The organism is Aeromicrobium massiliense JC14 (assembly GCF_000312105.1).
GTDB lineage: Bacteria > Actinomycetota > Actinomycetes > Propionibacteriales > Nocardioidaceae > Aeromicrobium > Aeromicrobium massiliense.
Window position 1 is genome coordinate 860,683 of record NZ_HE978636.1, and the last position, 54,421, is coordinate 915,103.

General features: G+C 73.4%; 58 protein-coding genes, 1 tRNA gene and 2 riboswitches (2 of these 61 running past the window's edge). Of the genes, 36 read left to right on the forward strand and 23 right to left on the reverse strand.

The window, feature by feature from the left end; translation table 11 throughout:
* Positions 1–335, forward strand: the end of a protein-coding gene (locus HGAM_RS17690; RefSeq protein WP_020691343.1) for a DUF817 domain-containing protein. The gene continues 499 nt to the left of window position 1, outside the view; the window shows 335 of its 834 coding nt (coding positions 500–834); the start codon falls outside the window, past its left edge; it ends in the stop codon at positions 333–335.
* 6 nt (positions 336–341) lie between these two features.
* On the opposite strand, the gene HGAM_RS04420 is transcribed toward HGAM_RS17690, so the two are convergent.
* Positions 342–1,136: a MerR family transcriptional regulator gene (locus HGAM_RS04420; RefSeq protein ID WP_019144268.1), complete on the reverse strand. Its 795-nt coding sequence runs from the start codon at positions 1,134–1,136 to the stop codon at positions 342–344.
* A gap of 78 nt (positions 1,137–1,214) precedes the next feature.
* On the opposite strand from HGAM_RS04420, the gene HGAM_RS04425 reads away from it, so the two are divergent.
* Positions 1,215–1,565: a nuclear transport factor 2 family protein gene (locus HGAM_RS04425; RefSeq protein ID WP_019144269.1), complete on the forward strand. Its 351-nt coding sequence runs from the start codon at positions 1,215–1,217 to the stop codon at positions 1,563–1,565.
* Between the two features lie 36 nt (positions 1,566–1,601).
* Complete coding sequence (locus HGAM_RS04430) at positions 1,602–2,342, forward strand: alpha/beta hydrolase (RefSeq protein WP_019144270.1); 741 nt, start codon at positions 1,602–1,604, stop codon at positions 2,340–2,342.
* A 49-nt stretch (positions 2,343–2,391) separates the two neighbouring features.
* Here HGAM_RS04430 and HGAM_RS04435 read toward each other — a convergent pair.
* Positions 2,392–2,465: transfer RNA gene (locus tag HGAM_RS04435), tRNA-Gly, on the reverse strand.
* A gap of 84 nt (positions 2,466–2,549) precedes the next feature.
* On the opposite strand from HGAM_RS04435, the gene dcd reads away from it, so the two are divergent.
* Entirely contained in the window at positions 2,550–3,125 is a 576-nt protein-coding gene (dcd, locus tag HGAM_RS04440; RefSeq protein WP_019144271.1) for a dCTP deaminase, read from the forward strand.
* Between the two features lie 148 nt (positions 3,126–3,273).
* Entirely contained in the window at positions 3,274–3,753 is a 480-nt protein-coding gene (locus HGAM_RS04445) for an acyl-CoA thioesterase (protein ID WP_218915228.1), read from the forward strand.
* 9 nt (positions 3,754–3,762) lie between these two features.
* Here HGAM_RS04445 and HGAM_RS04450 read toward each other — a convergent pair whose 3' ends face one another.
* Positions 3,763–4,077 (reverse strand): DMT family transporter, encoded by a 315-nt coding sequence (locus tag HGAM_RS04450; protein WP_019144273.1) that lies wholly within the window; start codon positions 4,075–4,077, stop codon positions 3,763–3,765.
* Between the two features lie 11 nt (positions 4,078–4,088).
* A riboswitch (guanidine-III (ykkC-III) riboswitch) is annotated at positions 4,089–4,153 on the reverse strand.
* Positions 4,154–4,169: 16 nt separating this feature from the next.
* A complete protein-coding gene (locus HGAM_RS04455; RefSeq protein WP_019144274.1) occupies positions 4,170–4,688 on the reverse strand; it encodes a GNAT family N-acetyltransferase in 519 nt (172 codons plus the stop codon).
* A 143-nt stretch (positions 4,689–4,831) separates the two neighbouring features.
* Between HGAM_RS04455 and HGAM_RS17695 the strand changes: the two genes are divergently transcribed.
* A complete protein-coding gene (locus tag HGAM_RS17695; RefSeq protein ID WP_019144275.1) occupies positions 4,832–5,761 on the forward strand; it encodes an ABC transporter ATP-binding protein in 930 nt (309 codons plus the stop codon).
* Entirely contained in the window at positions 5,758–6,570 is an 813-nt protein-coding gene (locus tag HGAM_RS04465) for an ABC transporter permease subunit (RefSeq protein ID WP_019144276.1), read from the forward strand. The genes HGAM_RS17695 and HGAM_RS04465 overlap by 4 nt, the downstream gene beginning before the upstream one ends.
* A 33-nt stretch (positions 6,571–6,603) precedes the next feature.
* Here the strand turns inward: HGAM_RS04465 and HGAM_RS04470 are convergent, their stop codons facing one another.
* Positions 6,604–7,167 carry a GNAT family N-acetyltransferase gene (locus tag HGAM_RS04470; RefSeq protein WP_019144277.1) on the reverse strand — a complete coding sequence of 188 codons (564 nt, stop codon included), beginning with the start codon at positions 7,165–7,167 and terminating at the stop codon, positions 6,604–6,606.
* 142 nt (positions 7,168–7,309) lie between these two features.
* On the opposite strand from HGAM_RS04470, the gene HGAM_RS17700 reads away from it, so the two are divergent.
* Positions 7,310–8,194, forward strand: a complete 885-nt coding sequence (locus tag HGAM_RS17700) for a carbohydrate kinase family protein (protein ID WP_019144278.1) — start codon at positions 7,310–7,312, stop codon at positions 8,192–8,194.
* A 3-nt stretch (positions 8,195–8,197) separates the two neighbouring features.
* On the opposite strand, the gene HGAM_RS04480 is transcribed toward HGAM_RS17700, so the two are convergent.
* From HGAM_RS04480 to eccCa, 8 genes are all read right to left on the reverse strand, one after another.
* Complete coding sequence (locus tag HGAM_RS04480; RefSeq protein WP_019144279.1) at positions 8,198–8,737, reverse strand: hypothetical protein; 540 nt, start codon at positions 8,735–8,737, stop codon at positions 8,198–8,200.
* Between the two features lie 16 nt (positions 8,738–8,753).
* A complete protein-coding gene (locus HGAM_RS04485) occupies positions 8,754–9,341 on the reverse strand; it encodes a hypothetical protein (protein WP_019144280.1) in 588 nt (195 codons plus the stop codon).
* Positions 9,338–9,880 (reverse strand): hypothetical protein, encoded by a 543-nt coding sequence (locus HGAM_RS20245; protein ID WP_019144281.1) that lies wholly within the window; start codon positions 9,878–9,880, stop codon positions 9,338–9,340. The genes HGAM_RS04485 and HGAM_RS20245 overlap by 4 nt, the downstream gene beginning before the upstream one ends.
* 38 nt (positions 9,881–9,918) lie before the next feature.
* Positions 9,919–12,522, reverse strand: a complete 2,604-nt coding sequence (locus tag HGAM_RS04495; protein WP_019144282.1) for a hypothetical protein — start codon at positions 12,520–12,522, stop codon at positions 9,919–9,921.
* 104 nt (positions 12,523–12,626) lie between these two features.
* Positions 12,627–12,977 carry a hypothetical protein gene (locus HGAM_RS04500; protein WP_019144283.1) on the reverse strand — a complete coding sequence of 117 codons (351 nt, stop codon included), beginning with the start codon at positions 12,975–12,977 and terminating at the stop codon, positions 12,627–12,629.
* A gap of 10 nt (positions 12,978–12,987) precedes the next feature.
* The gene (locus HGAM_RS04505) at positions 12,988–13,293 is read right to left on the reverse strand and encodes a hypothetical protein (RefSeq protein ID WP_019144284.1); all 306 of its coding nucleotides are present in this window, start codon (positions 13,291–13,293) and stop codon (positions 12,988–12,990) included.
* A 27-nt stretch (positions 13,294–13,320) separates the two neighbouring features.
* Positions 13,321–13,680, reverse strand: coding sequence for a hypothetical protein (locus HGAM_RS04510; protein WP_019144285.1), 360 nt, complete (start codon positions 13,678–13,680; stop codon positions 13,321–13,323).
* A 140-nt stretch (positions 13,681–13,820) separates the two neighbouring features.
* Positions 13,821–17,783, reverse strand: coding sequence for a type VII secretion protein EccCa (gene eccCa, locus HGAM_RS17705; RefSeq protein ID WP_019144286.1), 3,963 nt, complete (start codon positions 17,781–17,783; stop codon positions 13,821–13,823).
* 113 nt (positions 17,784–17,896) lie between these two features.
* Between eccCa and eccD the strand changes: the two genes are divergently transcribed.
* The 15 genes from eccD (at position 17,897) to HGAM_RS04595 (ending at position 31,913) form a co-directional block, all read left to right on the forward strand.
* Positions 17,897–19,237, forward strand: a complete 1,341-nt coding sequence (eccD, locus tag HGAM_RS04520; RefSeq protein ID WP_019144287.1) for a type VII secretion integral membrane protein EccD — start codon at positions 17,897–17,899, stop codon at positions 19,235–19,237.
* Complete coding sequence (locus HGAM_RS04525; protein WP_038951556.1) at positions 19,237–20,430, forward strand: MinD/ParA family ATP-binding protein; 1,194 nt, start codon at positions 19,237–19,239, stop codon at positions 20,428–20,430. Before eccD ends, HGAM_RS04525 begins: the two co-directional genes overlap by 1 nt.
* The gene (locus HGAM_RS04530; RefSeq protein WP_019144288.1) at positions 20,427–20,741 is read left to right on the forward strand and encodes a hypothetical protein; all 315 of its coding nucleotides are present in this window, start codon (positions 20,427–20,429) and stop codon (positions 20,739–20,741) included. The genes HGAM_RS04525 and HGAM_RS04530 overlap by 4 nt, the downstream gene beginning before the upstream one ends.
* Positions 20,742–20,859: 118 nt before the next feature.
* Complete coding sequence (locus HGAM_RS04535) at positions 20,860–21,519, forward strand: SAF domain-containing protein (RefSeq protein WP_019144289.1); 660 nt, start codon at positions 20,860–20,862, stop codon at positions 21,517–21,519.
* Positions 21,520–21,521: 2 nt separating this feature from the next.
* On the forward strand, positions 21,522–22,337 hold the full coding sequence (locus tag HGAM_RS17710) for a CpaE/TadZ family protein (protein ID WP_019144290.1): 816 nt from the start codon (positions 21,522–21,524) through the stop codon (positions 22,335–22,337).
* Entirely contained in the window at positions 22,334–23,641 is a 1,308-nt protein-coding gene (locus HGAM_RS04545) for a TadA family conjugal transfer-associated ATPase (RefSeq protein ID WP_019144291.1), read from the forward strand. Before HGAM_RS17710 ends, HGAM_RS04545 begins: the two co-directional genes overlap by 4 nt.
* Positions 23,641–24,522, forward strand: coding sequence for a type II secretion system F family protein (locus HGAM_RS04550; protein ID WP_038951557.1), 882 nt, complete (start codon positions 23,641–23,643; stop codon positions 24,520–24,522). Before HGAM_RS04545 ends, HGAM_RS04550 begins: the two co-directional genes overlap by 1 nt.
* On the forward strand, positions 24,519–25,412 hold the full coding sequence (locus tag HGAM_RS04555; protein ID WP_019144293.1) for a type II secretion system F family protein: 894 nt from the start codon (positions 24,519–24,521) through the stop codon (positions 25,410–25,412). The genes HGAM_RS04550 and HGAM_RS04555 overlap by 4 nt, the downstream gene beginning before the upstream one ends.
* A gap of 37 nt (positions 25,413–25,449) precedes the next feature.
* Positions 25,450–25,668: a hypothetical protein gene (locus HGAM_RS04560; protein ID WP_019144294.1), complete on the forward strand. Its 219-nt coding sequence runs from the start codon at positions 25,450–25,452 to the stop codon at positions 25,666–25,668.
* 16 nt (positions 25,669–25,684) lie between these two features.
* On the forward strand, positions 25,685–26,110 hold the full coding sequence (locus HGAM_RS17715; protein WP_019144295.1) for a TadE/TadG family type IV pilus assembly protein: 426 nt from the start codon (positions 25,685–25,687) through the stop codon (positions 26,108–26,110).
* On the forward strand, positions 26,107–26,550 hold the full coding sequence (locus HGAM_RS04570; RefSeq protein ID WP_019144296.1) for a TadE/TadG family type IV pilus assembly protein: 444 nt from the start codon (positions 26,107–26,109) through the stop codon (positions 26,548–26,550). The genes HGAM_RS17715 and HGAM_RS04570 overlap by 4 nt, the downstream gene beginning before the upstream one ends.
* Positions 26,547–27,275 carry a TadE/TadG family type IV pilus assembly protein gene (locus HGAM_RS20685; protein ID WP_019144297.1) on the forward strand — a complete coding sequence of 243 codons (729 nt, stop codon included), beginning with the start codon at positions 26,547–26,549 and terminating at the stop codon, positions 27,273–27,275. Before HGAM_RS04570 ends, HGAM_RS20685 begins: the two co-directional genes overlap by 4 nt.
* Before the next feature lie 93 nt (positions 27,276–27,368).
* Complete coding sequence (locus HGAM_RS04585) at positions 27,369–27,947, forward strand: hypothetical protein (RefSeq protein ID WP_147543538.1); 579 nt, start codon at positions 27,369–27,371, stop codon at positions 27,945–27,947.
* Entirely contained in the window at positions 27,944–29,023 is a 1,080-nt protein-coding gene (locus tag HGAM_RS04590) for a hypothetical protein (protein WP_019144299.1), read from the forward strand. The genes HGAM_RS04585 and HGAM_RS04590 overlap by 4 nt, the downstream gene beginning before the upstream one ends.
* 109 nt (positions 29,024–29,132) lie before the next feature.
* On the forward strand, positions 29,133–31,913 hold the full coding sequence (locus HGAM_RS04595) for a BTAD domain-containing putative transcriptional regulator (protein WP_019144300.1): 2,781 nt from the start codon (positions 29,133–29,135) through the stop codon (positions 31,911–31,913).
* 218 nt (positions 31,914–32,131) lie between these two features.
* On the opposite strand, the gene HGAM_RS04600 is transcribed toward HGAM_RS04595, so the two are convergent.
* Entirely contained in the window at positions 32,132–35,137 is a 3,006-nt protein-coding gene (locus HGAM_RS04600; RefSeq protein ID WP_019144301.1) for a (Fe-S)-binding protein, read from the reverse strand.
* A gap of 154 nt (positions 35,138–35,291) precedes the next feature.
* Positions 35,292–35,837, reverse strand: a complete 546-nt coding sequence (locus HGAM_RS04605) for an NUDIX hydrolase family protein (RefSeq protein ID WP_019144302.1) — start codon at positions 35,835–35,837, stop codon at positions 35,292–35,294.
* Between the two features lie 100 nt (positions 35,838–35,937).
* Here HGAM_RS04605 and HGAM_RS04610 point away from each other — a divergent pair, with 100 nt between their 5' ends.
* The gene (locus HGAM_RS04610; RefSeq protein ID WP_019144303.1) at positions 35,938–37,347 is read left to right on the forward strand and encodes an NAD(P)/FAD-dependent oxidoreductase; all 1,410 of its coding nucleotides are present in this window, start codon (positions 35,938–35,940) and stop codon (positions 37,345–37,347) included.
* 3 nt (positions 37,348–37,350) lie between these two features.
* Here HGAM_RS04610 and HGAM_RS04615 read toward each other — a convergent pair whose 3' ends face one another.
* Entirely contained in the window at positions 37,351–38,076 is a 726-nt protein-coding gene (locus tag HGAM_RS04615) for a sulfite exporter TauE/SafE family protein (protein ID WP_019144304.1), read from the reverse strand.
* A gap of 56 nt (positions 38,077–38,132) precedes the next feature.
* Between HGAM_RS04615 and HGAM_RS04620 the strand changes: the two genes are divergently transcribed.
* The 7 genes from HGAM_RS04620 to HGAM_RS04650 all read left to right on the forward strand — a co-directional run bounded on the left by HGAM_RS04620 (position 38,133) and on the right by HGAM_RS04650 (position 43,906).
* Positions 38,133–38,510: an ankyrin repeat domain-containing protein gene (locus tag HGAM_RS04620; RefSeq protein WP_019144305.1), complete on the forward strand. Its 378-nt coding sequence runs from the start codon at positions 38,133–38,135 to the stop codon at positions 38,508–38,510.
* 25 nt (positions 38,511–38,535) lie between these two features.
* Positions 38,536–38,646: riboswitch (TPP riboswitch) on the forward strand.
* Complete coding sequence (locus HGAM_RS20860) at positions 38,636–39,256, forward strand: ECF transporter S component (protein WP_019144306.1); 621 nt, start codon at positions 38,636–38,638, stop codon at positions 39,254–39,256. Its footprint overlaps the riboswitch before it by 11 nt.
* A 79-nt stretch (positions 39,257–39,335) precedes the next feature.
* Entirely contained in the window at positions 39,336–40,646 is a 1,311-nt protein-coding gene (locus HGAM_RS17725; protein ID WP_261794713.1) for an ABC transporter ATP-binding protein, read from the forward strand.
* Positions 40,643–41,341 carry an energy-coupling factor transporter transmembrane component T family protein gene (locus tag HGAM_RS20540; protein ID WP_019144308.1) on the forward strand — a complete coding sequence of 233 codons (699 nt, stop codon included), beginning with the start codon at positions 40,643–40,645 and terminating at the stop codon, positions 41,339–41,341. The genes HGAM_RS17725 and HGAM_RS20540 overlap by 4 nt, the downstream gene beginning before the upstream one ends.
* A gap of 85 nt (positions 41,342–41,426) precedes the next feature.
* Positions 41,427–41,885 (forward strand): MaoC family dehydratase, encoded by a 459-nt coding sequence (locus tag HGAM_RS04640; protein ID WP_019144309.1) that lies wholly within the window; start codon positions 41,427–41,429, stop codon positions 41,883–41,885.
* 1 nt (position 41,886) lies between these two features.
* Positions 41,887–43,107 (forward strand): acyl-CoA dehydrogenase family protein, encoded by a 1,221-nt coding sequence (locus HGAM_RS04645; RefSeq protein ID WP_019144310.1) that lies wholly within the window; start codon positions 41,887–41,889, stop codon positions 43,105–43,107.
* Positions 43,094–43,906: an SDR family oxidoreductase gene (locus HGAM_RS04650; RefSeq protein ID WP_019144311.1), complete on the forward strand. Its 813-nt coding sequence runs from the start codon at positions 43,094–43,096 to the stop codon at positions 43,904–43,906. The genes HGAM_RS04645 and HGAM_RS04650 overlap by 14 nt, the downstream gene beginning before the upstream one ends.
* A 21-nt stretch (positions 43,907–43,927) precedes the next feature.
* On the opposite strand, the gene HGAM_RS04655 is transcribed toward HGAM_RS04650, so the two are convergent.
* The 3 genes from HGAM_RS04655 to HGAM_RS04665 form a co-directional block, all read right to left on the reverse strand.
* Complete coding sequence (locus HGAM_RS04655) at positions 43,928–44,617, reverse strand: NADPH-dependent F420 reductase (RefSeq protein WP_019144312.1); 690 nt, start codon at positions 44,615–44,617, stop codon at positions 43,928–43,930.
* Positions 44,618–44,646: 29 nt separating this feature from the next.
* On the reverse strand, positions 44,647–45,951 hold the full coding sequence (locus tag HGAM_RS17735; protein WP_019144313.1) for an MFS transporter: 1,305 nt from the start codon (positions 45,949–45,951) through the stop codon (positions 44,647–44,649).
* A gap of 93 nt (positions 45,952–46,044) precedes the next feature.
* Positions 46,045–46,641 (reverse strand): TetR/AcrR family transcriptional regulator, encoded by a 597-nt coding sequence (locus HGAM_RS04665; protein ID WP_019144314.1) that lies wholly within the window; start codon positions 46,639–46,641, stop codon positions 46,045–46,047.
* Between the two features lie 115 nt (positions 46,642–46,756).
* Between HGAM_RS04665 and HGAM_RS17740 the strand changes: the two genes are divergently transcribed.
* Positions 46,757–48,532, forward strand: coding sequence for an alkyl/aryl-sulfatase (locus HGAM_RS17740; protein ID WP_049798198.1), 1,776 nt, complete (start codon positions 46,757–46,759; stop codon positions 48,530–48,532).
* Positions 48,533–48,535: 3 nt separating this feature from the next.
* Here the strand turns inward: HGAM_RS17740 and HGAM_RS04675 are convergent, their stop codons facing one another.
* On the reverse strand, positions 48,536–49,129 hold the full coding sequence (locus HGAM_RS04675; protein WP_019144316.1) for a hypothetical protein: 594 nt from the start codon (positions 49,127–49,129) through the stop codon (positions 48,536–48,538).
* Between the two features lie 59 nt (positions 49,130–49,188).
* The gene (locus tag HGAM_RS04680; protein ID WP_019144317.1) at positions 49,189–49,794 is read right to left on the reverse strand and encodes a hypothetical protein; all 606 of its coding nucleotides are present in this window, start codon (positions 49,792–49,794) and stop codon (positions 49,189–49,191) included.
* 163 nt (positions 49,795–49,957) lie between these two features.
* On the opposite strand from HGAM_RS04680, the gene HGAM_RS04685 reads away from it, so the two are divergent.
* Complete coding sequence (locus HGAM_RS04685; RefSeq protein ID WP_019144318.1) at positions 49,958–50,539, forward strand: hypothetical protein; 582 nt, start codon at positions 49,958–49,960, stop codon at positions 50,537–50,539.
* A gap of 52 nt (positions 50,540–50,591) precedes the next feature.
* Here HGAM_RS04685 and HGAM_RS04690 read toward each other — a convergent pair whose 3' ends face one another.
* A complete protein-coding gene (locus HGAM_RS04690; protein WP_019144319.1) occupies positions 50,592–51,764 on the reverse strand; it encodes an acyl-CoA dehydrogenase family protein in 1,173 nt (390 codons plus the stop codon).
* Between the two features lie 9 nt (positions 51,765–51,773).
* On the reverse strand, positions 51,774–53,345 hold the full coding sequence (locus HGAM_RS04695; protein WP_019144320.1) for an AMP-binding protein: 1,572 nt from the start codon (positions 53,343–53,345) through the stop codon (positions 51,774–51,776).
* Between the two features lie 45 nt (positions 53,346–53,390).
* Between HGAM_RS04695 and HGAM_RS17745 the strand changes: the two genes are divergently transcribed.
* The 3 genes in view from HGAM_RS17745 to map are tightly spaced (at most 33 nt apart) and all read left to right on the forward strand, a layout consistent with a single transcriptional unit that may run on beyond the window.
* Complete coding sequence (locus HGAM_RS17745; protein ID WP_019144321.1) at positions 53,391–53,795, forward strand: YidH family protein; 405 nt, start codon at positions 53,391–53,393, stop codon at positions 53,793–53,795.
* Positions 53,792–54,130 (forward strand): DUF202 domain-containing protein, encoded by a 339-nt coding sequence (locus HGAM_RS17750; RefSeq protein ID WP_019144322.1) that lies wholly within the window; start codon positions 53,792–53,794, stop codon positions 54,128–54,130. Before HGAM_RS17745 ends, HGAM_RS17750 begins: the two co-directional genes overlap by 4 nt.
* A gap of 33 nt (positions 54,131–54,163) precedes the next feature.
* On the forward strand, positions 54,164–54,421 hold the beginning of the coding sequence (gene map, locus HGAM_RS04710) for a type I methionyl aminopeptidase (RefSeq protein WP_019144323.1). It continues 510 nt past the right edge of the window; only the first 258 of its 768 coding nucleotides appear in the window; its start codon is at positions 54,164–54,166; its stop codon lies beyond the right edge, outside the window.

Consider the following 54,421-nt stretch of genomic DNA (forward strand, 5'->3'; position numbering starts at 1 on the left):
CCGACCTGCGCGTCCCGCTCGCGATCCTGGGCCTGGTCGTCCTGCGCCGCTGCCTGGTGCACTTCCGCGTCGGTGCCGAGACGTACCGCATGCCGCTCGTCGTGGCGTTCGTGCTCATCGGCTTCTTCCTGTGGCTCGCCGAGAACGGCGCGACCTTCCTCGGCGCGTGGACGTACCCGTCGCAGGAGGACGTCTGGGAGGCCGTGCACGTCGGCAAGCTCGGCGCCTGGTCGCTGCTGGTGACGATGAGCTTCGTCATCGTCGCGGTGCTCAAGCGCTGGGAGGGCGAGCTCTACGCCGACACCCCCGTGACCGTGACGCCCGACCGCGACTGAGGAGCGCTAGGGCGCGACCTGGAACACCGGCCAGCCGATCTCGGTGCGCCAGGCGGACGGGTCGGCCGTGTCACGCGGTCCCACCAGGTACGTCTCGCGGACGGGACCGGCGACGGCGAGCGCGTTCGCGACCACCCACGACCCGACCTCGCCGTAGGTGACGTCGATGTCGTCGTGCTCGCCCACGTGCGTGGCGACCGCGAGCTCCACGGCCGGCAGCGTGGACGGTCGAACGCGTCCGACCCGTGGCGGCCGCGTGGTCGGCACGTAGACCGTGGCCCATCCGCGGCAGACCTCGAAGAGCGCGTTGTCGTACAGGCCGCCGGGCGGGCCGCCGGGCTCGGTGACCGTGGCGTCGAGCTCGGCCATGGCCCCGGCGTACCAGGCGAGCACGTCGCCGTGCGCCACCTCGTCCTCGACGGCCGCCACGGTGGTCTCGGGGACGCTGCGCAGCTCGACGTGGACCGGTGCCGGCTCGGGGCTGAGCAGCCGGCGCAGGGACGCGACCGCGGCCCGGGTGCGCGCCAGCTCGGCCTCGAGCCGTCCGAGGTGTCCCGACACGAGGTCCGCCCGGGCGCCCGGATCGGCCGCCCGCAGGATGCGCTGCACCTCCGGCAGCGGCACGTCCAGCTCGCGCAGCCGGTGGATGACCTGCGCCTCCGGGATCTGGTCGGCGGAGTAGTACCGGTACCCCGTCGCCTCGTCGACCGTGGCCGGGACGAGCAGCCCGGCGTCGTGGTAGCGGCGGAGGGTGCGCACGCTGAGGTGCGTCAGTCGGGAGAACTCGCCGATCGCCAGCATGCCCGCAGTGTGCACCCTCTCCCCGGGGGAGGGTCCAGTGCTTGACCCTCGCCCGGCAGGACGCCGCACGGTCGGGGCATGAGCACCTCCACCACCATCGATCCCACGCAGCTGCCCGTCACGATCCGTGCGTTTCTCGCCGCCCACGTGGCGCGCGAGGCCGACGCCGCGATCCGCGCGTTCACGCCGGACGCCGTCGTCACCGACGACGGCCGGACCTTCCGCGGCACCGAGGAGGTCCTGGACTTCCTGCGGCGCGGCGGCGGCGAGTTCACCTACACGTCCGAGGTCGTCGGCGCCGAGCGCGGCGACGGGCACTGGGTCGCCGTCGTCCACCTGGAGGGCGACTTCCCCGGTGGGGTCGTCGACCTGCGCTACCGCTTCGTGCTGGCCGACGACCTGGTCGCCCAGCTGGTCATCGCTCCCTGAGCGAGCCCACCACCACCCCGAGGAAAGAAGAGCACCATGTCCCCGAGCACCACCCCTGACACCACGACGCCCACGATCGTCCTCGTCCACGGCGCCTTCGCCGACTCGTCCAGCTGGAACGGCGTCGTCGAGCGCCTGCTGGCCGAGGGGCTCCCGGTGGTCGCCGCCGCGAACCCGCTGCGCGGCCTGGAGCCGGACGCGGCCTACCTGCGGTCCGTGCTGGCCGGCGTCGACGGCCCGGTCGTGCTGGCCGGCCACTCGTACGGCGGGACGGTCATGTCCGAGGCCGTCGACCCGGACGGCCGGGTCCGGGCGCTGGTCTACGTGGCCAGCTTCATCCTCGAGGCCGGGGAGAGCACCGGTGACCTGGCGGCCAAGTTCCCCGGCGCGGAGCTCGGACCGGCGCTGCGGCCGGTGCCGGTGACCGGTCCCGACGGGACGACCGTCGACGACCTCTCCATCGACCAGGCGCGCTTCGGTGACGTCTTCGCCGCCGACGTGCCGCGCGACGTCGCGGCGGTCATGGCGGTGACCCAGCGACCGATCGTGGCGGACGCGCTCGCCGCGCCGGCGACCAGGACGCCGTGGCGGTCGGTCCCGTCGTGGAACGTCGTGACCCTCGGCGACCTGGCCGTGCCGGCCGAGTCGCAGCGGTTCATGGGCGAGCGCGCCGGGTCGCGCCAGGGGGAGGTCGACGCCTCGCACGCCGTGACGGTCTCGCGGCCGGACGTCGTGGCCGCGGCGATCGTCGAGGCCGTCCGGGAGACGTCCCGCTGACACCCCGACGACGAAGGGCCCGCCACCGCGCGGTGACGGGCCCTTCACGTGGAGCCGATGACGGGAATCGAACCCGCGTGTCTTGCTTGGGAAGCAAGCGCTCTGCCATTGAGCTACATCGGCGGACGACCTGACGGCCGAGCGCTCCTACTCTAGCCACCCCGCAGGCGCGCCCGCTCGAGGCCCGCCCGCGCTAGGGTTTGCGACGTGCTGCTCTCCGACCGCGACATCCTGGCCGAGATCGACGCCGACCGGGTGCGCCTGGACCCGCTCGACCGGGGCATGATCCAGCCGTCGAGCATCGACGTGCGCCTGGACAAGTTCTTCCGGGTCTTCGACAACCACAAGTACCCGCACATCGATCCGGCGGTCGACCAGTCCGACCTGACCCGCGAGGTCGAGGTCGCGAGCGGCGACGAGTTCATCCTGCACCCGGGCGAGTTCGTGCTCGGCTCGACGTACGAGCTCGTGACGCTGCCCGACGACGTCGCCGCGCGCCTGGAGGGCAAGTCGTCCCTCGGCCGCCTGGGCCTGCTGACCCACTCGACCGCGGGCTTCATCGACCCGGGCTTCTCCGGTCACGTGACGCTCGAGCTGGCCAACGTCGCGACGCTGCCGATCAAGCTCTACCCGGGCATGAAGATCGGCCAGCTGTGCTTCTTCCGGCTCACGTCGCCGGCCGAGAACCCGTACGGCTCGGCCGTCTACGGCTCGCGCTACCAGGGCCAGCGCGGCCCGACGCCGTCGCGCTCGCACGCCAGCTTCCACCGCACGCAGATCTGACGCGCCGCCGCGTGACCTGCGTCGCGTGGCGAACCGAACACCCGCGCGGGGCGGCTGCGGCGCGTCCGCCCGCGTAGCCTTGACGGTCGGCGAACGACGACGACCCAGGGGGACGACGGTGGACGGCAAGACCTGCAGGGACTCCCTGGTGATCCGGACGTCGCGGATCTTCCCCGACGCCGTGAACGACCACAACACGCTGTTCGGCGGCCGGCTCATGAGCGACATCGACATGACCGCGTCCATCGCCGCCGTGCGCCACACCCGCACCGCCGTGGTCACCGCCTCGACCGACTCGGTCGACTTCCTGTCGCCGATCCGTCCTGGCCACTCGATGTGCCTGGAGTCGTACGTCAGCTGGACCGGACGCACCTCGGTCGAGGTGTTCACCAAGGTCATCGCCGAGGACCTCAAGACCGGTGAGCGCACCGTCGCCGCCACGGCGTTCCTCACCTTCGTGGCGCTGGACGACGACGGCCGCCCCGCCCCGGTGCCCCCGGTCGTGCCGGAGAGCGTCGAGGAGGTCTTCCTGCACGAGACGGGCGACCTGCGCGCCGAGCAGCGCCGCGACCACCGGCGTCAGTCGCAGGACCTCGCGCGCGTCCTCACCGCCGACCGGCCCTGGTGAGCACCGGGCTCAGTGCGCGAGCTTGAGCCCGATGACGCAGCCGATGATGCCGGCCAGCAGCAGCACCTTCACGACGCTGGCCTGCTCGTCGCCGGTCGCCATGCCGTAGGCGACGGTGAGCGTGGCCCCGATCGCGACCCACACCGCGTAGGCGGTGCCGGTCGGGATGGAGCGCATGGCGTAGGCCAGCCCGACCATCGAGGCGGACACGGCGGCGGCGAAGACGAGCGACGGCGTCAGGCGGGTGAACCCCTCGGTCTTGCCGAGGGCGACGGCCCAGACGGCCTCGAGGGCGCCAGAGACGATCAGGACGAGCCAGGACATGAGGGACTCCTACCGGCCGTCTTGTCGCGTTCCGGGTACGGCTCCCTCGTCCGGTCAGCCACTCGCGGGCTGCGTCCTCGACGGTAGCAACGTCAGGACGTGGGGGCCAGCCGCTGGAACAGGACGTGGTCCTGCCAGCGTCCGGCGATGCGCAGGTACTGCGGCGCCAGGCCGTACCGCTCGAAGCCGTTCTTGGCCAGGACGCGCTGGGACGCCTGGTTGTCCACGAGGGTCGCGGCCTCGACCCGGTGCAGGCCCAGGTGGCCGAACGCGTAGTCGGTGGCCTCCTGCAGCGCGCGGGTCATCACGCCATGGCCGGCGAACCGCTCGGACATCCAGTAGCCGACCGAGCACGACATGAACGCCCGCCGGACGACGCCGGTGAGCGTCAGCGCCCCCACGAGACGTCCGTCGACGACGACGCCGAACGGGTAGGCGAGCCCGGCCGCGTGGGCGGCGATGAGCTGCTTGAGCTCCTCGCGCTGGCCGTCGGCGGTGAAGAACGACTCCTCGCGCTCGGGCTCGTACGGGGCCAGCCGGTCGCGCTCGGCGGCGCGCACGACGGCCAGCTCGTCGGCGTCGTCGAGGTTCAGGATCCGCAGCACGTCCACGCCGGAACCCTAGGGCGACCCCGACCCGTCCGCCCGTCGGCTCGGGGTCGCGTCCCGGGTGGCACCAGGGTCGCTCCCCGATGTGGCCGGGGGTGCATGAGGACGAGAGTCGTCCTGCACCCACCGACCACCCAGGAGCAGTCATGATCCAGGCCCGCGCCCTCACCAAGCGCTTCGGCGACAAGACCGCCGTGGACGGACTCGACTTCACCGTCGAGCCCGGCCGCGTCACCGGCTTCCTCGGCCCGAACGGCGCCGGCAAGTCCACCACCATGCGCATGGTGCTGGGCCTGGACCGGCCCACGAGCGGATCGGTCACGGTCAACGGCCGGGCCTACGCCGACTCCCCGGCACCGCTGCGCCAGATCGGCGCCCTGCTGGACGCCCACGCGATCCACCCCGGACGCTCGGCCCGCGACCACCTGCGCTGGATGGCCGCGAGCAACGGCATCCCGACCCACCGGGTCGGCGAGGTGCTCGACCTCGTCGGGCTCGACAGCGTCGCCGGCCAGCGGGCCGGACGCTTCTCGCTCGGCATGGGCCAGCGGCTCGGCATCGCCGCCGCGCTGCTCGGCGACCCGCCGGTCGTCGTGCTCGACGAGCCGGTCAACGGGCTCGACCCCGAGGGCATCCGCTGGGTGCGCCACCTCGCGCGTCAGCTGGCCGACGAGGGCCGCACCGTCTTCGTCTCCAGCCACCTGATGTCGGAGATGGCGCTCATGGCCGACCACCTGCTGGTCATCGGCCGCGGCCGGATCCTGGCCGACACGAGCATGCAGCGCTTCCTGACCGACCACGCCACGTCGTTCGTCCGGGTCAAGGCACCCGGCCTCGCGGACGTCGCGACCCTGCTCGACCGCGCCGGCCTCGACCTCGAGCCGGTCGGCGACGCCCTCCACGTCACGGGCCTGGACGCCGCGGGCATCGGCGAGCTCGTCGGCCGCGAGGGCCACGTGCTCCACGAGCTCACGCTCGTCCAGTCCTCGCTCGAGGACGCCTTCATGCGGCTCACCGCTGACAGCGTCGAGTACCGCACCCACGCCCCCGCCGAGCTCGAAGGAGCCTCCGCATGACCACCCTGACCCGTCCTGCCGCGCCACCGGCCGCCACCACGGCCCGCGCCGGCTTCCCGCAGGCCCTCCGCGCCGAGTGGCTGAAGCTCTGGAGCGTCCGGTCGACCTGGTGGACCGTCGCCGCCACGATCGCCCTCGGCGGCTTCATGACGATCCTCATCTGCGCGCTCAACGCCGAGTGGCTGGCGAGCGCGGACGCCGACGAGGCGCCCGCCACCTTCCTGACCTGGGGGCTCATGCTGGCCCAGATCTGCGCCGTCGTGCTGGGCGCGCTCGTCGTCACCGGCGAGTACTCGACCGGCATGGTCCGGACGTCGTTCGCCGCCGTGCCGTCGCGCGGACGCGTGATGGCGGCCAAGTCCGTGGTGCTGTCGGGCGTCCTGTTAGTGCTGGGCGTCGTCGTCGCCCTGATCGGCTATGCCGGCGGCAACTGGTTCTTCGAGCGCGAGGACATCGGCGTCGCGCTCGAGGGCGACATGCTCCGCGCGGTGCTCGGCAGCGGGCTGTTCCTGGCCGGCATCGGCCTGTTCACCGTCGCCGTCGGGTTCATCCTGCGGCACACGGCCGGCACCATCTCGGCGGTGCTCGCGCTGATGCTGATCATCGGCAACATGGTGTCGCTGCTGCCCGGCGCGACCGGCGAGTGGCTGACGAAGCTCATGCCCGGCAACGCGGGCTCGGGCATCGCCCAGGCGATCTCGTGGAACCCCGACCTGCTGAACCCGTGGACCGGCTTCAGCGTCTTCGTCCTGGAGACGGCGGTGCTCATGGCCGTGGCGTGGATGGTCGTGCGCCGGCGCGACGCCTGACCTGCGCGGTAGGCGCACCGAGGGGCCGGACGCTCAGGCGTCCGGCCCCGTCGTGCGTGCCGGCCCGCGGTACAGCACGTGACGACGGAGCCGGTGGCCGTCGGGCAGGTCCGGGTGGTCGAAGTCGTCGGCCGGGTCGTGCGTGAGGCCGACCTTCTCCATCACCCGGCGGCTGCGCGCGTTGCCCACGGCGGTGAACGAGACGACCTCCTCGAGCCCCAGCTCGTCCAGCCCGAACCGGACGGCCTCGCGCGCCGCCTCGGGGGCGTAGCCACGCCCCCACCACGGCCGCGCCAGTCGCCACCCGACCTCGACGGCCGGGGTGAACGCGGCATCGAACCGGGGGACGGCGAGGCCCACGAAGCCGGCGAACGGTGTCACTCCGGGCACCTCGAGCGCCCACAGGCCCCAGCCGCGCTCGTCGAGGCCGGTGGCGATGCGGTCGGCCAGCGCGTCGCTCTGCTCGCGGTCCAGCGTGGACGGGAAGTGCTCCATGACGACCGGGTCGGCGTTGAGCACGGCGAACGGCTCGCGGTCCTCGGCGCGCCAGGGACGCAGACGTAGCCGAGCGGTCGTCAGGGTGGTTGCGGGACGCATGTGTCGAGCATCGCACCCATGGGTTCGGGAAAAACGGTTTCGCCGCGACCCGATCCGGCACTAGGGTTCGGTCCATGCTTCCCCACCGCATCGCTGCGCCCTGCCCGGGCGCGGCCGTCCCTCCCGGCCTGGGAGGCGTCGCATGAGCCACGTCCTCGTCATCGGGGACGTCCGCGACGACATCAGCGTCGTGCAGGAGACACGCCTGCGGGCCGAGGACGACACCACCTCCAGCATCCGCACGCGTCCGGGCGGCTCGGCCGCCAACGTCGCGGCCTGGGTGGCGCACCTGGGCGTCGACGTCGCGTTCGTCGGCAAGGCCGGCGTCGACGGCGCGGCCAAGCACACCCGCTTCCTCGAGGCCCACGGCGTGCGCGCCCACATCGCCACCGCTCGGGACGCCATCACCGGCACCGCGGTCATCTCGGTCGACCCCGCGACCCGTATCGACTACGAGGACCGCGGCGCGAACGGCTTCCTGACGCTCGAGGACGTGCCGGACCAGGTGTGGGACGACGTGGCCCACGTGCACCTGACCGGTCACTCGTTCTTCGACGAGCGCACGCGCCCGGTGGCGCAGGCGGTCGTGCAGCGGGCCCGCGAGGCGGGAGTGACGACGAGCGTCGACCCCGGCTGCCTGGTGCAGCTGCGTCAGGTCGGCGCGGACGTCTTCCTGGACTGGATCACGGGCGTCACGGTCGTCATGCCCGACCTGGACGAGGGGCGTGTGCTCGCCGGCAAGGACGACCCGCACGACGTCCTGGAGGTGCTCGGCCGCCGCGTCGGGCGCGTGATGCTGACGATGGGCGCCGACGGTGCGCTGTACGGCGGCCGCGGCCGTGAGACGTTCGCCGTCCCGGCGGCCACGTGCGACCCGATCGACGTCACCGGTGCCGGCGACGCGACCGTCGCGGGCTACCTCGCCGCCCGCGCGAACGGCGCGAGCGCAGAGGAGGCCCTCGTCGCTGCGATGGAGGCCGCGGCGGCCTGCATCACCCGCGGCGGCGCCCGCCCCCACCTGGCCTAGCGGTCACGACTCTGCTTCGGCCTCGTCGAAGCCGGCGGCATCGAGGTCGTCCATGACGTCCGTGGCGACGGCGCGGAGCTTGTCGGCGTCGCCGGGCTCGGCGCCGCCGTCACGTTGCAGGCCCACGCGCATGGTCAGGTCGTCGTCGGACCAAATCGCGTAGAGCTCGGAGCCGGCGGCGTCGAAGGCGGTGTCCTGGCAGATACCTCCGGTCGCGTCCTCGATCCCGAGTGGCTGGGGCGTCGCGCACCCCTCGGACCAGCCGGCCACGGCCTCGGTCGGCGGCCGCCCGTCCGGCGTCCGGGTCACGGTGACCGTCAGCGCGGTGCCGACCGGCGTGGCCCAGCGACAGCCCAGCAGGTCGGACGCGCCGTTCAGCGTGGTGCTCGCGTCGGTGGGGTCGTTCACGGTGTCGCCCAGCACCTCGCGAACGGTGGCGTCGCCCACGAACCTGCAGGCAGCGGGGTCGGCCTGCTGCTCCGGCTCGTCCGCCTCGCCGGCGCACGACGCGAGAGCCGCGACCGCGGTGACGGCCCCGAGCATCCGCCGGGTCCGAAGATCACCCGTTCGCGAGGGCGTCATAGGTCGGGCGGTCAGCGTTCGTCCTGAGCCGTTCGGCGAGCGAGCTGAGCTTGGCGCGGTCGTCGGACCGGTTCGCCGCGTCCTCGCGGGTCAGGCGCAACGACATCGTCATGGACCCGTCCTCGTACACGCCCCACAGCCAGGTGCCACCCGCGTCTGCGCACGTGGTCGCGGTCAGGTCGTCGGCCTCGAACGGCTGAGGCTGTGCGCACCCCTTGCTCACCCTGGCGAGCTGCTCCGCCGGTGACAGCTGCTCCTCGACGGAGGGGACGAAGCCGATGGTGAGCGTGTCGCCGGAGGACCGTGCCTCCCACACACATCCCGCGAGGTCGTCGTCGCCGAGCATCGTGGCGGAGCTCTCGCGGCGGTCGACGTCCGGGCTGCCGAGTGCCCCGGCGGCCTGGCTCGTCGACAGGACGGTGCACGGCGAGGCCTTCTCGGGGGAGGGCTCGTCCTCGCCCGAACAGGCCGCGATCGTTCCCAGCATCAGGCCCGCGCACGCGAGCGCGAGCGCGAGGACCGATCGTCTCCTCGCGGCCGCGCGGCCGGCCGGACGCGCAGTCACGACGCTGCTTCGGCCTCGTCGAAGCCGGCGGCATCGAGGTCGTCCATGACGTCCGTCGCGACGGCGCGGAGCTTGTCGGCGTCGCCGGGCTCGGCGCCGCCGTCGCGTTGCAGGCCCAACCGCATGGTCAGGTCGTCGTCGGACCACACCGCGTAGAGCTCCGAGCCGGCTGCGTCGAAGGCGGTGTCCTGGCAGATTCCTCCGGTCGCGTCCTCGATCCCGAGTGGCTGGGGCGTCGCGCACCCCTCGGACCAGCCGGCCACGGCCTCGGTCGGCGGCCGCCCGTCCGGCGTCCGGGTCACGGTGACCGTCAGCGCGGTGCCGACCGGCGTGGCCCAGCGACAGCCCAGCAGGTCGGACGCGCCGTTCAGCGTGGTGCTCGCGTCGGTGGGGTCGTTCACGGTGTCGCCCAGCACCTCGCGAACAGTGGCCTCATCCACGAACCCGCAGGCGGCGGGCTCGGCACGTTCCTCGGGCTCGTCGGCGTCGCCGGAGCACGACGCCAGGAGCAGGACGGCCGCCAGGGCGGGGACTGCCACGGCTGCTCGGCGTCCTCGGTTCGGTCGGGGTCGCACGATCAGTCCGACCCGAACTGCGGGAAGTTCGAGCGGTAGGCGTCGATCTGGGTCTGGCCGTACACCGACGAGCCATGCTCGATGACCCACTGGTTGAACTGCGCCTGGACCTGCGGGTCGACCCCGCTGTCGGAGTCGCTCGCGTAGAGCGCCGGGTCCACGCGGCGTGTGCCGTCGGGGTCGGTGATGACGGCGTCCTTGGGCAGGCCGCCGGGGCCGCCGACGCTGATCAGGTCGTTGCGCAGCAGGTGGTCGTAGGTGCTGAACCGCAACGAGTGCGCGAGCTCGCTGTCGGCATCCTCGGCCCAGGCGTCCGTGACGCTGTCGGGCTGGCTGCTCAGCTGGTCGCCCAGGTACGACAGGCCCTCGGAGGTGATCGTCCCGGCGATCGCGTTCGCCGGCGTCGGGATGAAGCTCGTCGCGGCGCCGAAGGCCTTGCCGAGGGCCTCGCGTCCGGCCTGGTCGATGGCCTCGTCGGCCTTGCCGCCCTTGAAGCCCTGCTCGAGGATCGTGGCCATCGTGTTGCCACCGAAGGAGGACTCGCTGCCGAACACCTCCTGGAAGGACCGGGTGCCGCCGTGGCCGTCCGGGATGAGCGCGTTCTCCAGGTCGGCGACGGTGCGCGGCTTCGACCCGTCCGGCATGACGGCCGAGTCCATCGCCTGACCGATCTGCTGGTCGTGGTGCGTGTAGGCCGCTGCCGCGACGTACTGCAGACCGGTCTTGTCGTCGCCCTCGCCGAGGCTGTTGAGGATGGCGTCCAGGTCGTCGTCCGACAGGGCCATGCCGGTCGGCTGTCCGTCGACCGCGTGGATGAAGCCGAGCCCGGCCGGGTCTCCCTCGCCGTTCGTGTTGGCGGCGCGGTTCACGTCCGGGATGTAGGAGGCCATCATCTCGCCGACGGAGTCGCGCATGCCGGTCGGGATTTGCCAGCCGTCGGTGCCGTCGACGTTCCAGAAGCTCTCGTTCTCGCCCACCGACTGGCCGATCATGAACGCCGACTGCCCGGCGAGCTGGGCGGCCGCCTGGCCGGAGGGCCCGTCGTTGCGCGAGTGCGTCGTCGCACCGGCGAGGGCCTCGCCGAAGCCGTCGCCGTCGTCGGCGGGCCACTCGCGCTGCATGAGCAGGTAGTGCAGGCGGTCGTTGACCTCGACGTCGTCGACGCCGTCCTTCGGGCTGTCGAACGTCGTGGTGCCGCCGTCGGAGAAGAACCGCTCGGCTGCGCCGGGCGTGTTCTCCATGCCGCCGAGCAGGTTGGCCAGGCCGTCGAAGCCCGACATGCCGACGGCGTTGCGGTCGTCGCCCTCGCCGCTGAGCCGCGGGTCGCGGATGTAGCCGTCGCCGAGCGCCTCGTTGGCCGGGCCCCAGACGGGGTCGCCGTCGTGGTCGCGCTCCCACTCGTAGACCTTGCTGGTGAGGTCGCCCAGGAAGCGGTCGTCGAAGCTGGTCTGCTCGCCGCCGTGGCGGATGAGCATCGTGAGTGCCGCCGCGTTCTCCGGGTTGCGCGTCGTGTCGGTGATCGCGCCGTACCAGCGGTCGACCAGGTCGGCCGGCGGCGCGTCGGCACCGGTCTGCTTGGTGTAGTTCGCGAACGACTCGCCCAGCTCGTCGAGCAGGCCGTCGTACATCTCGTTGTCGGCGACGAAGTCCGGGTCGTTGGCGCTGCGCTGGCTGCCGCCGGCGCTGTAGATGCGGTCGCTCAGCGAACGGACCGTGTCGGCGATCTGGTTCGGCGAGACCCGCGAGAACAGCTTGCTGTTGTAGGCCGCGCTCGTGTTGAGCAGGGCCAGCAGGGCGACGGTGTCGGCGTCGACGTCGCGCGCGTCGTCGCTGGTCAGGTCGTCGGCCGTGTAGTCGGCGAGCTTCTCGGCCGTCTCCGGCGGGATGTGGTCGACCAGGTCCGGCGGGGCGTCCTGCACGTGCTCGCGGATGTAGTCGGCCTGCTCGGCCGGGTCCATGTCCTCGATGGTCTCCAGGAAGGCCTGCTGCTCGGCCTGGAGGCGCTCCTGATCGGTGAACTCGATGCCCGGGAACATCCGCTCGGCCGCGGCGATCGGGATCTGCCCGGCGGCGAACAGCTTGCGGACGTTCTGGTCGGTGGGGCCGTCGGCGAGCATCTGGGCGACGTTGTCGGCCTGGGTGTCGAGCTCCTCGAGCGCCGCCGCGTAGTCGGGCTTCAGGGAGGCCTCGATGCCGGCGCCGACCTCGGCGCTGCTGCGCTGCTCGTCCTCGGGGAGCTGGGCGTTGGCCTGCCCCTGGTAGCGCATCGCCGACGCCAGGTCGGTGCGGTAGCGCTGGTTGAGCTCGGCGACCTTGGTGTCGAAGGCGTCGACCGCCTCGGCGAAGAGCTTGATGCAGCCGCAGGCGTACTCGCCGTTCGCGGCCAGGGCGGCCGCGGTCTGGCGGGCCACCTGGGGGTTGAGGCTGGTGCCGAGGGTGATGTCGCCCTCGGTGTTCCCGACGACGCCCTGCTCGTCGAGCGCCAGGTCGTCGGCGATGTCGGCGATGATCGCGACCTGCGAGCGCGGCGACTCGGCCGCCGCCTCGATCTGGTCGCCGGTGACGTCGTAGTACTCGAACGGACCCTCGACGCGCGTGACGCTCATCTGTCTTCCCCCAGGTGTCGTGCTGCGTGGACGGGGCGCTGGCCCCGGCGGACGGCGAAGGGTGGCGGCCCCGGAGGACCGCCACCCGACGTCGTCGTGCGTGCCTAGACGGCGGCGCGGTTGATGCGAGCGCCGACGCCCTGCGTCTGCGTCGCGGCGGTGCGGACGTCCTGCGCCGCGTCGTTGTCGCCGTCACGCGCGGTGACCGCGACGTGGGCGACGTTCGAGCCGCCGTCCTGGACGAGCGTGGGCAGCTGCGTCGAGCCGTCGAGCAGGAACGAGTCGAAGTACGTGGTCAGCGCCGACCGGATGCGCGCGTGCGTGACCGTGCCCTCGAGCTCGCCGAACCCGGACTTGATGCCCGAGCACGCGGTGCTGGCCGCACCCCCGCGGCCCGCCATGCGGGTGCCGGTGGAGTGCAGGCCCTCGACGTCGACGCCGACCGTGTCGCCCATGGACAGCGCCTCAGGACAGGGTGTTCATCGACCGGCTGGCCGCGCTGCGGACGTTGGTGATGAACTCGTCGGTGTTCTCGGAGGTGCGGCCGGTCAGGTTGGTGAGGTTCGTGTTGATGTCCTCGCCGTGACGGCTGGTGGCCGCGCGGGTGCCGGCGGCGACGTCGGAGCCGACGCCACCCTCCATCTGATTCATCAGGTGGGCCTGCTGGCGGTCGACCTCGTCGCCGGCGCTCTGCAGGCCGGCCATGTTGGTGCGGGTGTCGTCCACGTGCTGCTGGACGGCGCCACGGTCGACGCGGATCTGGTCGCTCATGTGATGTCCCCTCGAGTGTGGTGGGCGTCAGGCCCGGTTGATCTTGCTGACGAGATCGGTGGCACCGGTCTCGACGGTGCCGGCGACGGTCTTCTGGTCCTGCGCGCCGGTGTCCTCGTGCTGGGCGGTGCGGCGCACGAAGTCGGCGCCACCCGAGGCGTTGTTCGTGTGCATGAGGGCGCCGGCCGACAGGCTGTTGGCCGCGGCGGTGGAGCCGTTGCCCGCCTGGGTCGCGAACGCGCCCTTGTTCTGGCCGAGCAGGTCGCCGGTGGCGTTGTGCTGGCGAGCGGACAGACCCTGGGCGGCCTCGCCCTGGGTCGCGATGTTCTTGTTGGACTGGGCTGCGCCTTCATAGCCCTCGGTCAGAGACACGCGGTCTGCGGTCATCAGTCCATACCCCCTGAGTCGGAACGCTGAGGTCCCCAGGATAGGCACAGGATGTGGGTTGCGACACCCCGAGAATCGCGCGACCCCGCGGGGAGCGCCCGCGGTCGCAGGCGCCTGAACGGTCTGGCCGATCGTGCGGATCAGTCGTCCGGGTCGTCCACGCGGGCGGTCTGGACGAGCGAGGCGGCCCCGTCGCGGGTGACGTACATGGCCCGTCCGCGGGGGAGCCGCTGTGACGGCAGGCCGCCCACGAGACGGCCCTCCATCCGGTCGCCGGAGAACATGAAGCCGGGCGCGCTGAGGTCGATCAGGCGCTGGATCAGCGGCTCGAACACGGCGCGCGACATGCCGCCCGTGCGGCGGGCGACGACGAGGTGGAAGCCGAGGTCGCGGGCCTGGGCCAGCAGGTCGACGAACACGTTCAGCGGGTTGCCCTGCGACGTGGAGACGAGGTCGTAGTCGTCGACGAGGACGAACACCTCCAGGCCCTGCCACCACGAGCGGTTGCGCAGCTGCTCGGACGTGACGTCCGGGCCGGGGACGCGCTGGCGGATGGCCGTGGCGATCTCGTTGGTCAGCCCGACCGCCTGGTCGTGGCCGGTGGCGTAGCCGAGCAGGTACTCCTCGGGCACGACATCGAGCAGCGAGCGGCGGTAGTCGAGCACCGCGATGCCGACCTCGTCGGGCGACCGGGTGCCGATGATGTTCTTGACCAGCAGCTTGAGCAGGTTCGACTTGCCGGTCTCGCCGTCGCCGTAGACCTGGAGGTGCGGGTCGGCGCCCCACAGGTTGATCTCGGCCGGGCCCAGGTTGAGCTCGGACAGGCCCACGAGCATGCCGGTGTCGCCGGCCTCGAGCGCCGGCATCTCGCTCCACGTGACCAGGCGGGGCAGCACCTCGACCTTGGTGACGCCCTCGGCGCCCCAGCGCTCGACCAGCGTGTCGATGAGGGACGTCTGCAGGGCGCTCTCGTCGAGCTCGGCGTCCGGGTCGGCCGGCACCTCGGCGGCGGGCAGCGCGGCCTGGAACAGCAGCGCGTTGCCCCGGGTGCCGGTGACGCCGCGACCGGGCACGTCCTTCGGGATCTGCTCCATGACCTTGCGGTCGAACTGCGAGTCGTAGGCGTCGTTCATGCGCAGCTCGACGTGCCCGCCCATCGACGCCTGCATGCGCATGCGCACCTGCATCGACTGGGTCACCGACACCACGACGTGCACGCCGAAGCTGGTGCCGCGGGCGGCGATGTCGGCGACCGCGTAGTCGAGGTCGTCGTACTCGTCGCGGAAGCTGCCCCAGCCGTCCACGACCAGGAAGACGTCGACCGGACCGCTGTCGGGCAGCTCGCCGGCGGCGCGCGCCCGGCGGAACGCCGCCATCGAGTCCAGGCCGTGCTCGCGCATGAGCGTCTCGCGCCGGTCGAGCAGCGTGCGGACGTCGTTGATGGTGCGCCGGATGCGCTCGGGGTCGACGCGGGTCGTCACCGTGGCGACGTGCGGCAGGCGGGCGAGCGCGCCGAGCGAGCCACCCCCGAAGTCGATGCAGTAGAACGCGACCTCGCGCGGCGAGTACCGGGACGCCATCGACAGCAGCATCGTGCGCAGCAGCGTCGACTTGCCGGTCTGCGGGGCGCCGGCCACGACGAGGTTGGCCCCGGCGCCGGTGAAGTCCCAGCGCATGGGCTGCTGGTCCTGGTGCGACGGGTCGTCGACCAGGCCGAACGTCGCCACGCAGGACGTCGCGTCGGCCGTCGCCGCCAGGTCGGTGACGGCGCCGAGCGCCAGGCGCGAGGGCAGCGGCGGCAGCCACACCGGACGGGCCGGGGCCGCGCCACTGCCGGTGAGCTGCTCGGCGAGGACGTCCAGCACGCTGCGCGTGGCCTGTGCCGCGGCCTGCTCGTCGGCCATGCGCTGGCCGGCGGCGAGCTGCTCGGCCAGCCAGGCGCCGAGGCCGTTGGTCGACAGGTACGGCACGACGGGCACGGCGGTGCGGGGACCGTCGGCCGGCGGCACGTAGGGCGATGAGACGAGCGCGGCCTTGAACCGCTCGAAGACCGTGGTGTCGACCTTGAGGTAGCCGGAGCCGGGCTCCGGGGGCAGGTGGTAGGCGTCCGGGACGCCGATCGCGTCGCGGCTCTCGCCCTCGGAGAAGGTGCGCAGGCTGATCCGGTACGACAGGTGCGACTCCAGGCCGCGGATCTTGCCCATCTCGAGCTTCTGCGTGGCCAGCAGCAGGTGGACGCCGATCGAGCGGCCGATGCGTCCGATCGCCACGAACAGCTCGGCGAAGTCGGGCTTGGCGGTGAGCAGCTCGGAGAACTCGTCGACGATGACCAGCAGGTGAGGCAGCGGCTCGAGCGGCTCACCCGCGTCGATGCGGTCCTGGTAGGCGGTGACGTTGGGCAGGTTGCCGGCCTGCTTGAGGATCTCCTGGCGGCGCTGCATCTCGCCGTAGAGCGCGTCGCGCATGCGGTCGACCAGCGTCAGGTCGTCCTGCAGGTTGGTGATCATGCCGGCCAGGTGCGGGATGCCCTCGAGCGGAGCGAACGTGGCGCCGCCCTTGAAGTCGACGAGCATGAGCGCGAGCCGGTCGGGTCCGTGGCCGAGCACCAGCGAGCTGACCAGGGTGCGCAGCATCTCGGACTTGCCCGAGCCGGTCGCGCCGACGACCAGGCCGTGCGGGCCCATGCCGCCGTGCGCGGACTCCTTCAGGTCGATCATCACGGCCTGGCCGTTGGCGCCGACGCCGACGGGGACGCGCAGCAGGTCGCGCAGCGGGCGGGCGCGCCAGCCGCGGCCGAGGTCGAGCCGGCCCGGGTCGTCCACGCCCAGGATCGCGGGCAGGCCGACCGTGTCGGTGAGGCCGGAGTCGTCCGAGAGGTCCTCGGCGGTCAGCCGGAGCGGGGCCATCGAGCGGGCCACGGCGACGGCCGTGCCCTCGGGGAGCAGGTCGATCGTGAACGGACGGTCCCACGACGCGAGCGTGGCCGACCCGTCCGCGGCGATCTCGAGCCGGTCGTCGACGGTGTCGGGCTCCTGCCGGGCGTGGTCGTGCAGCGACACGACGTGGACGCCGAGGGCGGCCAGCGGCACCGAGGGGTCGGGGGAGGCGAGGTGCGACCCGTCCGTGAGGCCCTCGCCGTCGACCACGACGACCAGGCGCGTCGGCGGCTGCGAGCCGCGCGAGCGCTGGTGCCGGTCCAGCCGCGACTCCAGCTCGGGGGCGAGCAGGTCGGCCATCTCGGCCACGGACCCGGTCACCCGGCGGACGGGCAGGTCGCCATCGAGCTCGCGGGCGTCCAGCAGGTGCGGCAGCCACTTGAGCCAGTCCCAGGCCGGGGCGGCGGCGTCGGAGCGGACGAGCGCGAGGGCGACGTCGTGCGGGCCGTGCAGGGTGGCGAGCTGCACGACGAGGTGCTGGGCGACGGCCCGGCGGGCGCCGGGCGAGCCGAGCACGCTCAGCCGTCCGAGCCGTCCGAGGTCGGTGGTGACCGGCTGGTCGCGCAGGGTGGCGTAGCGGGTCTCGAGCTCCTGGGCGGCGTGCAGGCACACCGGGTCGAACTGGTGCAGCGGTCCGGTGTCGGCGTCCAGGCGCAGCCCGGCCGCGAGCGGCACCTCGCCGGTGCCGAGCCGCACGTGCAGGAAGTCCGGATGGCCCGGGCGCCGCTCCCACCGGCGGGCGTCGTCGCGAGCCACGGCGAGCAGCTCGTCGGCGCGCGGGAACCGCCAGGCCTGCTCGGCGCGCTGCTCGGCGATCTGGTCCCGCACGGCCAACCGCATCGCCTCGACGTAGTCCAGGTAGCGCTCACGACTCTCGCGCACCTGACGGCGCGCGCCCGAGCGCTGGGCGATGACGACGAGGGCGCCGACGGCGATGGACCCGATGAGCGCGAGGAACGCCGCGACCGCCACGATCGGCCGGTCGCGCTGCGTCACCGCCATGGTGACGGAGCCGGCGCCGCCCATGAGTGGCATGACGAGCATGCCGGCCGAGGCGAGCGGGGTGGGCGTCGTGCCGAGGGTCGGCGGCTCGGCGATCGCGAGGGCGGTCTGCTGGCGGGCGGGCGGCTCGATCCGGGCCGGGCGTCTCACCAGCGTCGTCGTCATCGGACCCCTGTCCAGGCGGCGGCGCTCGTTCTGCGCTCGCGATCGCGCTAACGATATGCTCACCGGCGCCACCGGGCACCCGGGCGCCGGGAGCGCGGGGCGGAGGGGGACAGATGCTCACGGCCTACAGCAGGGTCACCGTCGTCACGGCCGACCGGACGGTCGACCTGGCCCTGCCCAGCGCGCTGCCGCTGGCCGACCTGCTGCCCCAGCTGCTGCGGTACGCCGCCCCCGACACCGACGCGCACGCCCCGGCGTCCTGGACGCTCTCGCGCGTCGGTGCCTCCTCGCTCGGCCTGACCCAGACGCTGGCCGACGCCGGTGTCGTCGACGGCGACGTGCTCGAGCTGCGGGCCGCCACCGAGAACAGCACGCCGGCGCTCGTCGAGGACGTCCGCGACGCCGTCGAGGACACCGTCGACGCGGCCGGCGGCACCTGGGACACGCGCGACACCGGCTCCTTCGTGGCCGTCACCGGCGCCGCCGTCCTGCTGCTCGCCGCCCTCGTGCAGTGGCTCGTGGGCTGGCCGCTCGGCGACGGCACCGACGCGGTCGTCGGCGCGTCCGCGTCCGTGGTGGCCCTGCTGGCCACGACCGCCTGGACCGCGCGGCTCGGCCGCGACCGGGACGCCCGCCTCGTCGCCGTCGTCGCCCTGGTGTGGGCCGTCATGCTCGGCGACGCCGTCAGCCGCTCGCTCGAGCTCGGCCCCTGGACCTCCCTCGTCGCCGTCGCCGTCACGGTCGCCCTGGTGGCTGCCGTCGCCCGGACCCTGAGCGACGCCGTCACCGCGCACCTGTCGGCCACCGTCGTGCTCGCCGTCGCGCTGCTCGTCCTCGCGCTCACCGGGGTGAGCGACGTCGACACGCAGCAGGCCGTGCGCGTCCTGCCGGTGCTCGCGCTGCTCGGTGTCGGTGTACTGCCCCGCGTGTCCCTCTCCGTGGGTGGCCTCGCGGGGGCCGACTACCGGGTGCGGCACGCCGGACGTGTCAGCGACGCCGACCTGCGCCGCCGGTTCCGGGTCAGCAACGACCTGCTCGTCGGCGGCCTCGTGGGCTGCGGCCTGGTCGTGGTCGTCGCCAGCCTCGTGCTCGACACGGACGGTGACGACTGGGACCGCACGCTCGCGCTGCTCCTGGCGCTCACCGCCGCCCTGCGCTCACGGGTCTTCTCCCGGGTCCAGCACATGCTGCCGCTGCGCCTGGCCGGGGTCGTCGTCCTGACCGTCGTGCTCGCCCAGGCGCTGGACGGCTCGGACCTGACGGTCTGGCTGGTGCCGGCGATCAGCGCGGTGACGCTGGCCGGCATGGGCCTGGCCACCATCCGGCTGTCCGAGATCCAGCGCGCCCGGGTGAAGCGGACGCTGAACCTGGTCGAGCTCGTGACCGTGGTGGTCCTCATCGTGGTGCTGGCCGGTGCCATGGGTGTCTACGACGCGCTCGGGGGGTTGTTCTGATGGCCGACGACGACCAGCAGTCCGAGGAGGCCCAGCGCGCCGCCGGCCGGCGGCGACGGGCCGAGGGCTCGGCGAGCGACCTGGCCCGCATGGGCATCGACCCGCGCAGCCTCGGGCTGGGTCCGTCCGTCCCGTCCGCCCCGCCGGCACCCGCGGCCGACCCGGTCGACGACGAGGACGACGGCTCGGTCGTCCCGCTGCGTCCGGAGTTCGCCCGGCGGCCGGCGCCGACCGGGGCTCCGGCCGAGATGCCTCGCCCCACGTTCGCCCGCGGGGCCGCGCCCAGCGCCACCGAGGCGCCGGCACCCGCCCCGGCCCGCGTCGACGGCGAGGTCGAGCGGCTGCTCGCCGGCGCCACGTCCCGGCTGCCCGCCCCGCGCTCGTCCGCCCGCCTGCTGAAGGGCGTCGCCCGCGGCCTCGCGACCCCGGACGCCGCCGCGGCGGTGCAGCAGGACCGCGAGCTGGTCGAGGCCGCCCGCCGCCGCCAGACCGACCGCCGCGTCGTCGCCTTCGTGGCCGGCAAGGGCGGGGTCGGCTGCACCACGGTGGCGCTCGGCGTCGGCGCGACGCTGGCCGCGCTGCGCGAGGACCGCAGCGTCGTCGTCGACGTCCAGCGCGGCTCGGCCTCGCTCGGGCGCCTGGCCGGCGTGGCCGATCCCCGCTCGGTGCAGACCCTGCTCGCCACGGCCGAGGCGGTCGAGCCGCCGCGCACGGCGGCCGGCCTGGGCGTCGTCGACGGGGCCGGGTGGGACGCCGAGCTGCGCCGCACGCACGTCGCCGGCGTCCTCGACCGGCTCGGGGCCGAGCACGCCTTCCACCTGCTGGACGTGGGCGACGAGGCCGCCGAGGGCGGTCACGCGGGCCTCGCCCGGGCCGACCAGGTCGTCGCCGTCACCGGCACCGGACGCGTCGGGCTGGCCGCGCTCGAGGTCGTGGTCGACCGGGCGCGCGCCGTGAACCCGGGTGCCGCGGACGCCCTCGTGCACGTCGTGGTCTGCCCCACCGACGAGTCCTACGACCGGGTCCACCGCGAGCTGGCCGAGCACGGCAGCCCGGCCGGCCGCGTGGTCGTCGTGGCGCCCGACCCGTACCTGGCCTCAGGGGAGCCGTTCGACCCGTCGGCCGTCACGTCGGCCACGCGGGAGTCGATGCTCGCGATCGCCGCCGCGGTGGCGCTGGGCGGCCGGCGATGAGCGACGAGCAGCCCACGCGTCCCGTCCCGCCGCCGACGCCCCCGGCGCTGGCCGGCACGCCGAACGCCGAGCGGTACGTCCTCGAGGCGGACGCGATGCGCCGCCGCCAGCTGCGATCGGCCCTGCTGCACGGGTCGCGGCGCACCTGGCGCGAGCACCCGCGCACCTGGCCGGCGGTCGTGATCGGCCTCGTCGTCGCCGCCGTGATCGTCGCCGGGCTCGCCGTCGCCCAGGCGCTGGACAAGACGGTCGAGAACCAGGAGAAGCAGAAGCGCGCCCAGGCCGCGGTCGCCCTCGTCCGGGCCCCCTGAGACTCGTCGCGCGGCCCCACGGCGGCTTGTGTACGTTGTGCCCCGTGATCTCGCGGGGGCGGGTCGTCCCACCCTCCGCTCGGTCCGCCGCACCCCGACGCGTCGAGAGGTCCCCTGCATGGCTCCGTCGAGCACGACCCAGTCAGCTCCGTCCCGCCTCCCCTCCACCCGGGAGCGGCGTCCTGCCCTGATCGCCCTGGCGATCGTGCTGATCGTCGGTGGCGCGCTCGCGTCCGGATGGCTGGCGCTGCAGTCCGGTGACCGGGCCTACTTCCTGCAGGTTTCCGCCGACGTCGCGCAGGGCGAGGACATCACGCCCGACAAGCTCGAGCGCGTCAGCCTGCCCAAGGGCTTCGACGGCGGCGTGGCTGCCGACGACGAGGGCGAGGTCGTGGGCCGCCCGGCCGCCACGCGCCTCCTCGCCGGCACCGTGCTCAACCCCGCCATGGTCTCGGACGACGCCGGCCTCGCCCAGGACACGACGCAGCTCGCGGTGCCGGTCACGTCGGGCGCCCTCGAGCTCGGCACCGGCGACCAGGTCGTGCTCGACATCGGTGCGACGGACGGCAACCGCGCGTCCGTGCTCGCCGAGGTCGTCTCCGAGCCGACCGAGACGGGCGACGGCGGCTTCGGCGCGTCCAGCGCGAGCCAGATGGTCGTCTCGGTGCACCTGTCGTGCCTGTCGGCGGTCTCCCAGGGTGTCGAGGACTCCAGCATCGTCATCGCCCGTGTCGGCGCGGTCGACGAGTCCCTCGTCCGTCGCACCTGCGGGGCCTGACCGTGGCGCTCATCGCGGTCGCCTCGGCGAAGGGCTCGCCGGGGGCCACCACCGCGTCGCTCCTGATCGGTGCCCTGTGGCCGCGCCAGGTCGTCGTCGCCGAGTGCGACCCGGCCGGCGGCGACGTCGCCCACCGCATGCCCGGGCCGGACGGACGTCCGCTCGACCCGCAGCAGGGGATGCTCAGCCTGGTCGCGGCCGGCCGCAAGTCGCTGCACGCCGGCCTGCTGGCGGCCCACACCCAGCCCATCGTCGGCGGCCTGGACGTCCTCTGCGGCGTCATGGTCCCCGAGCAGGCCGGTGCCCTCGCCCAGCAGTGGGAGCGGCTCGCCGATCTGTTCGCCCGGCTGCCCGGCACCGACGTCGTCGCCGACCTCGGCCGCATCGGCGCGGTCACGCCGCAGAACGTCCTGCTCGCCTCGGCCTCGGCGATCGTGCTGGTCGTCGGCACCGTCCCCAGCGAGGTCGTGCACCTGCGCGAGCGGCTGCGGGCCGTCCACGAGGCCCACGGCGGCCCGGTGGGCGCGCCGATCCACGTCGTGGTCGTCGCCGCCCCGAAGCGCTCGCGCACGGTCAAGGAGGTGCGCGAGGCGATCGAGCGCTCCGAGGTGCCCGTCGCCGGCGTGCACCACCTCGCCCACGACCCCAGCGGCGCCGCGTTCTTCCTCGGCCAGGTGAGCGGCAGCCCCGCGCGCACCGCGCTCGTCCGCTCGGCGCGCCCGATCGTCGACGAGCTGGCCGCCGCCACCGCCGTCTTCCACGTCGGCGCCGAGGAGCCCGCCGGCGACGAGCCGGCCTCCGGAGAGGTGCCCGCATGATCGACCACGACCTCGTCCGGCAGCTGCGCACGCAGGTCGCCGACCGGCTCAACGAGCAGCGCCGCCGCGACCAGCTCGCCGGGGTGACGCCGATGAGCGCTGACGACGAGCGCGAGTACGCTCGCTCGCTCATCGTCCAGGTGCTCGAGGACCACGCCCGCTACGAGATCGCCGAGGGACGCACCCCGATCGCGCCCGACGACGAGGCCGAGGTCGCCACGGCGATCCACTCGGCGCTGTTCGGCGTCGGACGCCTGCAGCCGCTGCTGGAGGACCCCGAGGTCGAGAACGTCGACATCAACGGCTGCGACCACGTGTTCGTCCAGTACGGCGACGGCCGCGAGGAGCGTCATCCGCCCGTGGCCGAGAGCGACGAGGAGCTGGTCGAGCTCATCCAGGTGCTGGCCGCCCACACCGGCCTGTCGAGCCGGCCGTTCGACTCGGCCAACCCGCAGCTCGACCTGCGCCTGCCCGACGGCTCGCGCCTCTCGGCCGTCATGAACGTCTGCGCCCGGCCCTCGATCTCGATCCGCAAGGCCCGCCTGGGCCGGGTGTTCCTCGACGAGCTGATCGCCAACGGCACGGTGTCGCCGGACGTCGGCTCGTTCCTCAAGGCCGCCGTGGCCGCGCGCAAGAACATCATGATCGCCGGTGCGACGAACGCCGGAAAGACGACGATGCTGCGCGCGCTGGCCAACGAGATCCCGGCGAACGAGCGCCTCATCACGGTCGAGCGCGCGCTCGAGCTGGGGCTCGGCGAGCACGCCGACCTGCACCCGAACGTCGTCTCGTTCGAGGAGCGGCTGCCCAACTCCGAGGGCCTGGGCGGCGTCTCGATGGCCGAGCTCGTCCGCCGCTCGCTGCGCATGAACCCGTCGCGGGTGATCGTCGGCGAGGTGCTCGGCGACGAGATCGTCACGATGCTCAACGCGATGAGCCAGGGCAACGACGGCTCGCTGTCGACCATCCACGCGAACTCCTCGCTCGAGGTGTTCAACCGCATCGGCACCTATGCCATCCAGAGCCGCGAGCGGCTGCCGCTCGAGGCCACGACGATGCTGATCTCGGGCGCGCTCGACTTCGTCGTCTTCCTGCGCAAGCACAACGACCACGCCACCGGTGGCGGCCAGGCCCGTGTGGTCGAGAGCATCCGCGAGGTGGTCGGCCACGACCAGCAGGTGCTGTCGAGCGAGGTGTTCGCCCCGGACGCGTCCGGCCGCGCGCAGCCGCACGCCCCGATCGCCTGCATCGCCGAGCTCCAGGAGCACGGCTACGAGCCGCTCGTGCACGGTCGGTGGGCCTGATGTTCGAGGAGCTGCGCATCCCGCTGTTCGTGACGGCCGGTGCCGTCACGGGCCTGGGCCTCGCGCTGCTCGTGCTCGCGCTCAGCGGGCTGCCGGTCCGTGAGCGGGCGTCCGCCACCCCCGGACGCCGCCGCTCGGTCGCCGGGTCGCAGCGCCGGCTCAAGCAGCTCGCGGCCGGCGTCGGCGTCTTCGTGGTGGTGCTCGTCGTGACGCGCTGGTTCGTGCTGGCCGCGGCGCTGGGTGTCGTGGTCGCGTTCTGGGACCGGGCCTTCGGCGGCGCGCGCCAGGAGCGTGACGCGATCAACCGGGTCGAGGGCCTGGCCACCTGGATCGAGGCGCTGCGCGACACCATCGCCGGCGCCGTCGGCCTGGAGCAGGCGATCCCGGCCACCGCGGTCAACGCGGCCCCGTCGATCCGGCCCTCGCTCAACCTGCTCGTCGACCGGCTGCGCGTGCGCGAGCCGCTGCCCGACGCGCTCATGAAGTTCGCCCGCGACCTGGACGACCCGTCGGCCGACCTCGTCGTCGCGGCCCTCATCCTCAACTCGCGGCTGCGCGGCCCCGGCCTGCGCGACGTGCTGAGCGCGCTGGCCAACTCCGCCCGCGACGAGCTCGACGTGCGCCGCCGGGTCGAGAGCAGCCGCCGGTCCACCCGGCGCAGCGTCCAGGTCGTCGTCGGCGTCATCGTCACGGTCGCCGCGGGCCTGGTGCTGTTCAACCCGGCGTACGTCTCGCCCTACGGCACGTTCGAGGGCCAGCTCGTGCTGGCCGGCGTGCTCGCCCTGTTCGCCGGCAGCGTGTTCTGGATGCGCAAGCTGTCCGGCGTGGAGGAGCCCGAGCGCTTCCTCATCGGCTCGCTCGACACGAGGGGGACGGCATGACCTGGTCGCTGCTCGCCGGGGCCGCCGTCGGTCTCGGCATCGTCCTGCTCGTGCACGCGCTGTCGGCTCCCGTGCCGGGCGTCTCGGCCACGCTGAGCCGCCTGGACGCCGGGCGCCGCGGACGCGCGCTCACGACGACCGCCGCCGACGAGGGACAGGGACGCGTCGAGCGCTTGCGCGGCTCGATCGGCGAGCGGCTCGAGCAGGAGGCCACGTCCCGCGGCTGGCAGCTGCGCTCGACCCGCGCCGACCTCGCGGTCATGAACCGCTCGATGGCCGTGCACCTGGGCACCAAGGCGCTGCTCGCCCTCGGCGCGCTCGTGTGGTTCCCGGTCGTCTGGCTGCTGTTCGGCTTCGGCGTCGGCCCGGTGCCGCTCGTCGTGACCCTCGCGGCCACGGCGCTCGCGTTCATGCTCCCGGACCTGCAGCTCAAGCGTGAGGCCGAGGTGCGTCGCCGCGACTTCCGCCACGTCGTCGGCTCGTTCCTGGACCTGGTCGCGATGAACCTGGCCGGTGGCCGCGGCCTGCCCGAGGCGCTCATGGCCGCGTCCTCCATCGGCGACCACTGGGCCATGGTGCGGCTGCGCCAGGCGCTGTCCAACGCCCGCATCATGGGCTGGACGCCGTGGGAGGGCATTGCGCGGCTCGGTCGCGAGCTCGGCGTCGACGAGCTGCGCGACCTCGCCTCGGCGCTGGCCCTGGCCGGCGACGAGGGCGCCAAGATCCGCATGTCCCTCATGTCGCGCAGCGAGAGCATGCGCCGCAAGGAGCTCGTCGACGTCGAGGGCTCGGCCGGCGAGAGCTCGCAGTCGATGCTCATGGCCCAGCTGCTCATGTGCGTCACGTTCCTGGTCTTCCTCGCCTACCCGGCCATCAGCCAGCTCAGCTAGCGTCAACCACGTCGTCCTAACCCCCGGAGGAACCGTCATGAACAACCCCGTCGTCCTGTACGCGACCGCGCTCATCACCCTGGTGCGCGGCCGCGCCGAGCAGGCCCGCCGCGAGGGCCGCAACGAGCTGGGCGCCTCGGCCATCGAGTGGGCGATCATCTCGGCCGTCGTCGTGGTGCTCGCGCTGGCCATCGCCGCCGCGATCCGCGGGGTCGTCGACAACAACATCGGCGACATCGAGCAGGGCGCGAACTAGCGCTCACCGACGACCGATGACCGTGGGGACGAGCCGGGGACGGCGCGACGATCGAGGCACCAGCGCGCTGGAGTTCTCGATCATCGCGCCGATCTTCCTGCTGCTCGTCTTCACGATCATCGAGGGCGGGCTGTACCTGCACGCCCGCAACACGGCGCAGTCCGCCGCCCGCGAGGGCGTCTCGTACCTGCGCCTGGCCGGCTCGAACTCGGACCCGGCGTCGTTCACCGCCGCCGCCGAGCAGGTCACCGAGGGGTACGCGGCCAAGCTCGGCCGGCTCAAGAACGTGACGGCCGCCGGCACGATCGACACCGACACCGGACGCGTCACGATGCTCGTGGTCGGCGACGTCGTGCTGCCGGTGGGGGGCACGGTGCAGGTCGAGCAGACGTCCACGGCCACCCTCGAGCAGTTCCGCGGCGACCTGCGGGAGGGCCCGTGAGGCGCGACGAGCGGGCGACCGCGAGCCTCGAGCTCGTCATCGTGGCGCCGTTCCTGCTGCTGCTGCTCATGCTGATCATCGCGTTCGGCCGTTTCGCGCAGACCGAGAACCTGGTCGACCAGGCCTCGCGCGACGCGGCCCGCGCCGCCACGGCCCAGAACGTCCGGGCCCAGGTGAAGCCCGTGGCCGACGACGTCGTCGCCCAGGTCATGGACGACGCGCCCGCGTCGTGCCGCGACTCGGCCCAGGCCGACCCGCCGTCGCTCACCGCGGGGGCCTTCGAGCTGCCCGACCCGAACGCGCCCGCGCAGGTCGAGTCGGTCACCGTCACCGTCCGCTGCACGCTCGACCTCAGCGACCTGGCCGGCCTGCCACTGCGCTCGGTGCAGCTCGAGCGCACCTTCACCAGCCCGCTCGACCGCTACCGGGGCTACCAGTGAGGCGCCGGGACGAGCGCGGGTCGATCACCCCGTTCGTCGTCATCGTCGCGCTCGGCATCATCCTGCTGGCGGGCCTGGTGATCGACGGCGGCCGCCAGCTCAACGCCAAGGGGCGCGCCGTCGCCTACGCCCAGGAAGCCGCCCGTGCCGGGGCCCAGGCGGTGGACGTGAGCGACCCGCGACTGGACCTCAACCGGGCGCAGGCGCTCGACACCGCGCAGGAGTACTGCCGCCAGGCGATGGCTGCCGACGGACAGCTCGTGCGCTGCGAGCCCAGCCTGCGCACCGTCAACGACGGCGATCTCGGCTCCTTCCTCGCCGTCCAGGTCGACGCCCAGGTCGAGATCGACGCGATCCTGCTCGACATGGTGCGCAGCCCGACCATGATGGCGTCCGGCGCGGCGATGGCGCGTCCGGTCAGCGGCATCAGCGAGGCCGACAGCGGCAAGGTCTCGACCCTCGGGCCCCCGTCCGTCGCGCCGCCGGAGGAGGGCACGGTGGGCACCGCCCCGTTGCCGACGAACGTCGAGGTGACCCCGTGCGAGCCGTCGCCGAGCCCCACGCCGACGCCGACCGAGACCCCGACCGACGACGAGGACGACCCCAAGGACGACGACGACCCGAAGGACGAGGACGAGCCGACGAAGACCCCCTCGCCCTCGCCGACGCCGTCCCCGACGCCCACCGTCGACTACTGCAAGACGCCGGGACCGGGCGGTGAGTGACGGAGGGCGGCCGTTCCGTGGACTGGGCGTTCCCGCGGACCCGCCGGTAGGCTGGGCCGCGCTCGTGAGCCAGGGACGTCCGGGGGGACACGCATGAGACATCGCGCACCGCGGGTCGCCGCCGTCGCCGTGCTCGCCCTTCTCGCCGCCGGCTGCGGCGGTGACGACGAGCCGGCCGCCGAGGCCGGCACCCCGTCGCCGAGTGCCTCGGCCACCACGTCGGCCGCGCGGGTCGAGCAGCCCGACACCCTGGGCGTCGACGTCCGCGTGACCAACCTCGACGCGCACGCGGGCGACCCGGCCGTCGCCCGCTGGCGGCTGCTCAACGCCGCGATCGTGCGCACCACGAACGACCGCACCGTGGCGCCCGCCCTGCGCCAGGTCGCGAACGACGCCGTCGTGCGCGACTTCGCTCAGCGCCTCGCCCCCGGATGGAAGGACGGTTGGACCGTGCCGAACAGCGTCGTCCTGCGTATCGAGGACTCCCAGCCCGGCCGCGTGATCGGCTGCCTGTGGTCGCCCTCGCAGGCCTACCGCGGCAAGGACGGCAAGTCGGTCGGCACCGCCGACCAGTCCTGGCTGCGCATCGTCTCGACCTACTCCGGCACCGGCGACGCACTGAGGTTCGGCTCGTTCGAGGTCGACGGCACCTGCGCGGGGGAGGCCCCGTGAGGCGCGCCCTGGCCGCCGCCCTGGCGGGTGTGCTCGGCGCGTCGGTCCTGAGCCTGCTCGGCGCCTCGCCGGCGGCCGCGTGCACACCGGCCCAGATGCCCTGCAGCCCGTCGGGCTCGGGCGGCGGCGGGCCGTCCACGCCGGTCGAGGGCAGCAGCGGCACCCGGTACGACAACTACACGTCGACCACCCAGACCTGCTCGGTCTACGCCAGCGGCAACGGCATGGGCTCGTACTGCGTCTCGCTGGGCGGGGGCAGCGCCTTGAAGACGCTGCGTGAGATGTACGGCGGCCAGGAGTTCCAGCAGTGCCGCTACAGCGACCTGCCGCCGGGCATCCAGGCCCCGTTCAACACGCGGCCGTCCGAGGGCCGCTACATGCTCGTGCGCTGCCTGCGCGGCGTCGACTTCGACACCTACAGCGGCGGTCGCAACCGCAGCCTCTCGCTGGAGATCCGCTTCGTGGAGTTCGGCGAGGATGTCCGCGACCAAGGTGGCGCCCTGAACGACTTCCTGTGGGGCCGCATCAGCCAGGACACCTTCCTGCCGGTGCCCTTCCTGCAGCCCAAGCCGAACCCGACCCCGATCGTTGGCGTGCCGACCTACCTGACGTTCCAGTGGCGCAACCCGGTGAACGAGCAGGTCGTCGCGCAGGGACCGTTCGCGGGACGCGCCGGCGTCGGTGGCCCGTACATCGAGATCGAGACGCCCACTGGACTGACCATGGTCGCGCAGGCCACCGAGGTGCGGCTCGACCCGAACCAGGAGGGCATCGACCCGGTGACGTGCCGGCCCACCACGCCGTACGTCGTCGGTGTCGCGCCGAAGGACCAGCCCGCCGACGCCTGCAGCATCACGTTCCCTCGCTCGTCGGCCTCCGCCCGCAAGTTCGCCACCCGCGACATCCCCTCGAACCTGCCGGACTCGTTCTACGCGGACGTGCAGGTCGACTGGCGCGTCCAGTACGGCGAGGGCGACCAGCTGCAGGATCTCGGCGACTTCACCATGCGGCTCAAGCAGCCCATCCCGGTGCAGGAGGTCCAGGCGCCGAACCAGCCGCCCGCCGTCATCTACTGACGTCCGGCAGGCGGGCGCCAGACCCGCTCCACTAGGCGCGGGCCGTGCCCACCGACTACCTTGGGACGGTCCGCCAGGGCGGGCATGTCGTGACATTCCAGGGGGAACGATGACGTCGACGCTCCAGCGTCCCAATGGCGACCGACTGCCGACGATCACCAAGGTGCCCAGCCGCGGCGCCCAGGTCGCGAAGGGCCTCGCCGCCCTCGTCGGCACCGCGCTCATCGTCGTGGGCGTCCCGCTCGCGCTGCTGGCCGCCTTCGGCACCCCGTGGCCGGACGAGGCCCCGTCGCTGCAGTGGCTCACCGAGCCGACCACCACCGAGGCGCTCATGGGTGTCCTCGCCGCGGTCGTCTGGCTGGCCTGGGCCCACTTCGTGGTCTGCCTGGTCGTGGAGGCCGTGGCCGAGCGCAAGCGCCGCGGGCTCGCGCCCCAGGTCCCCGGCGGCGGCATCGGCACGCAGACCCTCGCCCGCCGGCTCGTCGCGACCATCGTCCTCATCGCCGGCACCTCGGCGGCGGGCATGTCGACCGCCACCGCCGCCACGTCCGGTGGCGCCGAGCAGGACGTCCAGATCCGGCCCGCGACCACCCTGGTGCAGACGGCGACGCCGGACGCCGGCGACGAGGCGCGGCCCGACGGCGACACGCTCGAGCGCGCGACCAAGGCGGACGTCCAGCAGGGCGTCACGACCTACTACGAGGTCAAGCCGCCGAACAACCGCAACTACGACACGCTCTGGGACATGGCCGAGCGATACCTCGGCGACGGCTTCCGCTACAAGGAGATCTGGGAGCTCAACAAGAACGTCGAGCAGGCCGACGGGCGCGTGCTCAAGAGCGCCGACCTCATCCACCCCGGCTGGGTCATGAAGATGCCCAACGACGCCAAGGGGCCCGGCCTCAAGGTCGTCGACCACGCGGCCGAGTCCACCCCGGCCCCCGCGCCGGCACCGGCACCCGCCGACGTCCAGACCGGAGCGGAGGCGTCCAGCGACGCCACCGCCGACGCCGGTGCCATCGGCGGGACGGCCGCCGACCAGCAGGAGGGCCGCTGGGGCCCGGTCTACGGCGTCGCCGGCGGCCTCGCCCTGGCCGGTGCCGTCATCGGCCTGCGCCGCCGCCGCGCGTCCGCGCCCACCGGCGAGCGCTGGGCCCGCCGTCAGGCCTCTCCCACGCCCGACCCGCAGGGTCCGGCGCCGGTGCCGCCCGGCCCGGGTGGCCGGCTCCGCCAGGAGGGCGACGTCGAGACCGCCGGCTGGCTGGACTCGGTGCTCCGCTCCTGGAGCGACGGCCACGGCGCTCTCGTCCCCGCCCGCGTCTCGGTCAGCGAGTCCGGTGCCGCGGTGGCGTTCGACCAGCCGCCCGCGCGTCCGGTGCCCGCCGGCTGGACGGCTCGCAGCGAGACGGTGTGGGCCGTCGACCGTGACGGCGCACCCGCCGGCACCGGTGCGGCGCCCGCGCCCGGCCTGGTCGTCGTCGGCCGCCGTGACGACGGCAGCCTGCTGCTCGCCGACCCCGAGGGCGTCGCCGGCGTGCTCGCCCTCGACGGCACCGACCACGTCGCCCGCGGCCTGGCGGTGAGCATGGCCGTCGACACCGCCACCCACCCGTGGGCGGACGACCGCGCCGTGACCCTCGTCGGGTTCGCCGACGACCTCTCGGCCGTGTCGCCGGCCCTGCGCCACAGCGACGACCTCGGCCGCGTGCTGGAGTCGCTGCAGAACGTCGCGCGCTACCAGCGCGACGCGTGCCGCTCCGCCGGTGCCGCGACTGCTCGCGAGGCCCGCGCCGCCGGTGGCGCCGCGCGCTGGACCTACCACCTCGTCGTCTGCTCCGGCGTCCCGTCGTCCGACGAGCTCGCCACCCTGACCACGCTGGCCGCCGACCCGCAGGTCGCGCTGGGCGTCGTCGTCGTCGGTGCCGTGCCCGACGCCGCGATGCGGCTCAGCGCCCGCCACGACGGACGCATCGTCTCGCCCGTGCACGGCGTCGACGTGGCCGCGCAGGTGCTCGAGCCCGCGGCCGCCCGCGACCTCGCCGCCCTCTACCGTCCGGTGGCCACCGGTGGCTCGGTCAATCTCGACGACCTCGTCGACGTGCTGGTCGATGAGCAGGCGGCGAGCGCGGCCGAGGACGCGACCGTGCGGCTCGACGTGCTCGGCCCGGTGCAGGTCTCCGCGCCCGGCCCGGTCGACGAGGACCGTCGCCCGCTGCTCACCGAGCTGCTCGCGCTGCTGGCGCTCAATCCGGCCGGCGTCCACGTCAACCTCGTCTCGGCCGCCCTGTGGCCGCGCGGCGTGGACGACGCGGTCCGCGACGACACGCTCGTCCGCCTCGGCACCTGGCTCGGGGCCACGGCCGACGGCACGCCCGTGCTGCGGCAGGAGGCGGGCATCTGCTCGCTGACGCCGGGCGCGGTCCGGCTCGACTGGGACGCGTTCCGCGACGCGCTCAACCGGGCGGCCAACGACGGCGCCCAGCGCGAGGCGCACCTGCGCTCGGCGCTGTCGCTCGTCCGCGGCCAGGCGTTCGAGGACGTCCCGGCCTCGCGCTACACCTGGCTGGACTCGATGACCGTCGAGGACGACATCGCCCTGGCGGTGACGCTGAGCGTCCACGCCCACGCCGAGGCGGCTGCCGCCCGCGGCGACGAGTCGACCGCCGTGGAGGCGCTGGCGCACGGACTGGAGCTCATGCCCGGCAGCGAGGAGCTGTGGCGGGCGCGGCTGCGCCTGGCGCACCACTTCGGCGACCGCGACGCGCTCGAGCGCGTGGCCCGCGAGATGTACGCCGCGCTGGCCGAGCACGGCTCGCTCGCCGGACCGTCGGGCCAGACCGACAGCCTGGTCGACGAGCTGCTGCCCGGGTTCCGCTCGCGCGTCGCCTGAGCCAGCGGCCGAGCGCCCCGCGTCCCACCGGGACGCGGGGCGCTGTCGTGCGTGAACCCCGACACCCCGGCCCCGCTCCCCACCGCAGGGCGGTGAGTGGTCCACCACGGTGACGGCTCGGGTGGTGGATGACTCACCGCCCAGCCACGCCGTCGGGGCGCCGCAGGGACGACGAAGGGGCGGGACCGTGATGGTCCCGCCCCTTCGTGCGTCGTGCGTCAGGCCTTCTTCGGCTCGTCCCCGTCCGCGTCGTCCGCGTCGTCGGCGGCCGCGTCGGTGGCCGTCTCCGAGAGGCCGGCACCGCTGGGGTTCGCCTCGCTCAGCGGGGCGACGTCCTCGGCCACGTCCGGGTGGGCCTCGGACTCGACCGGCGTGACCTCGGCGGCGGGCTGCGCCGTCTCGGTCTCGTCGGCGTCGAACGACAGCTCACCCTGCACCGGCTCCTCGGACGGCTCGGCCTCGTCAGCCTTCGCCTCGGGCTCGGGCTCCGCCTCGACAGGCTCAGCGACCGGGGCCGCGTCCGCGACCGGGGCCTCGTCAGCGACCGGATCAGCCTCGTCGGCCTTCGTCTCGGCCTCGGTCAGCGGCTCGGCGGCCTCGTCGGCCGACTCGTCCACGGACGTCTCCGGCTCGGCGGCCTCCGGCGTCGCGTCGGGCTCGGTGCGGGCGGTCTCGGCCTCGTCGGCCTGCTCCACCTCCGCCTCGAGCGTCGGCTCGTCCGCGGCCTTCGCCTCGGCGTCGTCGGGCTCGCGGCCGCTCGCGCTGCCGGACTCGTCGACCTCGACGTTGTGCTCGGCCGCGACCTGCTGAGCCTCGGCACCGGCGCCGCTCTCGTCGGTGGCCGGCTCGTCGAGCTCCTCGGCCACCTCCTCGGCGTCGTCGGCCTCGGTCACGCCGGTCGTGGGCTCGCCGCCCTCGGCCTGCTCCTTCGCCGCCTCGGCGCCGACGCCCACCTCCTCGGGCTTCTCGACCGACTCGGCGTCGTCCTTGGCCTCGGGGCCGTCGGGCGCGGTCGACTCCGACGCGGCCGCGGCGGTGGCCGCCTCCGCCTCGGCGACGACGTCGGCGTCGTCCTCGGCGGTCGGGGTGCGCTTGACCGACGCCAGCAGCATCTGCGCGACGTCGAGAACCTCGACCTCCTCGCGGGCCTCGCCGGCCGCCTGCTTGGCGGTCAGGCCGTCGCTGAGCATGACCCGGCAGAACGGGCAGCCGACCGCGATCTGGTCGGCGCCGGTGGCGACGGCCTCCTCGGTGCGGTTGACGTTGATGCGCGAGCCCAGCGTCTCCTCCATCCACATGCGCGCGCCACCGGCGCCGCAGCAGAAGGACTTCTCGGAGTTGCGCGGCATCTCGGCGTACGTGGCGCCGGGGATGACCTGCAGCAGCTCGCGCGGCGCCTCGTAGACCTGGTTGTGACGGCCCAGGAAGCACGGGTCGTGGTAGGTGATCTTCTTGCCCGCGGCCTCGCCCGACGTGGGCGCCACCGGCGTCAGCTTCTTCTCGCGCACCAGGCGGTTGAGCAGCTGCGTGTGGTGGACGACCTCGAGCTCGACGCCGAACTCCTTGTACTCGTTCTTGAGCGTGTTGAAGCAGTGGGCGCAGGTGGAGACGACCTTCTTGACCTTCGTCTCCTTGAACACCTCGGCGTTCTGCATGGCCAGCTGCATGAACAGCACCTCGTTGCCCGCACGACGGGCCGAGTCGCCCGAGCAGGTCTCGCCGTCGCCCAGGACGGCGAAGGTCACGCCGGCCATGTCGAGCAGCTCGGCGACGGCCTGCGTCGTCTTCTTGGCGCGGTCCTCGTAGGCGCCGGCGCAGCCGACCCAGAACAGCCACTCGACCTCGTCGAGGTCCTCGACGTCCACGCCGACCTGCTTGACCTCGAAGTCGAGGTCCTTCGCCCACGCCATGCGGTCGCGCGGATTCATGTTCCAGGGGTTCCCCTTGCGCTCGAGGCCCTTGAAGATGTTGTTGAGCTCGGCGGGGAAGTTGGACTCGACGAGCACCTGGTAACGGCGCATGTCGTCGATGTGGTCGACGTGCTCGATGTCGACGGGGCACTGCTGGACGCAGGCGCCGCAGTTGGTGCACGACCACAGCACGTCCGGGTCGATGACGCCGAACAGCGACTCGTCGCCGATGAGCGGACGCTCCAGCTCGGCCTTCTCGGCCTCGGTGAGCGTGTCGGCGTCCTTCTCCAGCAGCGGGATCTTGGTGTAGGCGTGCTCGCGCAGGCCCATCATGAGCAGCTTGGGGCTCAGCGGCTTCTCGGTGTTCCAGGCCGGGCACTGGCTCTGGCAGCGGCCGCACTCGGTGCAGGTCGTGAAGTCAAGGATGCCCTTCCAGCTGAAGTCCTCGACCTTGCCGACGCCGAGCTTGCCGAAGTCGTCCTCGTCGAGCTCCTCCATCGCCTCCATGTCGACACGCTTGCCGTTCACGGTCATGGGCTTGAGCGCGCCGAGCGCGGTGGAGCCGTCGGACTCGCGCTTGAACCAGATGTTGAACCAGGCCGTGAAGCGGTGCCAGGCCACGCCCATCGTGATGTTCTTGCTGATCGTGCCGAGCCAGACCATCGCCATGAGGATCTTGGCCGTCGCCAGGGCCAGGATGATGTTCTCGGCCGTGTGGTCGGAGATGTCGCCGTACAGCGAGCCGATGAACCAGGTCATCGGGAAGTGCGCCTTCGTGCCATCGTGCAGCTGGTACTCGGCGCCGCGGATGAACAGGCCGGCCAGGCCCTCGCCGAGGATGATCGCCTCGACGAAGTACGCCTGCCAGAACGTCGAGCCGAAGAAGCGGCTCTTGCGCTCGAGCCGGCGCGGGTGGTTCTTCTGCCGCACGAAGATCAGGTACAGGATGCCGACGACGGTCAGCCACGACAGCAGCTCGGTGGCCCACTCGAACGGGTACCACTCGCCGACGATCCACAGCGTGAAGTGCGGGTCGAAGATCTGGAAGTACGCGGTGGCGACGGCCGAGCTGAGGAAGATGAAGCCGGCGAACACCAGCCAGTGCATGATGCCGATCCACGTCCACTGGAGCATCCGGGTGTGACCCAGGGTCTCCTTGAACATGTTCTTCCAGCGCGCGGCCTTGTTGTCCGTGCGGTCCAGCGCGGGGCCGCCGGCCCCGATCACCTGCCAGAAGCCGCGCAACGCCTGCGCGAACAGCCCGAGCGCGACCGCGGTCGCGACGAGCGAGAGAACGATGGCGGCGACGCGCATGGAGGTCCCCTTCCGGTGGGCCCGACGAGTTGAGCCGAGACTAGTGCGCCGTGACGGGGCTCACCGGGTTAGGCAAGCCACAGTCGGGCACCGAGTTATTACTCAGCGGTAACCATACGTCGCGGGTCCGCGTGACGCCAGAAGGGGGCCGGGGTCAGGCCGGGAGGGTGCCCAGGTGGGTCAGCACCTGGCGCAGGAGGTGGCCGCGGCCGCCCTCCATGTCGTCCAGCACCTCGGGCATGGCGGCCTCCTCCGGCGTGAGCCAGGTGAGCTCCAAGGCGTCCTGGCGCGGGGCGCACTCGCCGGTGACCGGGACGACGTAGACGAGGGCCACCGCGTGCTGGCGCTGGTCGTGCAGCGGGGCGATGCCCGGGAGCGGGAAGTACTCGGCGACCGTGATCGGCGTCGTGCTCAGCGGCAGGAGCGGGAAGGCGGTGGGGCCGAGGTCCTTCTCGAGGTTGCGCAGCAGGGCGCCGCGCAGCGACTCGCCGTGCATGACCCGGCCCGACACCAGCGTGCGGGTCATCGAGCCGGTGGACGAGGCGCGCAGCAGCACGCCGACGTGCTCGACGCGGCCGAAGGAGTCCACGCGCACCGGCACGGCCTCGACGTAGAGGATCGGCACCCGGCCGCGGGTCTCCTCCAGGGCGAACTCGGAGAGCCAACCGGGGTTCGGGTCGGGCGTGCGCACGGACGACATGGCCACATTCTGTCCGAGCGGGGCAACCCCGGCCCGCCGGGCTCCGGCGCGGCGCGTCGCGATCGCGCGCCGAGACCCTCTGAACCGGCACGATGGTCCCGTGAGCAGCACGTACGCGCGGGACGCGAGCGCAGGGCCGGTCAACGGCGGGGTCTCCTTCTGGTGGGAGCAGGTCGGCCTGCCGCCGCAGCGCCCCGGGCTCGACGGCGACCTCGCCTGCGACGTCGCGGTCATCGGCGGCGGACTCACCGGGCTGTGGGCTGCCTACGAGCTCAGCCGGCTCGATCCGGCGCTGGACGTCGTGGTGCTCGAGGCCGAGTTCTGCGGCTACGGCGCGTCCGGGCGCAACGGCGGCTGGTTGTCGGCCGAGCTCGCCGGCAGTCGCGAGACGTACGCCAAGGCGGGCGGTCGCGACGGCGTGCTCGCGCTCGTCCACGCCATGGAGCGCGCGGTCGACGACGTCCTGGCTGTGTGCGCCGACGAGGGCATCGAGGCCGACCAGGTGAAGGACGGCGTGCTCTACGTCGCCCGCAGCGCGGCGCAGGAGGAGCGGCTGCGGGCGTCCCTGGACGCCGAGCGCGCGTGGGGCCTCGGCGACGACCACCGCCGCCTGCTGGACGCCGATGAGCTGGCTGCGCGCGTGCGCGTGGCGGGAGCGCGGGCCGCGGCGTTCAGCCCGCACTGCGCCCGGGTGCAGCCCGCCCGGCTGGTGCAGGGGCTCGCGGCCGCGGTCGAGCGGCGCGGCGTGCGCATCCTCGAGGGCACGCGGGTCACCGACGTGCGGCCGGGGGAGGCGGTCACCGAGCGCGGCACCGTCCGGGCGCGGCACGTGCTGCGCTGCCTGGAGGGGTTCTCCGCCTCGCTGCGCGGCCAGCGCCGCACGTGGCTGCCGATGAACTCGGCGATGATCGCCACCGAGCCGCTGCCCGACGCCGTCTGGGACGAGATCGGGTGGCGCGGGGCCGAGCTGCTCGGCGACGAGGCGCACGCCTACTGCTACGCCCAGCGCACCGCCGACGGCCGCATCGCGCTCGGCGGCCGGGGCGTCCCGTACCGCTTCGGCTCGCGCACGGACGTCGACGGCCAGACCCAGGCCTGGACGATCGAGTCGCTGCGCGGCATCCTGCACGACCTGTTCCCGGCCACCCGCGACGTCCCGCTCGCGCACGCCTGGTGCGGCGTGCTCGGCGTGCCGCGCGACTGGAGCGCGTCCGTGGGCATGGACCCGGCCACGGGCGTGGGCTGGGCCGGCGGCTACGTCGGCAGCGGACTGACCACGACGCACCTGGCCGGCCGGACGCTCGCCGACCTCGTGCTGGGCCGCGACACCGAGCTGACCCGGCTGCCGTGGACGAACCACCGCGTCCGGCGCTGGGAGCCCGAGCCGTTGCGGTGGCTGGGCGTCAAGGCGATGTACGGCCTGTACCGCGAGGCCGACCGGCGCGAGGCGAACGGGCTCGGCCGCACCAGCGCGCTGGCGCGGCTCGGCGACCGCATCACCGGCCGCTGAGGCTCAGGCGAGCGAGCGGACGACCAGGACGACGGCCGACACGGCGCTCACCGCGAGCACCAGCGCACGGAACCGGGCCGCCGGCAGGTGCGGGCGCAGGCGCTCGCCGACGGCCGCGCCGAGGAAGAGCAGTGGCACCATGACCGCGCCCACGGCCAGCTGCTCGGTCGGCAGCTCACCGGCGACCGCGAGCGTGACCAGGCTCAGCGCGCTGCCCACGACGAAGTAGACGGCCAGCGTCGAGCGCACCTGCCGCGCCGGACGGTGCTGGTAGAGCAGCGCCATCGGCGGCCCGCCGATCGCGGACGTCGTCGCGGCGACGCCGCTCACGAACCCGGCCACGCCCAGCGACGTCCGGGTGATCGGCACGGTGATGGCGCGGGCGGTCAGTGCGACGGCGAGCAGCACCACCAGCCCCACGGCGACGCCCAGGTCGCGGGCGCTGACGGTGGCGACGACCCACGCACCGGCGACCGTGCCCAGCACGCGTCCGGGCATCGCCCAGCCGAAGCCGCCCCAGTCGACGTCCCGGCGCTCGCGCGCGAGGGTCAGGAGGGGCAGGGTCATGCCGAGCAGGAGCAGCGAGCCGGGCATCAGCTCGGGCGCGAGCAGCGTGACCACGGGGGCGGCGACCAGGCCGAGGCCCAGCCCGACGACCGACTGCACCAGCGCGCCCAGGGCGACGGATCCGGCGATGACGACCAGGATCCACACGGCGACGTCGGGCACCGAGCCAGCGTCCCACGCGAGCGGCGGACGTCCGGCGCCGACCGTAGGCTCCAGGCATGACCGAGCCCGCTGATCCCCGCGCCGTCGAGCTGGCCTACCAGCTCATCGACCACGCCCGTGCCGGCGAGACCGACGCCGTCGCCGCCTTCCTGGACGCCGGCGCGCCGGTCGACCTCACCGACCCGCAGGGCAACACCCTGCTCATGCTCGCTGCCTACCACGGCCACGGCGAGACGGTCCGGCTGCTCGCCGACCGCGGCGCCGACGTGAACCGGCTCAACGACCGGGGCCAGAGCCCCGTCGCCGGCGCCGTGTTCAAGGGCGAGGACGAGGTCGTCGCCGTGCTGCGCGAGGCGGGTGCCGACCTCGACGCCGGCACGCCCTCGGCGCGCGCCACCGCCGAGATGTTCGGCAAGGGCGACCTGCTGGCCTGACCCGCGGGCCGGGGGCTAGGGTCGAGCCACACGACAGGGGAGCGCCTACGCAGAGGGCGCTGAGAGTGCGGAGAAGCCGCAGACCCTTGAACCTGCTCCGGTTAGTACCGGCGAAGGGAGTCACGATGACGAGCTCTGCAGACACGTCCATCACGGGGTTCTTCGTGCGCTACCGCACGATCGACCTGGTCACCATCGCCACGCTGGGCGTCGCCTTCGGCGTCGTCTACTGGGCCTGGGGGAAGCTCTACGAGCCGATCAGCGCCCTGGCCGTCTTCTCCTACCCGCCGTCGTCGGGCCTGCTCGGCGGCGTGTGGCTGATCGCCGGCGTCGTCGGCGGCCTGGTCGTGCGCAAGCCCGGCGCCGCCCTGGCCACCGAGCTGATCGCCGCGGCGGTCTCGCTGCTCGTGGTCGGCGGCACGCAGTGGGGCTTCAGCACGCTGGCGTCCGGCTTCTTCCAGGGACTCGGCGCCGAGCTCGTGCTCGCGCTGCTGCTCTACCGCCGCTTCGGTCTCGTGGTCGCCGCCTGTGCAGGTGCGCTGGCCGGTGCGTTCGAGTCGCTCTACGAGTGGACGTCCTACTACGCAGACTGGGACCTGCCCTACAAGCTCGCCCACCTCGCCTTCTTCTCGCTCTCGGGCGCCGTGGTCGCGGGTCTCGGCGGCTGGCTGCTGGTGCAGGCGCTCGCCCGCGCCGGGGTGCTGGACGCCTTCGGCCCGGGTCGCGAGCACGCGCGGGAGGTCTGACCTGCGCGGGCGGGTCCGGCTGCACGGCCTGACCTGGCGCCCGCTCGGCCGGCGCGAGCCGACCGTCCGCGGCCTGGACCTGGAGGTCGAGCCCGGGCAGCGCGTCCTGCTGGTCGGCGCGAGCGGGGCGGGCAAGTCCACCGTCCTGCATGCGCTGGTCGGCGCGCTCGGCTCCACCTACGCCGGCGACCTCAACGGACGCGTCGAGGTCGACGGACGCGTCGGGCTGCTGGTGCAGAACCCCGAGGACGCGGTCGTGGCCGCCCAGGTCGGGCGCGACGTCGCGTTCGGGCCGGAGAACCTCGGCCTCGGCCGCGACGAGACCTGGTCGCGGGTCGACGCGGCCCTGGACGCCGTCGGCCTGGACGTGGCGCGCGAGCACCTCACCGTCGCGCTGTCCGGCGGCGAGAAGCAGCGGCTGGCGCTGGCCGGGCAGGTGGCGCTGCGTCCCGACGTCCTGCTCCTCGACGAGCCGACCTCGATGCTGGACGCCGCGAGCGCCGCCCGGGTGCGCGACGCGGTGCTGTCGGTCGCGGCCGGTCGCACCCTCGTGGTCGTCGAGCACCGGCTGGAGCCGTGGCTGCCGCACGTCGACCGCGTCGTGGTGCTCGGCCCCGGGGCGGTGGTCGTCCAGGACACCGACGTCGCCGGGTTCCTGGCCGGGCCGGCGCCGGGGGGCGTCTGGTTCCCCGGCCTGCCCGACCCCGAGCCGGTGGACGTCCCCGAGGCGCTGGTGCGGCCGGAGTCGTCCGTCGAGCACGCGCTCGCGGAGGTCTCGGTCGTGCTGCGCACCCGCTCGCTGCGGGGGACGCAGGAGTCGCGTGCGCTCGACGCCGTGACCCTGGCCGCGCGGCCGGGCGAGGTCACCGCCCTCGTCGGCCCGAGCGGGTCGGGCAAGTCGACCGCCCTCGGGGTGCTCGGCGGCCTGGTGCGCCCGACGTCCGGCACGGTGACTCCTGACCTGGGCCGCGCGAGGTCGCGCGACCTGGCCCGCGTGGTCGGGTGGGTGCCGCAGAACCCCGAGCACGGCTTCGTCACCACGCGGGTGGCCGACGAGGTGGCGCGGACGTCCGAGCGCGTCGGCCGGACGGTCGACGTCGACGCGGTGCTCGACGTGCTCGGCCTGGCGCACCTGCGCGAGGCGAACCCCTACCGGCTCTCCGGCGGCGAGCAGCGCCGGCTCGCACTGGCCGCCGCGCTCGCGCACCGGCCCGGCACCGTCCTGCTCGACGAGCCGACCGTGGGGCAGGACCGCGCCACCTGGGCGGCCGTGGCCGGCTGGGTGCGCGCGGCCGCCGCGACCGGAGCGACCACGGTGCTGTCGACCCACGACGACCTCGCGCCGCGCGACGTCGAGGTGCGGCTCGAGCGCGGGCGGGTGGTCGCGTGACCGGCGCGATCCTGCGGGTCAACCCGCTCGTCCTGCTCGCCGTCGGGCTCGGCTCGCTCCTCGGCTCGTTCGCCGTGCGCGACCTGACCGTGGCCGTCGTCGCGCTCGGCGCGTACGCCCTCGCAGTCGTGGTGACCGTGCCGTCGTGGCGCTACCCGCTGGCCTGCCTCGCCCTGTGCTCGATCGCGGCGCTGTCCCTGGTCTGGTCGACGTGGCGGCTCGGCGGCCATGACGAGGCCGAGGCGCTGACCGCGGGCCTGCGCATCGTGGTGCTGGCCTGGCCCGGCTCGGTCGCCGCGGGCTACATCGATCCGGCCCGGCTCGGCGACCACCTGGCCCAGTCGCTGCGGCTGCCCGGCCGGTTCGTCGCGGCGTTCTCGGCCTCGCTGCAGCGGTTCTGGACGTTCGTCCGCGAATGGCACGAGCTCGAGCGCAGCCGCCGGGCCCGCGGCGTGGGGCCGTCACGCAACCCGCTGGCCAACGGTCGGTACGCGGCCGGTGCGGCGTTCGCGCTGCTCGTCCAGGCGCTGCGCGGGGCGTCCCGCACGTCGGTGGCGATGGACGCGCGGGGCTTCGCCGACGCCCAGCACCGCACCTGGGCCGAGCCGGCCACCTGGACCCGGGCGGACGTCCTCGGCCTGGTCGTCGCCACCGCGCTGGCCCTCGTCGCCCCCGTCACCCTGCTCCTCACGTAGCCGCTTACGGGCTGGCCTGGTCAGTGGCCCGGGTCACGGAGTAGGGTCGCTAAGCAAGCGCTTACCTCCGTCGGGAAGGACCCCCATGACGCGCACGTTCGCGAGCCTCGACGAGTTCCGCACCCACGTGGGCGAGGAGCTCGGCACCAGCGACTGGATCACCGTCACCCAGGAGCAGATCAACACCTTCGCCGACGCCACCGGCGACCACCAGTGGATCCACGTCGACCCGGAGAAGGCGGCGAACGGCCCATTCGGCACGACCATCGCGCACGGCTACCTGACGCTGTCGCTGCTGCCGGTCATGGTCGGCGGCATCTACGAGGTGCAGAACCTCGCGATGGGCGTGAACTACGGCGCCAACAAGATCCGCTTCCCCGAGCCCGTCCCGGTCGACTCGCGCATCCGCGCGACCGCCACCCTCACCGACGTCACCGACATCGCCATCGGCAGCCAGATCACGATGAAGGTCGTGGTCGAGCGCGAGGGCGCGGCCAAGCCGGCGTGCGTCGCCGAGGTCGTCTACGTCTACGCAGGAGCCTGACATGCACTTCGCCCACGACGAGAAGACCACCGAGCTGCTCGAGCGCGTCACCGCGTTCATCGACACCGAGGTCGTCCCGCGCGAGAAGGTCCTGCACGAGCAGGTCGCCGAGAACGTCCGGACCGACTCCTGGGCGCGCCCGGCCGTCGTCGGCGAGCTGCAGGCGCTGGCCAAGCAGCAGGGGCTGTGGAACTTCTTCCTGCCCGGCGAGGAGGGCGCCGGCCTGACGAACCTGCAGTACGCGCCGCTCGCCGAGGCCACCGGACGCTCGATCCAGCTGGCGCCGGCCGCGTTCAACTGCGCCGCGCCCGACACCGGCAACATGGAGGTGCTCGCCCAGTTCGGCACCGACGAGCAGAAGAAGCAGTGGCTCGAGCCGCTGCTCAGCGGTGAGATCCGCTCGGCCTTCGCCATGACCGAGCCGGACGTCGCGTCGTCGGACGCCACCAACATCGCCCTGCGCATCGAGCGCGACGGCGACGAGTACGTCATCAACGGCCGCAAGTGGTGGATCACCGGGGCGATGAACCCGGACTGCCGGATCCTCATCGTGATGGGCAAGACCGACCCGGACGCCGAGCGGCACCGCCAGCAGTCGATGGTGCTCGTCCCGCGCGACACCCCGGGCCTGGAGTTCGTGCGCGGCATGCACGTGTTCGGCTACCAGGACCGCGACCACGGCGGCCACGCCGAGCTGCGGTTCACCGACGTCCGTGTGCCGGTCAGCAACGTCATCGGCGCCGAGGGCGAGGGCTTCGCCATCGCCCAGGCCCGGCTGGGGCCGGGCCGCATCCACCACTGCATGCGCTCGATCGGCCTGGCCGAGCGGGCCGTGGAGCTCATGTGCGAGCGGGCGTCGTCGCGCGTCGCGTTCGGCAAGCCGATCGCCGACCAGGGCGTCGTCCGCGACTGGATCGCCGAGTCGCGGGTCAGGCTGGAGCAGCTGCGCCTGCTCGTGCTCAAGACCGCGTGGCTCATGGACACGGTCGGCAACAAGGGCGCGCACACCGAGATCCAGGCGATCAAGATCGCCACCCCGCAGACCGTGGAGTGGATCCTCGACAAGGCCATCCAGGTGCACGGCGCCGGTGGCCTGGGCCAGGACTTCTGGCTCGCCGAGGCGTTCGCCGGCATCCGCACGCTGCGGTTCGCCGACGGCCCGGACGAGGTGCACAAGAACTCGCTGGCCAAGGCCGAGCTGCGCCGTCATGCGCGTCGCTGACGGCACGAGCGCCGTCGTCACCGGTGCCGCGGGCGGCATCGGGGCGGCCCTCGCGCAGCGGCTGCTGGAGCGGGGCGCGTCGGTCACGCTGAGCGACCTGGACGCCGACCGGCTCACCGCCACGGCGTCCGCGCTCGAGGCCGAGCACCCCGGACGCGTCGCGCACCTGGCCGGCGACGCGGCCGACGAGGCTTGCCTGCGCGAGCTCGTCGCGACGGCCGAGGGCCTGGCCGGGCCGGTCGCGCTGTTCGTGGCCAACGCCGGCATCTTCCGCGGCTTCGGGCTCGAGGCGGACGACGCCGCGTGGCAGTCGTCCTGGGACGTCAACGTCATGGCCCACGTGCGGGCGGCGCGGCTGCTCGTGCCGCAGTGGCTCGAGCGCGGCGAGGGCTGCTTCGCCGTCACGGCGTCCGCCGCCGGTCTGCTCACCCAGCTCGGGCTGCCGACGTACGCGGTCACGAAGCACGCCGCCGTGGGGTTCGCCGAGTGGCTGGCGGCGACCTACGGCGACCGCGGTGTGCAGGTCGCGGCGCTGTGCCCGATGGGCGTGCGTACCCCGCTGGTCGAGCAGGCCGAGGCGACGCTCGACGAGCAGGCCCGGCTGGGCATGCGGTCGGTCACCGAGGCCGGCGCCGTGCTGGAGCCGCTCGAGGTGGCCGACTCGCTGCTCGCGGCGATCGACGAGGGACGCTTCCTGGCCCTGCCGCACGCCGAGGTCGGCACGATGCACGCCCGCAAGGCCGCCGACCCGGACCGCTGGATCGCCGGCATGCAGCGCCTGCGCCGCTCGCTCGACTGAGCGGGGCGCAGGCGCCGGACGTCAGCGCGTGGCCTGCTGCAGGGCCGCGCTGAGCTCGTCGGCCGAGACCGGCTTGGCCGGGGCGGTGCCGCCGGGCTGCACGGTCGACGGGTCGGCGAAGTACGGCACGCCGTACGCCGGGGTGCCCGGCTCGTAGCGCCAGCCCTCCGCGAGCGGCCCGGCGTCCAGGGCGTCGAAGCCGAGCTCGTCGAGCAGCTGGACGACCTCGCCCTTGGCCCGCTCGTCGTCGCCCGCGATCGCCAGCGCCGAGCGCTCGGCGTCGCCCGAGGGGCGCGCCAGCTCGGGGATGTGCGCGAAGGCGATGTTGTTGAACGCCTTCACCACGTGCGAGTCGGGCAGGTGGCGCTGCAGCAGCTCGGCCGAGGTGGCCTCGCCGGAGTCGAGCGCGGCGATCTGCCCGTCGCGCTGCGGGTAGTAGTTGTTGGTGTCGATGACGGTCTTGCCGCGCAGCGGCTCGACCGGGACCGACTCGTAGGCGGCGAGCGGGATGGTCACGACGACGACGTCGCCGGCCTCCGCCGCCTCCTGGGGCGTCGCGGCCCGCGCGCGGTCGCCGAGCTCGGCGACCAGGTCGCCCAGGCTCTCGGGCCCGCGCCGGTTGCTCAGGACGACGTCGTGCCCCGCCTTCACTGCGAGTCGCGCGATCGCGCTGCCGATGTTTCCGCTGCCGATGAGTCCGATGGTGGTCATACCTAGGGGCAAGGAGGTCGGGCCGCCGGCTATTCCGTGACGGCGCCCACGGTGGCCGGCGTCCGCGCCCGGTGCCGGGTCGAGATCGACGCCGTGATGACGGTGAACGCGAGCACCGCGACGAGGCACACGACCAGCCACGCACGCCAGCCGCCGGTCGCGTCCACGACCCGCGGCGCGAAGAGCACCGCCGCCAGGATGCACAGCCGGCTCACCATGTGCTGCAGGCCGAACGCGGTGCCCTGGGCGTCGGGGTGGATCTCCTCGACGTGCTCGGAGAAGCTCGCCTGCCAGGTGCCGAAGGTGGCGGCCACCGAGCCGCCCAGCGCGACGAACAGCACCACGACGACCCAGACCGGCAGGTCGGCGCCGGACGACGTGACGGCGATCAGGACGGCGAGGCACGCGCAGGCCGCGACGCCGCCGGAGAGCAGGTACGGCTTGCGGGCCTGGGTCGTGTCGGACTTGCGCGCCCACACCAGGCTGCCGAGCAGGGCGGCCGCCCAGAAGGACATCGTCACGACGGACGCCTCGCGGACCCCGACGTCGAGCTGGTCGACCAGCATCTTCTGCGCGTAGGTGTTCATGGTGGCGAGCAGGACGAACATGAGCGACATCGCGGCCACGTGCGCGGCGACGACCCGGTGCTGCAGCAGCGCCCACGCGCCCGGCCGGGGACCGTCGGTGGCCCGGTGCTCGACGTGCTCGTCGGAGTGCCGGGTGTGCTGACGCACCTCGGGGGCGAGGTCCTGCAGGAAGACCATGACGAGCACCGAGCCGACGAAGGCGAAGCCGGCCATGATGTACAGCTGCGAGTGCCAGGTGCCGAAGAAGTCGAGCGTCGCGGCGGCGATGCCGGCGGCGACGAAGTTGGCGCCGAGCGAGCCCCACGACCAGAACGCGAACGCCTGGGCCCGGCCGACGCGCGGCGTGAAGTCGCGGATCAGCGGCTGGGTGCCGGACATCGCGACGCCCTCGACGAACGCGAGCAGGATGCGTGCCGCGGTGAACTGGCCGGGCGTGTGCGACCAGGCCATGAACAGGCAGGATGCCGCCGACAGGAACATCCACGGGACGATGACCCGCACGCGGCCGACGCGGTCGACCAGGCGTCCGCCGACGAAGCCGGCGAGCGCGCCGCACAGCAGGGACGCGGCGGTGATCAGGCCGTAGGTCTTGAGCGACATGCCGATGTCGTCGAGCAGCAGCGGCAGCACCGGTGCCAGCTGGCCCTCGTACGCGGAGATGAAGCACGCGATGACGACGACGGCCACGAGGACCCGGCGCCTGGACCCGGTCGGGTACTCGGTGAGCTCGCGGCGGTAACGCATCATGTCGCTTCCCTTCTTCTGGACACTCTGTCTAGAAAGTGTCGGCGAGGGGACTGTACGTGATGTGATGCGGCGCACACAAGCCGTCGGCTCGAGCTACTCGGGGTCGAAGCCGCTGGCCCAGTACCGGCCGCGGCGCGAGAGCTCCACGAGCGTCTCGATGACGTCGTCCAGGGCGGGGCGCGGGGCGGCGGACTCCAGCCACCACAGCAGCACGGACGTCTGCTCGCCGGCCCAGGCCCGCGCGACCACCCGCAGGTCGACCCGCGGCGTGACGCCGAGCGCGTCGGCCCGGGCCCGGAAGACCTCGAGCGCCCGGTCGCCCCACGCGTCCGCGAGCAGGCGCAGGCCGCGGCCGTCGCCCTCTCCGCGCAGGATCATCCGGTACAGGTCGGCGTGCTCGGCCGCGTGCCGGAAGAGGGTGTCGACCGGCTTGCCGGTGAACCCCTTGTCGTTGACGTCGGTGACCGGCGCGAGGCGGGTGTCGAGGTCGTCGATGACGCTGTGCACGACGTGGTCGTACAGCTTCTCCTTGTCGGGGAAGTGCGTGTAGAAGGTCGCGCGGCCGACCCCGGCCTCGGCGACGATGTCCTCGACGGTCAGGGCCGAGTAGCCCCGGGCCAGCGACAGGGACACCAGGGCGTCCCGCAGCAGGGCGCGCGTCCGGGTGCGGCGCTTGTCCTCGCGTTCCATGCCGCAGTTGTAGCAGAGTGCGGCCGGGCCGCTGCCTGTTGGACGAAGTGTCCAGTAATGTCGGTACGGACGACTGCCGGTGCCCGGCGCGCCGGTCGAGCGGGGGAGCGACCCGATGGACGAGCAGACCCACGACGCGGACCGCGGCTTCCTGGCCGCCCCGCTGACCGACCAGGTGCTGGACGCGTCCGGTCGGGTCGTGCACGACGGCACCGCCTACGCGTTCCTCGACGCCGAGGCACCCGGCACCGTGCACCCCGGGCTGTGGGAGCACAGCCGGCGCAGCGCCCGCGCCGGCCTGTACGAGGTCTGCGAGGGCCTGTACCAGGTGCGCGGCACCGACCTGGCCAACCTCACCGTCGTCGAGGGCGACACCGGCGTGGTCGTCATCGACACCCTCACGTCCGCCGAGACGGCCGCCGCCGCGCTCGCGCTCTACCGCTCCGTGCGCGGCGAGCGACCGGTGCGCGGCGTCGTCATCACCCACCCGCACGCCGACCACTTCGGTGGCATCGACGGGGTGCTCGAGGGCGCGGGCGACGTGCCGGTCGTCGTGCCCGAGGGGTTCGCCGAGCACGCGGTGAGCGAGAACCTGCTCGCCGGGCCGGCGATGTCGCGTCGGTCGGCGTACATGTACGGCACGGCGCTGGAGCCGTCGCCGACGGGCCACGTGGGATGCGGCCTCGGCCCCCGCCTGGCCCGGGGCCGCACGGGTCTGCCGCGGCCGACCCGCGAGGTGCGCCGCACCGGCGAGGTCGTCGAGATCGACGGCGTCGTCATGGAGATGCAGCTGACGCCGGGCACGGAGGCGCCGGCGGAGATGAACGTCCTGCTGCCCGGGCTCCGGGCGCTGTGCGTGGCCGAGAACGCCGTCCACTCGATGCACAACATCATCACGCTGCGCGGCGCCCAGGTCCGTGACGCCCGGGCGTGGGCGCGCTACCTGGACAAGACGATCGAGCTGTACGCCGACCGGGCCGACGTCGTCCTGGCCACGCACCACTGGCCGACGTGGGGCACCGACCGGGCCCGGCACTTCCTGGAGGACCAGCGCGACGTCTACGCCTACCTGCACGACCAGACCGTGCGGCTGATGAACCGGGGGCTCACGCCGCGCGAGATCGCCGAGCAGCTCGAGCTGCCGCCGGCGCTGGCCGAGTCGCCCGCCGGTCACGGCTACTACGGCTCGCTCAGCCACAACGTCAAGGGCATCTACCAGCGCTACCTGGGCTGGTACGACGCCAACCCCGCCCGCCTGTGGCCGCTGCCGCCCGAGCAGGAGGCGCGACAGTGGATGCGCGTCGTCGGCGGCACCGGACGCGCGCTGGCCGCGGCCCGCGAGCTGGTGCTCGAGGGCGAGCTGCGGTTCGCCGCGACGCTGCTCGACCACGTCGTGTTCGCCGACCCGCAGGAGCGGGAGGCCCGCGAGCTGCTCGCCGAGGTCTACCGGCGGCTGGCGGCGCAGACCGAGAACGCCACCTGGCGCAACTGCTTCCTGACCGGCGCGCTGGAGCTCGTCGAGGGCACGCCCCCGGCGGCCGGCCCGGGGGGTGGGTTGCTCGGCGGCGTCGGGGTCGAGGAGCTGCTGGACGTCCTGGCGGTGCGGGTCGACGGACCGCGGGCCTGGGACGCTGACGCCTCGTTCGACTGGGAGGTGCCGGGCGAGGGCACCTGGCGGCTGTGGCTGCGCCGCGGGGTGCTGCGCCACCGCCGGCTCGTCGAGGGAGCCGAGCCCGGTGCCGCGGTCGTGCGGGCGGACGTCCGCGGGCTCGTCGGGCTGCTGCGCGGCGACGCGGCCGGGGCGCAGGTCAGCGGCGACGGCACGCGCGTGGGCGCGGTGCTGGGAGCGCTGGAGCCCGCGTCCGCGCCGTTCGCGATCGTCGAGCCGTAGGTCTCAGCCCGCGGCGAGCAGGCGGGACTTCTGGGCCGTGCGGATCTTCTTGGCCGACAGGGCGTCGCCGTAGATCAGCACGGACTCGTCCTTCTCGACCACGCGGAAGGCTTCGGCGGTGATGCGGACCTTCGGCAGGTCGCCCAGGCACGAGCGCTTCACGGTGGCGGTCATCCAGCCGTTCCTGCCCTCGCGGCCCTTCAGGCTCGCCGAGCACGCGTGGTCGTAGTCGGCGTCCATGACGTCGGCGTCCGAGGAGTCGAGGTCCCCGTAGAGCTCGAAGTCGGGCTCGTCGCTGCCGGGCGCGTAGAACGCGACGCTCAAGCCCGCAGCCGACTTCAGCCGCGAGAACTTCACCGTGACGCTGACCGTCCTGCGCCGGTGGTCGAACCGCACGAGCTTGGCGTCGATGCCGGACTTCTTGCTCTCGGTCCGGCCCAGGCCACGCTCCTGGTAGCCCTCGTCCCACATGGTCGTCAGCACGACGTCCGCCCGCTTGTCCTTGATCGAGGCCCGCTCGGCGTGGGCGGCGGTGCCGGTGCCCAGCACGGTGACGGTCGCGAGACCGGCGGCGATGGCGAGGGAGGTGAGGCGCACGGCGCTTCCTTCGGGGTGGGGTGAAGGAGGGCGTGCCGCCCGTCCTCCGGGAAGAGGTGTCAGCCCGCGGCGAGCAGGCGGGTCTTCTGCGGCGTGCGGATCTTCTTGGCCGACAGGGCGTCGTGGTAGGTCACGAGCGTGTCGTCGTCGAAGAGCGTCCGGAAGGCGCCGACGGCCAGACGGACCTCCGGCAGGTCGCCGAAGCACGCGCGGTCCACGGTCACGGTCACCCAGCCGTTCTTGCCCCGACGGCTCGCGACGTCGCCCGTGCAGATCGGCTCGTAGTCGTCGGGCATGGTGACGTAGGCCTGCGAGTCGCCGACGCGTCCGGAGACCTCAAAGTCGGCCTTCTTGCTGCCCGGCGCGTACACCTCGACGTAGACGCCGCTGTCGGACTTCAGCCGCGAGAACCGCACCGTGACGCTGACGGTCTTGCGGCGGTGGTCGTACCGGACGCTCTTGGCGTCGATGCCGGACTTCTTGCTCGAGGCCGTGTTGAGCTGGCGCTCCTCCTGGACCTCGAAGTCGTCCATGGCGTACGTCGTGCGCACGACGTCCGCGCGCTTGTCCTTGATCGAGGCCCGCTCGGCGTGGGCGGCGGTGCCGGTGCCCAGCACGGTGACGGTCGCCAGGCCGGCGGCGAGGACGAGGGAGGTGAGGCGCACGGCGTTCCTTCGGTGGTGCGGACGAGGGCGGGCGTCGTGCCCGTCCTCCCGGATCGTAGGTCCGCGCAGCGCTCCGCGGAGCCGTTCGGCCGGATTGGCGGGACGTCTGGGACCCTGGGTCGCCGTCCACCGGGCGGGACGAGGCACCGACGAGGAGGGGACGATGGACGGAGAGCGGCTGGTCGCGCGGAGCCGGTTGCGCTCGGCGTGGCCGATCCTGCTGGTGACCTCCACGTCCGGCGTGGTCATCGGAGCGGTCGTGGGGCTCGGCCTCGCCCTGTTCGACCCGGAGTTCGCGACGACCGAGGCGAAGGTCGACGCCGTGCTGATCTGTGCCGCGATGCTCGGACCGGTGGGCATCCCCGCGACGTTGGTGCCTCTGCTCATGTGGTGCGTGTCGGCCGCCCGCGTCAGCTACTGGGTGGCGGGCTCCCGCGTCGTCGCCCGACGCGGTCGACGGATCGTCGTGGAGCTGGACGCCCGCGACGTCGCGTCCGTCCGGGTCATCGGGTTCTCCCGCGTGTGGCCGATGCTCGTCGGCCCCGGGACGATCTGGTCGTTGCACACCGACCTTCCCCACATCGGGTACGAGACGACGTCCCCGGTGCGCGGCCAGAGCTTCCACACGCTGCCGAGGATCCTCCTCGTCGGCAGGGGCGTGCCCGAACGCATCCGTGACGACCTCTTCGCCGCCCTGCGGCTGGCGTCCGTGCCGGAGTCCGTCCTGGACCCGTCGACCCGGTAGTGGACGCACGAGGGCCCGGGACGCGTCGGCGTCCCGGGCCCTCGTGATCCTGCTACGCCAGCAGCGCCTTGGCGATGCCGTTGCGCTGGATCTCCGACGAGCCGGTCAGCACGCGGAACATGCGCAGCTTCTTGAACGCCGACTCGATCTCCGAGCCCTGCACCATGCCCGCCTTGCCGTGCAGCTGCATCGCGTCGTCGGCGATGCGGAAGGCGTTCTCGGCGACGAACAGCTTGCACATGAACGCCTCGGTGGCCGGACGCCGGCCGGCGTCGAGCGCGGCCAGCGCGTCGTACGTCATCGACCGGGCCGCGTAGTAGGCCGTGGCCATGTCGGCGATGCGGTGCTGGACGGACTGCAGGTCGGCCAGTCGCCCGCCGAAGACCTTGCGCTCCTTGGCGAAGTCGATCGTCAGCTCCAGCACGCGCCGGGCCTGGCCCAGCACCGTCGGGCAGTGCAGCAGCCGGTTCACCACGACGCGTCCGACGCCGATCCGCAGGCCGTCGCCGACCTCGCCGAGCAGCTGGTCGGGCCCGACGTAGCAGTCCTCCAGCACGATGTCGGCCTCGATGTGCTCACCCGAGAGGGGCACATCGCCGGGCACGACACGACAGCCGGGGCTGTCCAGGTCGACGAGGAAGGCCGAGTAGCGCTCGTCCTCACCAGCCATGCGGGCGACGAGCACGGAGAAGTCGGCGAACGGCCCGGCCGAGCTGAACACCTTGTGGCCGGTGATGCGCCAGCCGTCGCCGTCGGGGGTGGCCGTGGTGGACATCGCGCGCACGTCCGAGCCGGCGTCGGTCTCGGTGAGCGAGAAGCAGCAGGCGCGCTCGCCGCGCACGACCGGCAACAGGTAGCGCTCGACCTGCTGCGGGGTCGCCACCTCGAAGATCGAGCCGGCGCGCAGCGGGCCGCCCATGTCGCCGAGCACGGAGTGGTTCAGGACGCGGCCGGACGCGCCGACCTCCTCCTTCAGCACGGCCAGCTCGGTGAACGACAGGCCGCGCCCGCCCAGCTCGGGCGGCAGGTGGACGCCGTAGAAGCCCAGCTCGCGGCTGCGCTTCCAGACCGGCTCGAGCACGGAGCGGTCGTAGACCGAGGCGGGGCCCAGGTCGTGGGCGCGTTCGTACTCGGCGAGCTCGCCGTCGAGGTAGGCGCGCAGGTCGGCCACCAGCGGGCCGAGCGTGGGGGAGTCGTCGTAGGTCGGACGCAGGTCGAAGGTCATGGGGGCTCCTCAGTTCACGGCCCGGTCGGCGCCGGTCCAGTAGCGGGCGCGGACGGCGCGGCGGTCGATCTTGCCGTTGCGGTTGGCCGGCAGGGCGTCGACGACGTCCACCGACCGGGGCTTCTTCATGCGGTCGAGCCGGTCTGCGCAGAACGCGACGAGCTCGTCGACGTCGATCGTCGCGCCCGGCTTGGGCACGACCACGGCCTTGACCGCCTCGCCCCAGGTCTCGTCCGGCACGCCCACGACGCAGGCCTCGGCCACGGCGGGGTGCTCGTAGACGGCCGCCTCCACCTCGCTGCAGTAGATGTTGAAGCCGCCGGAGATGATCATGTCCTTCAGCCGGTCGACGATGAAGACGTAGCCGTCCTCACGCATCCAGGCCACGTCGCCGGTCAGCACCCAGCCGTCGCGGAAGGTCTCGGCGCTCAGCTCGGGCTCGTGCCAGTAGGACGTCACGCAGTCGTCGCCGCGCACCACGAGCTGGCCGGTCGTGCCGGCGGGCACGGGGCGAAGCTCGTCGTCGACCACCATGACCTCGGTGTCGTAGAGCGCGCGCCCGCACGAGAGCAGCACGTCGGGGTCGGACTCGATGCCGCGGACGACGTCCTCGGCGGTCAGCACGAGCACGCCGCTGGTCGTCTCCGCCTGGCCGTAGCCCTGGGCGACGATCGGGCCGAAGAAGTCGACGGCGTCGCGCAGGCGCTGCGGCGACACCGGGGCGCCGCCGATCGTGAGGCTGCGCAGCGACGACAGGTCGTACGTGTCGCGGCCGGGCAGGCCGAGCAGCAGGTTCAGCATCGTCGGCACCATGAACGTCGTGGTCACCCGCTCGCGCTCGACGAGGGCCAGGAAGTCGGCCGGCGTGAACGCCGGCATGACGACGACCTTCGCGCCCCGGCTCAGCGCGGCGAGCAGCACCATGCCCGAGGCGTGGGTGATGGGGCCGGCGACGAGGTAGGTGTCGTGCCAGGTCAGCGCCCCGCCGGGCTCCATGAGCCGCTTGCGGACGTTCGCCAGCCGGTTGCCGGTGGTCTGCACCGCGGCCTTGAGCCGGCCGGTCGAGCCGGACGTGAAGTTCAGGACGCAGGGGGCCTCGAGCGGGACGTCGGGGCCCTCGAAGCGCGGGTCGGCGCCGGCGATCAGGCCCTCGTACGACACGGCGTCCGCGGTGTCGGGGCGGCCCTCGGCGTCCAGGACGACCACCGTGGCGTCGCGGCCGGAGCGCTTGACCGCGTCCACGGCGAGCGAGGCGTGGCTCGGGTCGGCGACGACGACGCGGACGTCGGCGTCCTCGACGACGTGGGCGGCCTCCTCCAGCCCGAGCCGGAAGTTGATCGGCACGCGCAGGAAGCCGCCCTTGACGAGCGCGACCTCGACCTCGACGAGCTCGGCGCGGTTCGCGGCGTAGGTGGCGACGGCGGCGCCGGCGGGCAGGCCGAGCGCGGCGAGTGCCGAGGCCAGCCTGCTGGACCGTTCGTCCAGCTGGGCGTACGTGAGGCGCTGGTCGCCGCACACGAGGGCCTCCTGCTGCGGCCAGTGCTGCGCGGCGCGGGAGACGAGTCGACCGAGGTTCGGCATGGGTGTCCTTCCGACGTTTCTGGACACAGTGTCTATCATGGTGGTGTGGAACACCAGGGGCCCGGCCAGGCCAGGCGGTCGACGACGGCGCGGCGCGAGCGTCGGCCGCGTCGCGTCTACGGCCAGGGCAGCGAGCCCGACCCGCGCTTCACGCTCGCCAACGAGCGGACGTACCTCGCCTGGGTGCGCACCGCCCTGGCCCTCACGGCGGCCGGGGTGGCTCTCGACGCCGTCGCGCTCGACCTCGACGCCCGGCTGCAGGTCGTGGTGAGCCTCGTCCTGGTGGTGCTCGGCGCGTCCGTGCCGCTGCAGGCGTGGCGTGGCTGGGCTCGGACCGAGCGGGCGCTGCGCCGTCAGGAACCGCTGCCAGCGTCCGCGTGGACCCCCGTGCTCGCCGTCGGTGTGACGGCGGCGGGCGTCGCGCTGACGGTCGGGATCGTCCTGGCATGACCCTGTTCGACCCGGGCCTGCAGCCCGAGCGGACGGCGCTGGCCTGGCGTCGCACGGCGCTCTCGACGGCGGCGGCCGCGGCCGTGCTGGCGCGAGTCGCGCAGGCGGAGGGCGACCACGTCGCCGTCGCCACCTCCCTCGTCGCCGGGGCGGTCGCGGCGACCTGCTGGCTGCTGGCCGGACATCGCTACGAACGGGTCTCGGTGTCGCTGCGCGAGTGCGGCGACCTGCGCCACGCCGCTCTGGGTCCGGCGGCGGCGACCCTGTGCGCCGCCAGCCTGCTCCTGTCGCTGGGGGCGCTGCACCTGGTGCTCGCCGGCGGCGGTGCGTCCTGACCGGCCTCCCACGGGCGAAGTAGGCTCGGCGTCGTGATCGAGCTCCTCACCCCCGCCCAGGTCGACCAGATGCGTCCGGCCGGCCGCTTCGTCGCCAGCGTCCTCACCCGTCTCGCCGAGGTCGCCGACGTCGGGGTCGACCTGCTCGAGCTGGACGCCGAGGCCCACCGCATGATCCGCGAGGCCGGCGCCGAGTCCTGCTACATCGACTACCACCCGTCGTTCGGCGCGATGCCGTTCGGCAAGGTGCTGTGCACGTCGGTCAACGACGCCGTCCTGCACGGCCTGCCG

What these genes read in the sequence shown, in the direction of transcription:
- HGAM_RS04420 (WP_019144268.1), bottom strand. Translation starts at nt 1,136, where the DNA reads ATGCTGGCGATCGGCGAGTTCTCCCGACTGACGCACCTCAGCGTGCGC.
- HGAM_RS04425 (WP_019144269.1), top strand. Translation starts at nt 1,215, where the DNA reads ATGAGCACCTCCACCACCATCGATCCCACGCAGCTGCCCGTCACGATC.
- HGAM_RS04430 (WP_019144270.1), top strand. Translation starts at nt 1,602, where the DNA reads ATGTCCCCGAGCACCACCCCTGACACCACGACGCCCACGATCGTCCTC.
- HGAM_RS04450 (WP_019144273.1), bottom strand. Translation starts at nt 4,077, where the DNA reads ATGTCCTGGCTCGTCCTGATCGTCTCTGGCGCCCTCGAGGCCGTCTGG.
- HGAM_RS17695 (WP_019144275.1), top strand. Translation starts at nt 4,832, where the DNA reads ATGATCCAGGCCCGCGCCCTCACCAAGCGCTTCGGCGACAAGACCGCC.
- HGAM_RS04465 (WP_019144276.1), top strand. Translation starts at nt 5,758, where the DNA reads ATGACCACCCTGACCCGTCCTGCCGCGCCACCGGCCGCCACCACGGCC.
- HGAM_RS04470 (WP_019144277.1), bottom strand. Translation starts at nt 7,167, where the DNA reads ATGCGTCCCGCAACCACCCTGACGACCGCTCGGCTACGTCTGCGTCCC.
- HGAM_RS17700 (WP_019144278.1), top strand. Translation starts at nt 7,310, where the DNA reads ATGAGCCACGTCCTCGTCATCGGGGACGTCCGCGACGACATCAGCGTC.
- HGAM_RS04480 (WP_019144279.1), bottom strand. Translation starts at nt 8,737, where the DNA reads ATGCTCGGGGCCGTCACCGCGGTCGCGGCTCTCGCGTCGTGCGCCGGC.
- HGAM_RS04495 (WP_019144282.1), bottom strand. Translation starts at nt 12,522, where the DNA reads ATGAGCGTCACGCGCGTCGAGGGTCCGTTCGAGTACTACGACGTCACC.
- HGAM_RS04500 (WP_019144283.1), bottom strand. Translation starts at nt 12,977, where the DNA reads ATGGGCGACACGGTCGGCGTCGACGTCGAGGGCCTGCACTCCACCGGC.
- HGAM_RS04505 (WP_019144284.1), bottom strand. Translation starts at nt 13,293, where the DNA reads ATGAGCGACCAGATCCGCGTCGACCGTGGCGCCGTCCAGCAGCACGTG.
- HGAM_RS04510 (WP_019144285.1), bottom strand. Translation starts at nt 13,680, where the DNA reads ATGACCGCAGACCGCGTGTCTCTGACCGAGGGCTATGAAGGCGCAGCC.
- eccCa (WP_019144286.1), bottom strand. Translation starts at nt 17,783, where the DNA reads ATGACGACGACGCTGGTGAGACGCCCGGCCCGGATCGAGCCGCCCGCC.
- eccD (WP_019144287.1), top strand. Translation starts at nt 17,897, where the DNA reads ATGCTCACGGCCTACAGCAGGGTCACCGTCGTCACGGCCGACCGGACG.
- HGAM_RS04525 (WP_038951556.1), top strand. Translation starts at nt 19,237, where the DNA reads ATGGCCGACGACGACCAGCAGTCCGAGGAGGCCCAGCGCGCCGCCGGC.
- HGAM_RS04530 (WP_019144288.1), top strand. Translation starts at nt 20,427, where the DNA reads ATGAGCGACGAGCAGCCCACGCGTCCCGTCCCGCCGCCGACGCCCCCG.
- HGAM_RS04535 (WP_019144289.1), top strand. Translation starts at nt 20,860, where the DNA reads ATGGCTCCGTCGAGCACGACCCAGTCAGCTCCGTCCCGCCTCCCCTCC.
- HGAM_RS04545 (WP_019144291.1), top strand. Translation starts at nt 22,334, where the DNA reads ATGATCGACCACGACCTCGTCCGGCAGCTGCGCACGCAGGTCGCCGAC.
- HGAM_RS04550 (WP_038951557.1), top strand. Translation starts at nt 23,641, where the DNA reads ATGTTCGAGGAGCTGCGCATCCCGCTGTTCGTGACGGCCGGTGCCGTC.
- HGAM_RS04555 (WP_019144293.1), top strand. Translation starts at nt 24,519, where the DNA reads ATGACCTGGTCGCTGCTCGCCGGGGCCGCCGTCGGTCTCGGCATCGTC.
- HGAM_RS04560 (WP_019144294.1), top strand. Translation starts at nt 25,450, where the DNA reads ATGAACAACCCCGTCGTCCTGTACGCGACCGCGCTCATCACCCTGGTG.
- HGAM_RS17715 (WP_019144295.1), top strand. Translation starts at nt 25,685, where the DNA reads ATGACCGTGGGGACGAGCCGGGGACGGCGCGACGATCGAGGCACCAGC.
- HGAM_RS04585 (WP_147543538.1), top strand. Translation starts at nt 27,369, where the DNA reads ATGAGACATCGCGCACCGCGGGTCGCCGCCGTCGCCGTGCTCGCCCTT.
- HGAM_RS04595 (WP_019144300.1), top strand. Translation starts at nt 29,133, where the DNA reads ATGACGTCGACGCTCCAGCGTCCCAATGGCGACCGACTGCCGACGATC.
- HGAM_RS04600 (WP_019144301.1), bottom strand. Translation starts at nt 35,137, where the DNA reads ATGCGCGTCGCCGCCATCGTTCTCTCGCTCGTCGCGACCGCGGTCGCG.
- HGAM_RS04605 (WP_019144302.1), bottom strand. Translation starts at nt 35,837, where the DNA reads ATGTCGTCCGTGCGCACGCCCGACCCGAACCCCGGTTGGCTCTCCGAG.
- HGAM_RS04620 (WP_019144305.1), top strand. Translation starts at nt 38,133, where the DNA reads ATGACCGAGCCCGCTGATCCCCGCGCCGTCGAGCTGGCCTACCAGCTC.
- HGAM_RS20860 (WP_019144306.1), top strand. Translation starts at nt 38,636, where the DNA reads ATGACGAGCTCTGCAGACACGTCCATCACGGGGTTCTTCGTGCGCTAC.
- HGAM_RS04640 (WP_019144309.1), top strand. Translation starts at nt 41,427, where the DNA reads ATGACGCGCACGTTCGCGAGCCTCGACGAGTTCCGCACCCACGTGGGC.
- HGAM_RS04645 (WP_019144310.1), top strand. Translation starts at nt 41,887, where the DNA reads ATGCACTTCGCCCACGACGAGAAGACCACCGAGCTGCTCGAGCGCGTC.
- HGAM_RS04650 (WP_019144311.1), top strand. Translation starts at nt 43,094, where the DNA reads ATGCGCGTCGCTGACGGCACGAGCGCCGTCGTCACCGGTGCCGCGGGC.
- HGAM_RS04655 (WP_019144312.1), bottom strand. Translation starts at nt 44,617, where the DNA reads ATGACCACCATCGGACTCATCGGCAGCGGAAACATCGGCAGCGCGATC.
- HGAM_RS17735 (WP_019144313.1), bottom strand. Translation starts at nt 45,951, where the DNA reads ATGATGCGTTACCGCCGCGAGCTCACCGAGTACCCGACCGGGTCCAGG.
- HGAM_RS04665 (WP_019144314.1), bottom strand. Translation starts at nt 46,641, where the DNA reads ATGGAACGCGAGGACAAGCGCCGCACCCGGACGCGCGCCCTGCTGCGG.
- HGAM_RS17740 (WP_049798198.1), top strand. Translation starts at nt 46,757, where the DNA reads ATGGACGAGCAGACCCACGACGCGGACCGCGGCTTCCTGGCCGCCCCG.
- HGAM_RS04685 (WP_019144318.1), top strand. Translation starts at nt 49,958, where the DNA reads ATGGACGGAGAGCGGCTGGTCGCGCGGAGCCGGTTGCGCTCGGCGTGG.
- HGAM_RS04690 (WP_019144319.1), bottom strand. Translation starts at nt 51,764, where the DNA reads ATGACCTTCGACCTGCGTCCGACCTACGACGACTCCCCCACGCTCGGC.
- HGAM_RS04695 (WP_019144320.1), bottom strand. Translation starts at nt 53,345, where the DNA reads ATGCCGAACCTCGGTCGACTCGTCTCCCGCGCCGCGCAGCACTGGCCG.
- HGAM_RS17750 (WP_019144322.1), top strand. Translation starts at nt 53,792, where the DNA reads ATGACCCTGTTCGACCCGGGCCTGCAGCCCGAGCGGACGGCGCTGGCC.